Origin of the sequence: Streptomyces sp. NPDC018029 (assembly GCF_044327655.1) — a bacterium.
Taxonomy (GTDB): Bacteria; Actinomycetota; Actinomycetes; order Streptomycetales; family Streptomycetaceae; genus Streptomyces.
Genome location: NZ_JBIRFV010000003.1, coordinates 340,015 through 394,814 on the forward strand (window position 1 = coordinate 340,015; position 54,800 = coordinate 394,814).

The following is a 54,800-nucleotide window of genomic DNA, read 5'->3' on the forward strand; positions in this document are numbered from 1 at the left end:
CCCTCGAAGGCCGCCACATAGCGGTCGAGGAGCTTCTGCTGCTCCTCGTCGAGCGGATCGGAGACGGCCGTGTCGTCCGCGGGCCGCTCGGCGAGGGTGGCGCGGGCCCGCTGCAGCGCGCTGTTCACCGAGGCGACGGAGGTGTCGATCAGCTCGGCGACCTCGCTGGCCTTCCAGGCGAGGACCTCACGCAGGATCAGCACCGCGCGCTGCTTGGGCGGCAGGCTCTGCAGCGCGGCGACGAACGCGAGGCGCACGGACTCCTTGGCGACCGCCGCCTCTGCGGGGTCGTGCAGGGACGGCAGGACGCGGGCGTCGGGCATCGGCTCGAGCCAGGTGTTGTCCGGGCGGGGGTTCAGCGCGGCCTGGGCCAGCGGGGCGGCGGCGGTGAGGTCCATGGGGCGGGCGCGGCGGTTGCCGGCGCTCAGCATGTCGAGGCAGACGTTCGTCGCGATGCGGTAGAGCCAGGAGCGGATGCTGGAGCGGCCCTCGAACTTGTCGAAGCTGCGCCAGGCGCGCACCATCGTGTCCTGCACGGCGTCCTCGGCCTCGAAGGCCGAGCCCAGCATCCGATAGCAGTACCCGGTCAGCTCGACCCGGTGTTTCTCCAGCGTGACGTCCAGCTCGGTCGTCGTCCCTGTGCTGTCGCTCATCCCCACCCACCCCTGGCTTCCGGGCGGAGCCCGATGTGAGGCCCCACACATCGGAAGCTACCGCAGCCCACTGACAACGGCCCCCGGAGTGGGAAAACCCGCAGGTGAAATCAGCAGGAGCGGGCCACGAGCCCGCGCCGCCGCTCCGTCCGCGCCGCGTGCGAGCCCCACACCGTCACCGACACGACGCCGAGCACCGCGAGGACGCCGAGCCCCACGGTCCCGGCCCAGCCGCCCGCGTGGAAGGCGACCGCACCGAGCGTGCCGCCCGCGCTGGAACCCAGGTAGTACGCGGACTGGTAGAGCGCCGACGCCTGCGCCCGCCCGGTCGTGGCCGTACGGCTCACAGAAGAGGACGCGACCGCGTGGCCCGCGAAGAAACCGGCGGTGATCAGCACAAGGCCGAGCAGGACGAGGACCAGTGAGGAGGAGAGGGAGAGCAGCAGCCCGCCGGCCGTCGTGCTCACCGCCAGATACAGGGCCCCGCGCCGCCCGAGCCGGGCCACCAGCTTCCCCGCGGCCGCCGACGAGACCGTACCGACGAGGTAGACCAGGAAGATCGAGCCGATGACGCCCTGCGGGAGCGAGAACGGCGCCTCGGTGAGCCGGTATCCGATCACCGTGTAGACCGCCCCGAAGACGGTCATGAACAGCGCCCCGATCGCGTACAGCCTGCACAGGAGCGGGTTCGACAGATGCGTACGCACCGTACGGGCAAGGGACTTGGGGCTGAGCGTGCCCGCGGTGAAGTGCCGCGGCGCGGGCAGCAGCACCCGGAAGGCGACCGCGCACAGCAGCGCCATGACACCGACCACGCCGACCGCCGCACGCCAGCCCCAGGCCTGCGCGACCCAGCCGGTGACGATCCGCCCGCTCATGCCGCCGATGGAGTTGCCCGCCACGAACATGCCGATCGCGGCGACCAGCGCCTTGGGCCGCACCTCCTCGGCGAGGAACGCCATCGCGGAGGCGGGGAGCCCGGCGAGTGCCGCGCCCTGCACGGCGCGCAGCGCGATCAGCACCTCGACCGAGGGCGAGAAGGGGACGAGGAGCCCCACGGCGACGGCGACGGTCAGCGAGGCCGTCATTACCGCGCGCCGCCCGTAGCGCTCGCTGAGCGCGCTCAGCGGAAGGACGAAGAGGGCCAGAGCGCCCGTGGCCGCCGACACCGTCCAGCTCGCCGTGCTCGCGCTCACGCCGAAGTCCGCGGAGACGAGCGGCAGGAGGGCCTGCGTGGAGTAGAGGAGGGCGAAGGTGGCGACGCCCGCGAGGAAGAGCGCGAAGCTCATCCGGCGGTAGCCGGGTCCGCCCGGGGTCAGACGGGAATCGGCGGCGGGGGACGACGAGGGGAGGGCGGCCGCGTGGGTGGCGGTCGCCCCGCTACTGGCAGGAGGCATGCCACGAACGTACGGCCGGTTTTTTGATGCGTCCAATGCATGGAATCGCCATAATCGTTCCCATGCAGCATCAGCAGAGGTCACAGCCGCGCGTGTCACAGAACAGTGACGTGGAGGACATCGTGGCGCTGCTCGCGCCTCGCCTCGCGTACTTCGCGGGGGCCGCCAGGACCGAGCACGTCACGCGCGCCGCCCAGCAGATGCGCATCCCCCAGTCGACGCTCTCCCGCGCCCTCGTCCGGCTCGAACGGGACCTCGGCGTCGACCTGTTCGCGCGCCGCGGCCGCACCGTCTCGCTCACTCCGGCGGGCCGCACCTTCCTCGCCTCGGTCGAGCGGGCGCTCGGCGAGGTCGAGCGGGCCGCCGAGTCCGTGCGCGCCGACGCCGACCCGGAGACCGGCAAGGTCGCCTTCGGCTTCCTGCACACCATGGGCTCCGAGACGGTGCCCGGACTGATCCGCGCCTTCCGCGCCGACCACCCGCGCGTGCGCTTCAGCCTGGTCCAGAACTACGGCGAGGCGATGATCGAGCGGCTGCGCGCAGGCGAGCTCGACCTCTGCCTCACCTCACCCGTGCCCGACGCCCCGGACCTGGTCGCCCGCCGCCTCGACGAACAGCGCCTGCGCCTGGTCGTGCCCGACGACCACCGCCTTGCCGCCCGCAAGCGCATCCGCCTCGCCGAGGCCGCCGAAGAGGCCTTCGTCACCCTGGAGCCGGGCTACGGCCTGCGCCGCATCACGGACGACCTCTGCCGGGACGCGGGCTTCAAGCCCCGCGTCGCCTTCGAGGGCGAGGAGGCGGAGACGCTGCGCGGCCTGGTCGCGGCGGGCCTCGGCGTGGCCCTGCTGCCGCCGCCCGCCGTGCCCCGGCCCGGGGTCGTGGAGCTGACGGTGACCGGGCAGCGGGCGGTGCGCGAGATCGGCGTGGCCTGGCTGGGCGGCCACCCGGACACCCCGCCGGTGGCGGCGTTCAAGGAGTTCCTGCTGAGCAGGAAGGGAAAGCTGCTGCAGCAACAGAGCCTCTCAGTGCCTGAGTGACTGCCCGAAACCGGAGGCCAACGGCATCCGCAGCCCGAGCGGCGGCGGAGCCGCCAGCGCGTCCTCCAGAGGACGGGCGAAACCCGACCCGAACAGCGCGCCCAGCACGAAGTCCGAGGCCAGCGCGAGGACTTCGGACTGGTGCTGCTGGAGCCGGTGCCCGTCGGAGTGCACCTCGAACCGGCACACGTCGCGGTTCGCCTTCTTCGCCCGCTCGGCGAACCGGAACGACAGCTCCGGGTCGGTCCGCTCGTCGTTCGTGCCGTGCACGATGAGGACCCGCCGCCCCGCGAGGTGCTTCACCGGTTCGGGTGGCGCGGCCACGTCGTCCTCGGGCAGCCAGGGCGCCATCGCGAGGACGGAGTTGACGGCCTCGTGCCCGCCCGCGCGGAGCGCCGCACGGCCGCCCATGTCCACTCCGGCGAGACAGACGGGGACGTCGCCGTAGAGACGTACTATCTCGTCCGCCGCCCAGGCCGTGTCGCGGGCCAGCTCCGCCTGCGCGCCGTTCCAGCCCCGGCAGCGGTAGTGCACGACGTGCGTGACGAGGCCGGCCTCGCGCCCGTCGTGGGCCAGTCTGCGGCCCAGCGCGCGCACGCCGGCGGCCGCCAGCGGCGACGGTCTGCGGGTGGAGGTCTCGGTGCCGCCGGGCAGCAGGAGCACCGCTCCGCCCACCGCCGAGGGCGCCGTCCCGATCGCGCGCCCGAGCCTGGCCGCGCCCGCCGGCCCCGCGGTCCCTTGCTGTGCCATGACAGAACAGTGTCAGAAGCCATGGTGTACGCCACCCGTCCGCAGGGTCACTGTTACGTATCGACCAGTGAGTTCTACGCGCGTAGGCGCTAGAGTGCCGAAATGACGAGCCAGACACACACGACCGGTCACACGGACCGTGAAACGCCCAGCGTCGAGCAGATCCGCCGTGCCCCCAAGGTGCTTCTCCACGACCACCTCGACGGCGGCCTGCGCCCCGGCACGATCGTCGACCTCGCCCGCGACTGCGGATACGAGAACCTCCCCGAGACCGACCCCGACAAGCTCGGTATCTGGTTCCGCGAGGCGGCCGACTCCGGCTCCCTGGAGCGGTACCTGGAGACCTTCGCCCACACCTGCGCGGTGATGCAGACGAAGGACGCCCTCAAGCGCGTCGCCGCCGAGTGCGCCGAGGACCTCGCCGAGGACGGCGTGGTCTACGCCGAGATCAGGTACGCCCCCGAGCAGCACCTGGAGCAGGGCCTCACCCTCGAAGAGGTCGTCGAGGCGGTCAACGAAGGCTTCCGCGAGGGCGAGCGCCGCGCCAAGGCCAACGGCCACCGCATCCGCGTCGGCGCGCTGCTCACCGCCATGCGGCACGCGGCCCGCGCCCTGGAGATCGCCGAACTCGCCAACCGCTACCGCGACTTCGGAGTGGTCGGCTTCGACATCGCGGGCGCCGAGGCGGGCTTCCCTCCCACCCGCCACCTCGACGCCTTCGAGTTCCTCAAGCGCGAGAACAACCACTTCACGATCCACGCGGGCGAGGCCTTCGGCCTGCCGTCGATCTGGCAGGCCCTGCAGTGGTGCGGCGCCGACCGGCTCGGCCACGGCGTGCGCATCATCGACGACATCGAGATCGCCGACGACGGCACGGTGAAGCTCGGCCGCCTCGCGTCGTACGTCAGGGACAAGCGGATCCCGCTGGAGCTCTGCCCGACGTCCAACCTCCAGACGGGCGCCGCGTCCTCCTACGCCGAGCACCCCATCGGGCTGCTGCGCAAGCTGCACTTCCGCGCGACGGTGAACACCGACAACCGCCTGATGTCGGGCACCAGCATGAGCCGCGAATTCGAGCACCTGGTCGGCACGTTCGGCTACACGCTCGACGACATGCAGTGGTTCACAGTCAATGCGATGAAATCAGCATTCATTCCTTTCGATGAACGACTGGCCATGATCAACGACGTGATCAAGCCCGGCTATGCCGAGCTGAAGTCCGAATGGCTGTTCCGTCAGACCGTCCCGACCAGCGCTTCTGCCGCCGGCTGACGCGATGCGTCCGCGTCCGCGCGGCGGGCGGGCGGCCGGGAGATCTCTCTCCCGGCCGCTTTTCCTTTGCCCCTGAACCGTGATCGGGGCTGCTTACGGTCGTTGAACCGCGCAACCCCCCTCCCCGATCCGCCGCTCGAATCCCTGAGCAGAAGACGCAAGGACGCATAGAAGATGAAGCAGCAGTCAGCCGCCAAGACCCTCGGTGTCGCCGCTCTGGGCGCCGCCTTCGCCGCCGCGGGCGCCGGCGCCGCGAACGCCGCTCCCGCCGTCGCCGACCCGGCCGCCGCCCTCGGCCCCGTCTCCTCCGTGGTCCCCGCCGCCGGCGCCACCGAGTCCCTGTCCGCCGGGCAGAACGCCCTCGGCAGCGGCCTGAACGCCACGAAGCCCGCGCTCGACAAGACCGCGGGCCCCAAGCCGGGCGGCCCGACCTCCCCGGTCTCGGGCCTCCTCGGCGGCCTGCCGCTCGGCGGCACCGGCCTCAACGGCCTGCCGCTCGGCTGACCCGCCTCCGCGTACGCCGATGGGGCGCCCCTCCGAAGAGGGGCGCCCCATCGTGCTGTCGTCACCAGGCCTGGCGGGCCTTGCTCTCCGAGGGCAGCAGGATCCACATCGCGATGTAGAGCAGGAACTGCGGGCCCGGCAGCAGGCACGAGACCACGAAGATCACGCGCATCGTCGTGGCGGAGGTGCCGAAGCGCTTGGCCAGGGCAGCGCACACTCCGCCGATCATCCGGCCGTGGGTGGGGCGGGCAAGGGCGGTCATGTCGGGCTCCTTCGCGAACGTCGGTACGAGGCTTCTCGTGTGCCCCGATACTTCGACAGTACGTTCGCGAAGCGGGTCAAAGCGTCGCTCTACGGTGCGATACCGACCCTGGGAATCGTCGGGGTCGACCCCTGAGACACGTCCTCCCGGGGGAGGGCCGCGCGGCTCCCGCCGTCCTCACCGCGACGGAGCCTGGCCCGGACCGCGGGCACGACCGCGAGGTGCGCCACCGCCACCCCGAGCGTGTTCAGGAGCAGCGAGTCGATGTCGACGACCTGACCGGGGACCCCGGTCTGCAGCAGCTCGATGCCGAGCGAGAGCAGTGCCCCGGCGGCGACCGTGCGGACCAGCGAACCCCACGGCGAGACCGCGACACGGCCGCCGGCCAGCGGCAGCAGCACCCCGAGCGGGGCGAGCAGCAGCACGCTCTCACCGATCCGGCGGGCGGCCTGGAGACCGCCGAGCGCCAGATCCGCCTTGATCCCGGCGAGTGGCCGCAGATTCGCGGCGCTCACCCAGGGGACGTCCAGCGGACGCAGCGTGATCCACCCGACGAGCAGAAGATGTGCGACGAGGAGGAATCCCCCCGCCGCACGGAAGCGGATGGCGGCACCGTGGCCGCCCGAGCCTTGACGCACACCCCCCAGGACGTCAGAGGCGGCAGGATCGGTTCCGCGTACCCGCCGACGGCTACTGGACGGTTTTCACGGGCGGCGCCACCGTGCCCGGCCGGGACCGGACCTCGGCGGTGCACTCGTAGCTCCGCAGGGGGCTGTCCCCGGGGCCGCCCATGACCACCGCGTGATCGCCCGACGCCGCGTTGCCCGCGAGCGTGCACACGATCTGGGCCAGCGCGAACGCGGACAGGTCCTCCGGCCGGGAGCTCAGGCGCAGCGCCTCCTCAGGGTCGCCCGCACGCGGCCCGGAGACGGTGGTGCCGCCCCGCACGTCGGTGGCGAAGCCCGCCTGCTTCTCCGGCTCCGAGGGCGGCGCCGCCAGCTCGTCGAGGAGCGCCTGGGCGATACGGACCCGGTCGGTGGTCGCCTTGTCCGTGCGCAGCCGCAGCTCGCGGTCGACGTTCACCAGCTGGGCCGCGCACACCAGGTAGACCTCCACCGGCACGCCGCTGCCCGACCGCGAGGCGATGCCGGAGCCCGACATGACGCACGGCACCCGCGACGGCGCGGCGCCGTAGTCGGTCGGCACCTCGGTCGACCTGATCCCGCACCCGGCGAGCACGGCGGTCAGCCCCGCCGCGGCGGCGAAGGACCGCATCCGGCGCCCGTTCATGCCTGGCCCCCTTCGGCGCGCTCGTCGTCCTCGGCGGCTGCTTCGTCGTCGGCTTCGTCGTGCTGCGGCAGCCACAGCGTGAAGACCGCGCCGCCCTCCGGAGAGTTGGCCGCGGTGATCTCGCCGCCGTGGATGTGCGCGTTCTCCAGGGCGATGGAGAGGCCGAGGCCGCTGCCTTCGGACCGCGGCCGGGACGCGCTCGCCTTGTAGAACCGGTCGAAGACGTGCGGCAGCACGTCCTCCGGGATGCCGGGGCCGTGGTCGCGTACGGAGATGACCAGCTTGGTGTCCGCCAGCCGCACCGACACCTCGACCGGGGAGCCGCCGTGCTTGAGGGCGTTGCCGATGAGGTTCGCCAGGATCACGTCGAGGCGGCGCGGGTCGAGCCGGACGGTGATGCCGCGCTCGGCGTCCAGCTCGACCGCGTCGAGCCAGGCGCGCGCGTCGATGCACGCGGTGATCTGGTCGGCGATGTCGACGTCGTCCAGGACGAGGCGCGCGGTGCCCGCGTCGAAGCGGGTGACCTCCATGAGGTTCTCCACGAGGTCGTTCAGGCGGCGGGTCTCGCTCACCACGAGCCGGACGGCCGGCTCGATCATCGGGTCCACGGAACCGGTCTCCGCGTCGAGCTCCTCCTCCAGGACCTCCGTCACCGCGGTGATCGCGGTCAGCGGGGTGCGCAGCTCGTGCGACATGTCGGCGACGAAGCGCCGGGACGCCTCCTCGCGGGCGCTCATGTCGGCGACCTTCTTCTCCAGGTTCTCCGCGGTCTTGTTGAACGTGCGGGAAAGGTCGGCGAGTTCGTCCGTACCGGACACCCGGAGGCGGGTGTCCAGCTTGCCCTCGCCGAGCCGCCGCGCGGCCACGCCGAGCCGGTGCACGGGTTTCAGGACGGTCGTCGCCGCGGCCTGCGCGAGCAGCGCGGAGCCGATCAGCGCGAGCCCCGTGGCGATGGCGAGGGACCAGCCGAGCGAACTGAGGTCCTTCGCCTCCGGCTCCAGCGATTTGAGCATGTAACCGGTCGGGCCGCCGCCGATCACCGTGGCGCCGCCCACCAGGTACGGGGTGCCGTGGTTGACGGTCCGCTGCCAGTACAGGTGGTAGGGGCTCTTGTTGCCGGAGGTGAGCGGCTGCTTCTCGGTCACGGCCTCCTGCAGCGACCGCGGCACCTTGGCGAGCGTGAACGCGTCCAGGTCGCTGTAGCCGACGATCTGGCCGCCGCCCTTCTTCTCGCCGACCAGGAGCACGCTGTAACGCTGGCCGCTGTTCGCCATCTGCTCGGCGGTCGCCTGCAGTTCGTCCTGCGAGGCGTCGGCGGGCAGCGCGCCCGCGCGGTTCTGCATCTGCTGCCGGAAGTCCTTGAGCGCCGCGTCCTGCGCGCGCGTCAGCACGGCCTCGCGGTTGAGCCAGTACGCGATGCCGGACGCGGAGACGGCGGCGGTGAGCGCCACCAGACCGAACACCACGACGAGCCTGAGCCGCAGGCTCGTGAAGCGCAGCCCCGCCAGTATGGCCTTGCGTGCCGCGGCCCAGCCGCGGAGCTTGTCCTGCGGTTTGGTCACTGAGGGGAGTCCAGCCGGTAACCGACGCCGCGCACCGTACGGATCAGGGTCGGCGACGACGGTACGTCCTCGACCTTGGCGCGCAGCCGCTGCACGCACGCGTCGACGAGCCGCGAGTCGCCGAGGTAGTCGTGCTCCCACACCAGACGCAGCAGCTGCTGCCGCGACAGGGCCTGGCCGGGCCTGCGGCTCAGCTCCAGGAGCAGCCGCAGCTCGGTCGGCGTGAGCTGCAGGTCCTCGCCGTTCTTCGTCACGGTCATCGCGGCCCGGTCGATGACGAGCGAACCGAACGTCGCCGCGTCGTTGGCCTCCCGCTCGCCGCGCCGCAGCACCGCGCGGATCCGCGCGTCCAAGACCCGCCCCTGCACGGGCTTGACCACATAGTCGTCGGCGCCGGACTCCAGGCCCACGACCACGTCGATGTCGTCGTTGCGCGCGGTCAGCAGGATGATCGGCAGCTGGTCGGTGCGCCGGATGCGACGGCACACCTCGAAGCCGTCGATGCCCGGCAGCATCACATCCAGCACGATCAGGTCCGGCCGCTGCTCACCGAGCAGTTTCAGGCCGTCCTCGCCGGTGGCAGCAGTGGCCACCCGGTGCCCCTGGCGCGTCAGCGAAAGCTCCAGGGCCGTCCGGATGGCGTCGTCGTCCTCGATCAGCAACAGGGAAGGCACGGACGTCATTCTGTCCCATGTCACGGCCCCAGTACGACTGCTGGAGCTTCCCCGGGCCCTCATTGAGCGGCAGAAGCCCGCACCCACACGTGACCTTCACAGGTGGAAGGCGTCCCCGGCCCCTGTGACAGGCCTGTGACAGTCGGCGGACACCGTCATGAAGTGGGTCCGGCAGAGTTCTGGTCACACGCAAGAAGCGGGACTCCACCGACGGGGGGCGCAAGATGAACACGCTGCACAGCACCAGCTCAAGCGCAGTTGTCACGCGTCTTCACGACGTCGGGCGGGGGTCTGAGAAGTCCGGTGCCGTGAGCGGGCGGGGGTGCGCTCGCGGCACCGGGCGTCAGCACGCCGCGTACATGACGGTGGTCGACACCTGTCAGGGCGGGCACGGGGCTCACGGGGGAGCCGCGTACGGGGAGGGCTCGGGGGAGCGGAAGTCCCTGTCGGAGGCGGAGTTCACCGCCTACGTCCAGGAGCGCCGCGCCTCCCTGTACGCGACCGCCTACCACCTGACCGGCGACCGCTTCGAGGCCGAGGACCTGCTGCAGAGCGCCCTCTTCTCGACGTACCGGGCGTGGGACAGGATCAGCGACAAGGCCGCGGTCGGGGGCTACCTCCGCCGCACCATGACCAATCTGCACATCAGCGCGTGGCGCCGCCGCAAGCTGAACGAGTACCCGACCGAGGAGCTGCCGGAGACGGTGGGCGACACGGACGCGATGCGCGGCACGGAGCTGCGCGCGGTTCTCTGGCAGGCCCTGGCCCGCCTCCCCGAACTGCAGCGGACGATGCTCGTGCTCCGCTACTACGAGGGTCGTACGGACCCCGAGATCGCGGACATCCTCGACATCAGCGTGGGCACGGTGAAGTCCAGCATCTGGCGGTCGCTCCGCCGGCTGCGCGAGGACGAGGTCCTCAGCTTCGGCCGTGACCAGGAGGAGTCCTTCGGCGAGTTGGTCGCCTGAGGATCGGGGCCCGCGGCGTCAGCCGCGCACGGGCTCCACGGGGGGAGTACGGGGGCCGTCGCTCTGGGGGGACGCGGCGGAAGCACGGGGGATCAAGTGGAGGACCGGAAGGCCGGGGGGTCTTTCCGGTCCTTCTGCTTTTCCGGCCCTGCTGCTTTCCGGTCCTCCTGCGCTGTTTTCCGGGAGCTGCCCCCGCCGGTTACGAGGCCCCGGCCCGTGCCTGCACGCAGCGGCCCGCCGCGGCGGCCGCGACCCGGCCCAGCGCCTCGTCCTTACCGCAGGGGTGCGCCCCCAGCGCGGCCTGCCGGGTCACGATGGCGCGCTCGGCCCGCATCAGCCGCCACCCGCGCCGCAGCAGGAACGGCACGGACTTGCGGCCCTCCCGCAGGTCCCGCAGCAGCCGCCGCCGGAAGGTGGTCGAGGGACGGCCCCGCAGACAGATGGCGTCGGCCAGCACGTCGAGCTCCCGGCACCGCTCCACGATGTCCGCCGCGAAGATGCCCTCCGCGATGAAGAGCGGCGTGCGCCCGATGTCCAGGATCTCCCGGCCGACGCGCGAGCTGGTCGCGATGTCGTACACCGGAACCTTCGTGTGCCCCGTCCGGCACAGCTCCTCGATGGCGGCGACCGCCACGTCCGCGTCCCAGGAGGCCGGGGAGTCCCAGTCGATGTCCGCGCTGCCAGGGACCTGCGGCAGCGTCGGATCGCCGGCTTCCTTGTAGAAGTCGTCGAGGCACAGGACGGGCAGCCCGGAGCGGGCGGCGAACGACGACTTCCCCGAGCCGGAAGGGCCCGTGAGCAGCACGACGCGGGTCGGTATCGGGGGATGGGAGCCCAATTCTGTGAACCTTTGCACCTGGGGTGGACCGCATCTCCCGACACGGCTCGTCAGCGTGGTCGGGAGTCATTATCAACCGGAACGGGAAGTTGCGGAGCCCACGCGGCGAGTCGGCCTTTGGTACGCACGCCACCACTCAACTACGCTACGTGCTCGCCTGATTACTCGACACCTACGGATGTGGGCGCTACCCATGGCACGACACTCAGTGAACAAGTCCCCCCGGGCCCGCTCGCGCGCACTGCTGCGCGTCGGCCTCACCGTCACCGCCGCGGGAGCCGCCCTCGGTGTCGGCGGCACGGGGGTCGCCGGTGCCGCGCCGCTCGAGGACATCGACGCGGGCAGCCCGGTGAAGGGCCTCGTGACGGCGCTCGAGCACTCGACGAAGGGCGGGCTCGCCCCGGTCAGGGACCTCCAGCTCGACCCGCTGGCCAACACCAGCGTCGACCCGCTCAGCAACACGCTCGGCACGCAGGTCGCCGACTTCAAGCCGGTCAGCACCGCGATCGCCACCGGTCCGCTGGCCAGCGGCGCGTCCCTCGGCGAGCTTCCTGTGGTGGGCCCGCTGCTGCCCCGCTAGGAGCCGGTCGGCCGCGAGCGCAGCGGCACCTCGCGGATCAGCCAGGCGGCCGCGAAGGTGGCCGCACAGAGCGCGGCCGTGCCGATCATGACGCCGTGCAGGCCGCTGGTGACCCCGGCCCGGAAGGCGTCGCGCGCCGGCTCGGGGAGGGTGCCGAGCACCGCGGGGGTCAGCTCGTGGCCGCCCGCGAGACGCTCCCCGTCCGGGCCGAGCCGGTCCGTGAGGGTGTCGGTCAGGCGGCCGGTGAAGATCGAGCCGAGGACCGCGACGCCGAGCGAGCCGCCGATGGTGCGCAGCAGTGTGTTCGTGCCGCTGGCCGCCCCCATGTCGCGGAGCTCCGCGCTGTTCATGGTGATCAGCAGCGACGGCTGCATCAGACAGCCGAGGCCCGCACCGAGGACGAACGTCAGCGCGGACGCCACCGCCGTGGCCGTGTCCACGCCGACCGCAAGGAGGGCCAGGGCACCCGCCGTGGCGACGGCGCCGCCCGCGATCGGATACGCCCGGTACCCGCCGCCGTCACCCACGGCCCGGCCGATGTACAGCTGCGCGCCCATCATGCCCAGCATGAGCGGCAGCAGCAGGAGGCCGCTCTCCGTCGACGACATGCCGCGCACGAACTGCATGTACTGCGGCAGGTAGCTGGCCGCGCCCAGCATCGCCGCGCCCGCGAGGAAGGTGAGTATCTGCGCGAGCGTGAAGTTGCGGTCGCGGAACAGGCGGGGCGGGACGATCGGTTCGGGGGCGCGCCGCTCCACCCGTACGAAGGCGGTGAGCGCGGCCGCCGCGAGCAGCGCGAGACCGGCGATCTGCGGGGAGAGCCAGTCGTACGTCGAACCGGCCCACGTCCCGAGCAGCGTCAGCGCCAGGATGCCGGCCGTCAGGAAGGCGGTGCCCGCGTAGTCGATCCGGGCTGTGCGGCGCTCGCCGCGCAGCTTGACGAGGACACCGACGAGCAGCAGCGCGGCGATGCCGACGGGCACGTTGACGTAGAAGACCCAGCGCCAGTCCAGCTGGTCGGTGAGGAAGCCGCCGAGGAGCGGGCCGCCGATCATCGCGACCGGCAGCAGCACGCCGATCATCGACTGCGCGCGGCCGGCCTGCGCGGGCGGGAGCAGCGTCCCGATGAGGGAGAGCGCGCCCACGAAGAGGCCGCCCGCGCCGAGCCCCTGGAGGGCGCGGAACGCGATCAACTGCTCCATGTTCTGGGCGAGTCCGCAGAGCACGGAGCCGACGAGGAAGACCACGATCGAGGTCAGATAGCTGCCCTTGCGGCCGTACAGGTCGCCGGCCTTGCCCCAGATCGGGGTGGAGACGGCGGTGGTGAGGAGATAGGCCGTCACCACCCAGGAGAAGTGGCCGAGGCCGCCGAGGTCCCCGACGATCGTCGGGAGCGCGGTTCCGACGATCGTGCCGTCGAGCGTCGCAAGGATGATGCCGAGCAGGAGTCCGAGGACGGCGAGGCGGGACGGGAGTTCGGGGGCGTCCGGCTGGTGTGTCGGGGCGGGCGTCGGGGTGGGTTCTGCGTGCTGGTTCGTGGGCTGGTTCATCGGTCCCCCGGATTCTGGGCGTGGCGTGGCGTCAGGCGGCGTACGGGCGGGCGGTCCTGGCGTCGCGGAGTGCCAGGGCCCACCAGGCGAGCTGGTCGAGCATGACCTTGACGGCGGCGTCGCTCGCGGGCTCCGTCATGCGCTGCTGGTCGTCGAACAGGCCCCACGCGTTGTGCAGGCTGACCGTGTTGCGGATGGTCGTCGCGTTCAGCTCGGCCATCACGACCCGGAGGTGCTCGACCGCGCGCAGGCCGCCGGAGATGGCGCCGTAGGAGACGAAGCCGATCGGCTTGGCGTGCCACTCCTTGTTGTGCCAGTCGATGGCGTTCTTCAGGGACGCGGGATAGCTGTGGTTGTACTCCGGCGTGATGAAGACGAAGGCGTCGGCCGCCGCCAGGCACGGGGAGACCAGCGCGAGGGCTTCCTCGGTGCCGGGCGCGGGCGGCTGGCCGAAGGCCGGCAGGACCGTGGGGAGCGGGGTCTCGGCCAGGTCGACGACGTCGACGGTCATGTCGGCGCGCTGGTCGATGTGGCCCTTGATCCACTGGGTGACGACGGGGGCGAAGCGGCCTTCGCGGGTGCTGCCGACGAGGACGGCGACGCGGAGCGGGGCTGCGGCCGGGGTCGGTGCGACAGAGGGGTTCACGGTCATGGGGGTGTCCCTGGGGTGTGCGCGTTGCGGATGGGCGAATGTGTACGGCGTATCCTGCGCGTACAACGTACACATCGATGTGTACGGCGTCTACTGGGGATACGGTGTACGCATGGCCACACAGAAGAAGAGCGAACCCGACGTCTCGCTCTGGGAGCGCATGGAGCGCCCGGCAGCCACGCAGCGTGCCGCGCTGACGCCACAGAAGATCGCGGAAGTCGCCGTGAAGGTCGCCGACGCCGAGGGCTTCGCCGCCGTCACCATGCGCCGCCTCGCCACCGAGCTGGGCGTCGCGCCCATGGCCGCCTACCGCCACGTCTCCGGCAAGGACGACCTGTGGGCGCTCATGGTCGACCGGGTGACTGCCGAGATCGTCGTGCCCGCGGAGGTGACCGGCTGGCGCGAGGTGCTGCGCGCGTACGCCGTCGCGAGCCGGCTCCTGATGCTGGACCACCCCTGGCTCGCCCAGCTCCCCACGCCGCACTTCGCCCTGACGCCCAACCGGATGGCGATGGCGGAGCGGCAGCTCGCCGCGCTGGAGCGGCACGGCCTCGACGCCGACACGATCATGGCGGCCTTCCGCACCGTCGGCGCCTATGTGCACGGCGTCAGCCAGTCGGAGGTGGCGCTGCGCCAGTACATGGAGGAGAACGGCTGGACCAGCGGCGATGACGCGCGCCAAGGGCTCGCGCCGCAGATGACGTACCTGATGGAGACCGGCCGCTACCCCGCCTACCGGCGCTACGCGCTGGCGGCCGGCCGCAAGGACGACGCGGCCTGGCAGTTCGAGACGGGCCTCGACTGCGTCCTGGACGGCATCGCGGTCCGGCTCGGCCTCGCCCCCTGAACCGGCCTCGCACCCTGGACGTGTCGAAGCCCAGGTCTCCTGGACATGACGAAGCCCCGGCCTCCTGGACGGAGGAGGCCGGGGCTTCGCTGTGCGGCAGTGGCTAGTAGGCCGAGCCGGACGCGCCCAGCGAACCCGTGGGGTGCCAGACCGTCTTGGTCTCGAGGAAGGCCGTCAGGCGGCGCGTGCCCGGGTCGGCGGTCCAGTCCGTGTCCACAGGCTGTGGACGCAGGACGCGCTTGAGGTTGTCCGCGGCCGCGATCTCCAGCTCCCGGGCGAGCTCCGTGCCCGCGCCGGTCAGGTCGATCGCGTTGACGTCCTGGTGGGCGGCGAGCGGGGCCGCGATCTCGGCGGTCTTGCCGGTGAGGATGTTGACCACACCGCCCGGGACGTCCGAGGTCGCAAGGACCTCGCCCAGCGAGAGGGCGGGGAGCGGCGACTTCTCGGCGGCGACGACCACGGCGGTGTTGCCCGTGGCGATCACCGGGGCGATCACCGAGACCAGGCCGAGGAGCGACGACTCCTGGGGCGCGAGGACCGCGACCACACCGGTCGGCTCCGGCGTCGACAGGTTGAAGAACGGGCCGGCGACCGGGTTGGCGCCGCCGACGACCTGGGCGATCTTGTCGGTCCAGCCCGCGTACCAGACCCAGCGGTCGATCGCCGCGTCGACCTGGGCGGCGGCCTTCGACTTGGAGACGCCCTCGGCGTCGGCGACCTCGCGCGCGAACTGGTCGCGGCGGCCCTCCAGCATCTCGGCGACGCGGTAGAGCACCTGCCCGCGGTTGTACGCGGTCGCGCCGGCCCAGCCGCCCTGCGCCTTGCGGGCGGCCACCACGGCGTCACGGGCGTCCTTGCGGGACGACAGCGGCGCGTTGGCCAGCCACGTGTTCTTCGTGTCGGTCACCTCGTACACCCGGCCGCTCTCGCTGCGGGGGAACTTGCCCCCCACGTACAGCTTGTAGGTCTTGAAGACGCCAAGTCGCCGCTGCTCGGACTTGTCAGACATCGAGGTACGCCTCCAGACCGTGGCGGCCGCCCTCGCGGCCGAAGCCCGACTCCTTGTAGCCGCCGAAGGGCGAGGTCGGGTCGAACTTGTTGAACGTGTTGGCCCAGACGACGCCCGCCCGGAGCTTGTTCGCGACCGCGAGGATGCGGGAGCCCTTCTCCGTCCAGATGCCGGCGGAGAGCCCGTACTGCGTGTTGTTGGCCTTGGCGACGGCCTCGTCCGGCGTGCGGAAGCTGAGCACGGACAGGACCGGGCCGAAGATCTCGTCGCGGGCGATGGTGTGCGCCTGCGTCACGTTCGTGAAGAGGGTCGGCGCGAACCAGTAGCCGGACGTGGGGAGCTCGCACGCCGGCGACCAGCGCTCGGCGCCCTCCGCCTCACCGGTCTCGGCGAGCGCGGTGATGCGGGCCAGCTGCTCGGCGGAGTTGATCGCGCCGATGTCGGTGTTCTTGTCGAGCGGGTCGCCGAGGCGCAGCGTCGACAGGCGGCGCTTGAGCGAGTCGAGCAGCTCCTCCTGGATCGACTCCTGTACGAGGAGGCGCGAACCGGCGCAGCAGACCTGGCCCTGGTTGAAGAAGATGCCGGTGACGATGCCCTCGACGGCCTGGTCGATGGGGGCGTCGTCGAAGACGATGTTCGCGCCCTTGCCGCCCAGTTCGAGCGTGACCTTCTTGTCGGTGCCCGCGACCTGGCGGGCGATCGCCTTGCCGACGGCGGTGGAGCCGGTGAAGGCCACCTTGTTGACGTCGGGGTGGGCGGTCAGGGCCGCGCCCGCGTCGCCGTACCCGGGGAGGATGTTGACGACGCCCTTGGGCAGGCCCGCCTGGCGGCAGATGTCCGCGAAGAAGAGCGCGGACAGCGGGGTCGTCTCGGCGGGCTTCAGGACGACCGTGTTGCCGGTGGCGAGCGCCGGGGCGATCTTCCAGGCCAGCATCAGGAGCGGGAAGTTCCACGGGATGACCTGGCCCGCGACGCCGAGCGGCCGGGGGTTCGCGCCGTACCCCGCGTGGTCGAGCTTGTCGGCCCAGCCCGCGTAGTAGAAGAAGTGCGCGGCGACCAGGGGGAGGTCCGCGTCGCGGGTCTCCTTGATCGGCTTTCCGTTGTCCAGCGTCTCCAGGACGGCCAGCTCGCGGCTGCGCTCCTGGATGATCCGGGCGATGCGGAAGAGGTACTTGGCGCGCTCGGCGCCCGGCAGCGCCGACCACTTCTCGAAGGCCCTGCGGGCGGCCTGCACCGCGCGGTCGACGTCTTCGGAGGAGGCCTGCGCGACTTCGGAGAGGACCTCTTCGGTGGACGGCGAGACGGTCTTGAAGACCTTGCCGTCGGCGGCCTCGGTGAACTCGCCGTCGATGAACAGGCCGTACGACGGGGCGATGTCGACGAGGGAGCGGGACTCCGGCGCCGGTGCGTACTCGAAAGGAGTGGAGGTCATGGGTCAGTCCACCGTCACGTAGTCAGGGCCGGAGTAGCGGCCGGTGGCCAGCTTCTGGCGCTGCATCAGCAGGTCGTTGAGGAGCGACGAGGCGCCGAAGCGGAACCAGTGGTTGTCCAGCCAGTCCGGGCCCGCCGTCTCGTTCACCAGGACGAGGAACTTCACCGCGTCCTTGGTCGAGCGGATGCCGCCCGCGGGCTTCACGCCGATCTGCACCCCGGTCTGCGCGCGGAAGTCGCGGACGGCCTCCAGCATCAGCAGGGTGTTCGAAGGGGTGGCGTTGACGCCGACCTTGCCGGTCGAGGTCTTGATGAAGTCGGCGCCCGCGATCATGCCGATCCAGCTGGCGCGCTTGATGTTGTCGTACGTCGAGAGCTCACCGGTCTCGAAGATGACCTTCAGGCGGGCGGTGCCGCAGGCCTCCTTCACGGCGCGGATCTGCTCGAACACCGTCATGTAGTCGCCGGAGAGGAAGGCCCCCCGGTCGATGACCATGTCGATCTCGTCGGCGCCGGCCGCGACCGCCTCGCGCACGTCGCCGAGCTTCACCTCGATGGCCGCGCGGCCCGCGGGGAAGGCGGTCGCGACGGACGCGACCTTCACGCCGCTGCCCGCGACGGCCTCCTTGGCGGTGGCGACCATGTCCGGATAGACGCAGACGGCCGCGGTGCGCGGCGTGCCACGGTCCGTGGGGTCCGGGTTCACGGCCTTCGCGCCGAGCGCCCGGACCTTGCCCGGGGTGTCGGCGCCCTCCAGCGTCGTCAGGTCGATCATGGAGATGGCCAGGTCGATGGCGTACGCCTTCGCCGTGGTCTTGATCGAACGGGTACCGAGCGAGGCGGCACGCGCCTCCAGGCCGACCGCGTCGACGCCGGGCAGTCCGTGCAGGAAGCGGCGGAGCGTGCTCTCGGACGCGGTCACGTCAGCGAATGCAGTGGGCATGGTCACGAGGGGAGCATATCTACGCGCGTAGCTGCTGTACAGGGGTGGGGGCCGGACCCCGCTACGGGGCTTCAGGCAGAATCAGGGTATGAGCGACCCTCAAGACCCCGTGGCGGAGCCCGCCTACAAGGACCGCACCTTCCGGTCCCCGGCCGGTATCGCCGGTGGTGTCCTGCTGCTCGCCCTGGGTGCCTGGCTCGGCATCGACGCCGTGATCCGCGGCGAGGGCCGCACCCCCTGGCTCGCGCTCGCCGGGCTGCTCTTCGCCGTGCCGCTCGTCGTCGCCTTCACCGTGCGGCCCGCCGTGTACGCCAACGACGACCGGCTCCGCGTCCGGAACCCCTTCAGGACCATCACGCTGCCCTGGGCATCCGTCGCGACGCTCCGCTCCGGTTACTCGAACGAGGTCCTCACCACCACCGGAGCCAAGTTCCAGCTCTGGGCGATCCCCGTCTCGCTGCGCGGCCGCAAGAAGGCGGCGCGCCGGCAGTCGCAGGCCGCCGCGTCCGGCGACCCCACGGGCGGCCGCCCCTTCCTCGACCCCCACGCACCGTCCACCCGCGCCTCGGGCGACCAGTCCATGGACGAGCTCCGCGAACTCGCCGAGCAGCGCGCCGCCGCGGAGTCCGCACAGGGCGAACCCGCGGTGCGCTGGGCGTACGAGATCGTCGCGCCGTGCGTGGCGGGGGCCGTGCTGCTCGCGGTGGTGCTGGCAGTGGCCTGAGGGCCGTCTACGGAGGGCCGTGCCAGCCCAGGAGCATGTGGCCGCCGAACACGGCTGACATGAGCGCCGCCGAGGCCAGCAGCGTCACGAGCACGTGCGTCCTCGCGCGCGCCAGCGCCACGGCGACCGGCAGCAGCAGCGGGAAGCCGGGCAGCAGGAAGCGGGCCCGCGGGAAGTAGACGCCGCTGCTGCCGAGCACGATCAGGAGCAGCAGGCCGCTGAAGAGCAGCAGGGGCAGCGGCTGCCGGTCGCCCGCCGACAGGACGAAGAGGACGACCGAGCCCAGCAGGACCGCCGTCACCATCGCCACGAACAGCGCGGGGCGCTCGGCCACGAACAGGTCCCGCATCCGCCGCAGCGTCCCGACACCGCCGTCCCACTCGTTGCGCCACAGCTTCTGTACGGCGAAGTAGCCGTCCCAGCGGCCCAGGCGCAGGCCCACCCAGCCGACGTACGAGAGCCAGCCGAGGGGGGCGACGACGGCGGCCAGGAGCGGCCGTACGGAGGCTTGTGCGGAGAAGGCCTTGCGGAGGGCGAGCAGTGCCGTCACGGATACCGCCGCGGCCACCGCCACCCCCGTGGGGCGGGTGAGCCCCGCCAGAGCGGCCAGGGAGCCCGCCCACAGCCAGCGGCCGCTGAGCACCGCGTACAGCGACCAGGCGCAGACCGCGGTGAACAGGGACTCCGTGTAGCCCATCCACTGCACGAGAGCGACCGGCAGGCTGCCCCAGAGCACCGCGAGGACGATCCCGGCCCGGCGGCCGTACAGCCGGTCGCCCACCGCGAAGATGCCCCACGCCGCGAGCAGCGAGGCGGCCACTGAGACCGACAGGCCCGCCGCGCCGCGCGGCAGCCAGGGCAGCAGGGCGTCGCCCGCCCTGATGAGCAGCGGGTACAGCGGGAAGAAGGCGAGGTTGTTCCCGTCGACGCGGGTGCCGAGCTCGTGGGCGTAGCCGTCGCTCGCGATCCGCAGGTACCAGTCGCAGTCCCAGGACTCCATGAGCAGATGCCGCACCCCGCGGCCGTCGCGGTGCGCCCACAGGGTGAACACGAGCAGGCCGAGGCCGCGTACGGCCGTGTACGCGGCGAGGGCGGGCGCGGCGTGGCGCAGGGCGCGGGCCGCGCCCGCCAACGGCCCCTGGTGGGGCACGCGCGGCTCGCCCTGCGGGCTCCTGGACGCGGGGACGCGGGACGGGACGGCGGTCGAGGGCTCGGAGAATCCGTACGGCACTGCGGCGGCTCCCGGAACGTGAAAGTGCGCTACCGGTCCTCCCTTCCTGGGGGACCGGCAGCGCACCGGGTCACTGCGGCAGGTGCGTCAGCGGAACCACTCGGACGGGTGGTCCGGCCCTCTCGTGGAGTCCGGCCGGGCCCGCGGGTCGCGTCAGAACAGGTCGCGTCAGACGGCCGGCGTCAGATGCCCGCCGCCGCCGCGAGGTCGCGCTTGATCGCGGCGAGGGTGTCCGTCGCACGGGTGCGGGCCGCGGGGAGGTCCGTCCTGGACTCCACCGGAACCACGACCTCCAGGTAGCACTTCAGCTTCGGCTCGGTGCCGCTCGGGCGGACGATGACGCGGGCGCCGTCGAGGGTGTAGCGCAGGCCGTCCGTGGGCGGCAGCGACTCCGTACCCTGCGTCAGGTCCTCCGCCTTCGTCACGGGCAGGCCCGCGAGCTCCGTCGGCGGCTGCTCGCGCAGGCGGCGCATCGCGTCCGCGATCACGGACAGGTCCTCCACGCGGACCGACAGCTGGTCGGTGGCGTGCAGGCCGTGCTCCAGGGCCAGGTCGTCGAGGAGGTCGAGGAACGTGCGGCCCTGCTCCTTCAGCTCGGAGGCCAGCTCGGTCAGGAGCAGCGCCGCCGTGATGCCGTCCTTGTCGCGTACGCCCTCGGGGTCGACGCAGTAGCCGAGCGCCTCCTCGTAGCCGTAGCGCAGGCCGTCGACCCGGGCGATCCACTTGAAGCCGGTCAGGGTCTCCTCGTACGCGAGGCCCGCCTTCTCGGCGATCCGGCCGAGGAGCGAGGAGGAGACGATCGACTCGGCGAACGTGCCCTGCGCTCCGCGCTCGACCAGGTGCGCGGCGAGGAGGGCGCCCACCTCGTCGCCGCGGAGCATCCGCCACTCGGCGCCGTCCTTGACGGCGGCGGCACAGCGGTCCGCGTCCGGGTCGTTGGCGATGATCAGGTCGGGGGCGGGGTTCGTGCGGGCCGCCGTCGCGAAGGCCAGGTCCATCGCGCCCGGCTCCTCCGGGTTCGGGAACGCGACCGTGGGGAAGTCCGGGTCCGGCTCGGCCTGCTCGGCGACGAGCGTGGGGGCGGGGAAGCCGGCGCGGGCGAAGGCGGCGAGGAGGGTGTCCTTGCCGACGCCGTGCATCGCCGTGTAGACGGCGCGGGCGGTGCGGGGGGAGTCCGGGGCGAGGACGGCGTCCGTGCGGGCCAGGTAGGCGTCGAGGACGTCGTCGCCGAGGGTCTCCCAGCCGGCCTCCGGGCGGGGGACGTCGTGGAGGCTCGCGATCGCGTCGATCTGCGCCGCGATCTCCGCGTCGGCGGGCGGCACGATCTGGGAGCCGTCGCCGAGGTAGACCTTGTAGCCGTTGTCGCGCGGCGGGTTGTGGCTGGCCGTCACCTCTACGCCCGCCACCGCGCCCAGGTGCCTTATGGCGAAGGCGAGGACGGGGGTGGGGAGGGGGCGGGGGAGGACGGCGGCGCGGAGGCCCGCGCCGGTCATCACGGCGGCGGTGTCGCGGGCGAAGTCGGCGGACTTGTGGCGGGCGTCGTAGCCGATGACGACGAGGCCGGCGGTGTCGCCGGTTTCGCTCTGGGCCTTCAGGTACGCGGCGAGGCCTGCGGCGGCGCGGATCACGACGGAGCGGTTCATCCGCATGGGGCCCGCGCCGAGTTCGCCGCGGAGGCCGGCGGTGCCGAACTGGAGGGTGCCGGCGAAGCGTGCGGTCAGCTCGTCGACGTCCTGGGCGTCGATGAGCTTGCCGAGCTCCTCGCGGGTCTCGGGGTCCGGGTCCTCGGCCAGCCAGGCCTGGGCCCGCGCGATGAGTTCAGAGGTGTCCTGCACGATTTCTTCAGCCTCTCGTGTACGCGTTGTCTGGCGGCGCCTTGGGCGGGCCGTCTCGCCTTTGCTTCGTCTGTGGGACGGGCGGGTCTGGCGGGGGCGCCTTTTGTCTGCTCGTGGGGCGGGGCCGCGGGGGTATGTGCGTACTCGCCATCCCTGCGCCGCGCCTCAAGTCCAAAGACGCCAGAGTGTGCTCGGTGCTCCGTTCGCACATACCCCCACGTCCCCTCGGGCGCGCTCGCGGCTGCGGCCCGGTGGGGGCCCGGCCCTGTGCGGCTCGTCGTCGGTGTCCATCGCCTGTGGGCGGCCGTGGGGCGGCCCGGGCGACTCGCACGCCCGCCACACCGCCGCCTCCTCTGGTCCCACAGAAGGACTGGCATTAAACGCAAGCGGTTTGTGGGGGTGGCTGGGCTTCGTGGGGCCTCCCGGGTTCTCTCCGCTGGGCGCCCTGGGGCTCCCTGCCCCTGCCGGGCGTCCCGGGGTCGGCCCTTCGGTCGGCCCCTTCCCCCGCCGGGTGTCCGGGGCCGCCCCCTTCCCCCGCTGGGCGGGAGCCCCCTCCCGCCCACCCCTACCCCCCATGAACGTCCCGGGAGCCCCCCGCCCACCCGCCCCTACCCCCGCTGGACGTCGCGGGGCAAACGGGTGGGTGGGTGGGAGGTATCCGCCGCGAAGCGGCGGGCCAGTCCGGGGCACGCACGGGGACGGCACGGGGGAGGTCGACCAGGGAACCGCCCCGGTCAAGGCGCCCCCGCCCGTCAGATGCGGTTGAGGACCTTGCCCAGGAGCTCGCCCATCCGGGTGGCGCTGTCGCGGCCCGCCTGGAGGACCTCCTCGTGGTTGAGGGGCTCACCCGTCATGCCCGCGGCGAGGTTCGTGACCAGGGAGATGCCGAGAACCTCCGCACCCGCCTCGCGCGCGGCGATGGCCTCGAGAACCGTGGACATGCCGACCAGGTCCGCACCGATCGTGCGGGCCATGCGGATCTCCGCAGGGGTCTCGTAGTGCGGGCCGGGGAACTGGGCGTAGACGCCCTCTTCGAGGGAGGGGTCGATCTCCTTGCACAGGGCGCGCAGCCGCGGCGAGTACAGGTCCGTGAGGTCGACGAAGTTCGCGCCGATGATCGGGGACGTCGCCGTCAGGTTGAGGTGGTCGCTGATCAGCACCGGCTGGCCGGGGCGCATGCCCTCGCGGAGGCCGCCGCAGCCGTTGGTCAGCACGATGGTCTTGCAGCCGGCGGCCACGGCGGTGCGGACGCCGTGCGAGACGGCGGCCACGCCGCGGCCCTCGTAATAGTGGGTGCGGCCCAGGAAGACCAGGGCGCGCTTGTCGCCGATCTGGAAGGAGCGGATGCGGCCGCCGTGTCCCTCGACCGCCGGCGGCGGGAAGCCGGGCAGCTCGGTGACGGCGAAGTCGGCCTCGGGCTCGCCCAGCGCGTCGACGGCCGGCGCCCAGCCGGAGCCCATCACGAGCGCGACGTCGTGGGTCTCGGCGCCCGTCAGCTCGCGCAGGCGCGCGGCGGCGGCGTCGGCGGAGGCGTAGGGGTCGCCCTGGATGTCGTCCGGAATAACTGAAGCGTTCACGCGGACGAGAGTAGCCGTTTATGGCCTACGCGCGTAGATGACGATGCTCACGGGATTCCGATCGTTGTCTTGTCGTTTCCGACGAGAGTGACGAACGGAGATGAGCGGTGACCTCAGCAGGGGCGCTTGCGGAGTTCCATCACATAGTCGTGGGGGGCTCCGGCCGATTCGGCGGCGTCCGCGAGCTCGCCCAGGTAGCGCGCCGAGGGAAGCCCGCCCTCGTATCCGTTGAGGACGTACACCCAGGCCGGTTCCTCGCCCTCCAGCGTGTGGACGCGGACCCGCATGCGCCGGTAGATGTCGAGCCCGACGCCTTCCCAGCGGTCCATGGAGTCCTCGTCCATGGGGGCGATGTCGTAGAGCGTGACGAAGACCTGGGAGCGGGGGGCCTCGACGAGGGTGGCGAGCGCGCCTTCCCAGCCCATGTGCTCCCCGCCGAAGGTGAGCCGCCAGCCGTTCAGCCAGCCGGTCGCGCGCAGCGGTGAGTGCGGGGCGCGGCGTGACATGAGCCGCGGATCCAGATTGCCGGCGTACGCGGCGTAGAGCGACATGACGTCGAGGGTACGGCAGCAATCAAGTACGCCCCTCCTGAAGTGGAAGGACCGCCCGGACGGGGGGTCCTCGCACGGACGGAGGGCCCCGGCGCGTGACCACCTTGAAGCGTGCGGGACAATGGAGTACGTGACTCGGATCGTGATCATTGGTGGCGGACCCGGCGGATATGAGGCGGCTCTCGTGGCCGCCCAGCTCGGCGCGGAGGTGACCGTCGTCGATTGCGACGGTCTGGGCGGGGCGTCGGTACTCACCGACTGCGTGCCGTCCAAGACTCTGATCGCCACGGCCGAGGTGATGACCACCTTCGACTCCTCGTACGAGGAGCTCGGGATCATCGTCGCGGACGACACCCCCCACATCGACAGCCCCGCGCGCGTGGTGGGCGTCGACCTGGGCAAGGTCAACCGCCGTGTGAAGCGGCTCGCGCTCGCGCAGTCCCACGACATCACCGCGTCCGTCACGCGTGCGGGCGCGCGCGTGCTGCGCGGTCGCGGGCGGCTCGAAGGGCAGCAGGACACCGACGGGTCGCGGAAGGTCGTGGTGCGGGCCGCGGACGGGAGCGAGGAGACCCTCGTCGCCGACGCCGTGCTGATCGCGACCGGCGGTCACCCGCGCGAGGTCCCCGACGCGCAGCCCGACGGCGAGCGGATCCTGAACTGGACGCAGGTGTACGACCTCGACGAGCTGCCCGAGGAGCTCATCGTGGTCGGCTCGGGCGTGACGGGTGCCGAGTTCGCCGGCGCCTATCAGGCCCTCGGGTCGAACGTCACCCTCGTGTCGAGCCGGGACCGGGTGCTTCCGGGGGAGGACCCCGATGCCGCCGCCGTCCTGGAGGACGTCTTCCGGCGGCGCGGGATGAACGTGATGTCCCGTTCGCGTGCCGCTTCCGCCAAGCGGGTCGGGGACCGGGTCGAGGTCACGCTCGCCGACGGGCGCGTCATCTCCGGCACGCACTGCCTGATGGCCGTCGGTGCCATTCCGAACAGCAGCGGCATGGGTCTGGAGGAGGCCGGGGTCAAGCTGAAGGACTCCGGGCACATCTGGACCGACAAGGTGTCGCGCACGTCCGCGCCGGGCGTGTACGCGGCCGGTGACGTGACCGGGATCTTCGCGCTGGCCTCCGTCGCCGCCATGCAGGGGCGCATCGCGATGTACCACTTCCTGGGCGACGCGGTGCAGCCGCTGAATCTGAAGGCCGTGTCGGCGAACGTCTTCACCGACCCCGAGATCGCGACCGTCGGCTACAGCCAGGCCGACGTCGACGCGGGCAAGATCGACGCCCGCGTCGTCAAACTGCCGCTGCTGCGGAATCCGCGCGCGAAGATGCAGGGCATCCGCGACGGATTCGTCAAGATCTTCTGCCGGCCGGGAACGGGCATCGTCGTCGGCGGTGTGGTCGTCGCACCGCGCGCTTCGGAACTGATCCATCCCATCTCGATCGCGGTCGACAACAATCTGACGGTCGAGCAGATCGCGAATGCGTTCACCGTGTACCCGTCGCTTTCGGGGTCGATCGCCGAGGTGGCGCGTCAGCTCCACACCCGGAAGACGGCGGGCGAGGGCTGATCCGCGCGGCGGACCGAATCAACTCTCCGCAGGTCACGCACTGTTGCCGCGCATTCGCGCGGCATAGGCACTCAGAGTAAGCACCTATACCACTTCCCACCCTGCGGTGCGCACAACTTCTGTAATTCGGCGCAAACTGCTGAAAGCAGACGGTCGTTGGGGTTACTGTCAGTTTCGTGTTCGCTGCAGAACGTCGCCAATTGATCCTCGAAATGGTGCGGGCCAACGGGGCGGTATCGCTCCGTGAGCTCGCCCGCGTCGTCCAGACCTCCGAAGTGACCGTACGGCGGGACGTGCGCGCGCTGGAGGCAGAAGGACTCCTCGATCGCCGACATGGCGGTGCGGTATTGCCGGGCGGATTCACGCGGGAGTCCGGCTTTCCGCAGAAATCACATCTCGCGACCGCCGAGAAGACGGCCATCGCCGATCTCGCGGCGGGTCTCGTCGCAGAAGGCGAAGCCATCGTCGTCGGGGCGGGTACGACCACGCAGGAGCTGGCCCGCCGGCTCGCGCGGGTGCCCGGCCTGACCGTCGTCACCAATTCCCTTCTGGTGGCGCAGGCGTTGGCCCACGCCAACCGGGTGGAGGTCGTCATGACCGGCGGCACCCTGCGCGGTTCGAACTACGCCCTCGTGGGCAGCGGCGCCGAGCAGTCCCTCCAGGGGCTGCGGGTGTCCCGCGCGTTCCTCTCGGGCAGTGGTCTGACCGCCGAGCGCGGCCTCTCCACGTCCAACATGCTCTCCGCGAGCGTGGACCGCGCGCTGGTCCAGGCGGCGGCCGAGGTCGTGGTCCTCGCCGACCACACCAAGCTCGGCACCGACACGATGTTCCAGACGGTGCCGACGGACGTCATCACCCGCCTGGTCACGGACGAGCCGCCGGGGCACGACGACCGTGCCGCCACGGAGCTGCAGGCGCTGGCCGACCAGGGCGTGCAGATCACGGTGGCCGGCGGTGCCGTCGGCCCTGACGCCGGGCCCGGCGTCGACTCCGTCCCCGCGGGGCGCCAGCCGCGCCGGGACGTGCCCCTGCCGGGTCAGCGGCGTACCCACGGGGCGGGCCCCGGCCAGCCGCTGCGCAGCGCGATCCTCGGGGAGCAGCCGCCCGGGGAGCGGGCGGCGCGCGTCGCGGACCTGCGCCGCCGCTGACGCCGGGCGGGGCCGGGAGCGGACGGGAGCGCGGTGTTACGCCGCGGTCTGCCCGTCGGCCTTCAGGCCCCGCAGGGTCAGCGTGAGCAGGCGGTCGGCCAGCTCCGGATCGTCCGGGGTCTCCTCGGCCGCCAGCGAGATCGCGTTGGTCAGCTGGAGCAGGTCGGAGATGGAGACGTCGGGGCGCACCGCCCCCGCCTCCTGCGCGCGGACGAGCAGCGCCGCGCCCGCCTCGCGCATCGGCTTGCTGCACCGCGCGAGCGCCGAAGTGTCGTCGTGCGACGCCGACATGAGGGCGCTCGACAGGCCGCGGTACTCACCCGCATGAGTGATGATGGCGCGCAGCCACGCCACGAGTGCCGAACACGGCTGCGGGTCGTCGAGCAGCGCGCGCGAGCGGGCGAGCAGGTCGCTCACCGCGTCCTCCCAGACCGCGCTCACCAGCGCGTGCCGGTTGGGGAAGTGCCGGTAGAGCGTGCCGATGCCGACGCCCGCGCGGCGGGCCACGTCCTCCAGGGAGGCGCCCGTGCCGTGCTCGGCGAAGGCGGCGCGGCCCTCGGCGAGCAGTCTGTCGTAGTTGCGGCGGGCGTCGGCCCGCATGGTGCGCGCCGACTGTGCCGCCTGCCGCGGCGTTCTCGCCTGCTGGCTCATGCCGGTCGTCATCCCCGCACCCTTCGTGAACGTACGCGTCCCTCAAGGATGCCACTGCCCGCGGTGCGCGACCGGCCCAGGTCAGGACTCCTGGCGGGCGAAGAAGGCGTCCAGCTCCGCCCTGGCCCTGCGTTCGCGCCGGTGCGGCGGCAGGGCGCCGCCGCGCAGGTTCCGTGCCAGCCAGAGCACCAGCGGATACGTGACGCAGGTGCCGACGGCGACTCCGGTCAGCACCCCGGCGACCAGTTCTCCCATGATCATCAACCCACCTTCGTACGGTGCTCCGCGGGGCTCGGACGGAAGCCGTCGCGGGCCGCGGCGATCATCGCGGCGCCGTTGTCCGGCGTCACCGCGCCGTAGCCGAGCAGCCGCCAGCGCCGGTCGACGGCGTCGCTTTCGTAGTACGGAACCGGGCCCGCCGCCGACGGAACCAGGAGCGGCACGGGCTCCTTCGCGCAGCCGTGGCAGGCGGCGACCTCCCCGGCGGGGACGGCCACGCGCGCGTGGCCGCGCTCGTGCAGCGGGTTGAAGTAGCAGGGCGGGTCGGGCCGCAGCGGCTCCTCCGTCACCAGGGCCTCCAGGGCGCGCATCCCGACGCGGCTGAACTCGACGCCCGCCACGAGCTCCCCGAGCGCGTGCGCGGCGTCGTACGCCGGGTCCGGGCTCAGCGGTTCCTCGCAGGGCGGGAGGATCACCGAGTTGCTCGCCTGGATGGCCGCCGTGACGGCGAACAGGGCCAGTTCGGCGCGGAGTCGCGGCGGCAGCGAGCAGGTGTTCTCCAGCTTGTCGCCGAGTGCGGACGCGTCGCTGAGCAGCGCGGCGCGGCGCTCGGCGTGCGGGCGCAGCGCCTCGGGGTCGCCGCCCGGGTCCGGCAGCGGGGCGCGCCAGTCGGGTGCGGGCAGCGGTAAGGCGAAGGTGTAGGGGCGGCGCCGCCCCAGGGGCAGGCGGGTGAAGCGGCGCAGGAGCGCCACGGAGAGTCCTGCGGCAAGCCCCAGGACGAGTCCCGCCTCGTAGCGCTGTCCGGTGTCGGCGGTGGCCGCGAGCCAGCCGGTTGCCGATATGACGCCTGCCGCGGCCAGCAGGCACAGTACGTCCCCCGTACGTGTCACTGAAGTCCCCCCGTGGTCTTCGGCTCTACGGAAGGAGAGACGCGGGCCGGGCAGGGGCGGTTGCGGTGGCGAGTACGCCGTCGGGCCGGGCCGGAAGATCCGGCCCGGCCCGACGGCGCGTCACTCCGCTGTCGCGGCTCAGTCCTTGATCTCGCAGATCACCGCGCCGGAGGTCAGGCTCGCGCCCACCTCCGCGGTGAGGCCCTTGATCGTGCCCGAGCGGTGCGCGTTCAGCGGCTGTTCCATCTTCATGGCCTCGAGGACGACGACCAGGTCGCCCTCCTTGACCTCCTGGCCCTCCTCGACCGCGACCTTCACGATCGTGCCCTGCATGGGCGAGGCGAGGGTGTCGCCGGAGGCGGCGGGGCCGGACTTCTTGGCCGCGCGGCGCTTGGGGCGGGCGCCGCCCGCCGCCGCGGTGCGCGCGATGGTCATGCCCAGCGAGGAGGGCAGCGAGACCTCCAGGCGCTTGCCGCCGACCTCGACGACGACCGTCTCGCGGCCCGGCTCCTCGTCCGTCTCGGTGTCCGCGGGGGCCTTGAACGGCGGGATCTCGTTGACGAACTCGGTCTCGATCCAGCGGGTGTGGACCGTGAACGGGTCGGTCGAGCCGGTCAGTTCGGGCGCGAACGCCGGGTCCTTGACGACGGCGCGGTGGAAGGGGATGGCGGTGGCCATGCCCTCGACGTCGAACTCCTCCAGCGCGCGGGCGGCACGCTGCAGCGCCTGCTCGCGGGTGGCACCCGTGACGATCAGCTTGGCCAGGAGCGAGTCCCAGGCCGGGCCGATGACCGAGCCGGACTCGACGCCCGCGTCCAGGCGGACGCCGGGGCCCGACGGCGGCGCGAACGTCGTGACGGTGCCGGGCGCGGGCAGGAAGTTGCGGCCCGGGTCCTCGCCGTTGATGCGGAACTCGAAGGAGTGACCGCGCAGTTCGGGGTCGCCGTAACCGAGCTCCTCGCCGTCGGCGATGCGGAACATCTCGCGGACCAGGTCGATGCCGGAGACCTCTTCGGTCACCGGGTGCTCCACCTGCAGACGGGTGTTGACCTCCAGGAAGGAGATCGTGCCGTCGACGCCGACGAGGAACTCGACGGTGCCCGCGCCGACGTAGCCGGCCTCCTTGAGGATCGCCTTGGAGGCGGCGTACAGCTCGGCGTTCTGCTCGGGGGTCAGGAACGGCGCGGGCGCCTCCTCCACGAGCTTCTGGTGGCGGCGCTGCAGCGAGCAGTCACGGGTCGAGACGACGACCACGTTGCCGTGCTTGTCCGCCAGGCACTGGGTCTCCACGTGCCGCGGCTTGTCGAGGTAGCGCTCGACGAAGCACTCGCCGCGGCCGAAGGCCGCCACGGCCTCGCGCACCGCGGAGTCGTACAGCTCGGGCACCTCTTCGAGCGTGCGGGCCACCTTCAGACCGCGGCCGCCACCGCCGAACGCCGCCTTGATCGCGATCGGCAGGCCGTTCTCCCTGGCGAAGTCGACGACCTCGTCGGCGCCGGAGACCGGGTCGGGCGTGCCCGCGACCAGCGGGGCACCGGCGCGCTGCGCGATGTGCCGCGCGGCGACCTTGTCGCCCAGGTCACGGATGGCCTGCGGCGGCGGGCCGATCCAGTTCAGGCCCGCGTCGATGACGGCCTGCGCGAAGTCGGCGTTCTCCGAAAGGAAGCCGTAGCCGGGGTGGATGGCGTCCGCCCCCGCGTCCTTGGCCGCGGCCAGCACCTTGGAGATGTCCAGGTAGCTGGTGGCCGGAGTGTCACCGCCCAGCGCGAACGCCTCATCGGCTGCCCGTACATGCAGCGCGTCCCGGTCAGGGTCTGCGTAGACGGCTACGCTCGCGATCCCTGCATCCCGGCATGCCCGGGCAACGCGGACAGCGATTTCGCCACGGTTGGCGATGAGCACCTTGCGCACGATGGCTCCCTCCTTGAAACAAGCCGAGTTTAGGGACTGCCGACACGGGCTTACGACCCGTCCCCAATGGTGAGCTTGCCCACACGGAGTGTGACTCGAGACCGGCTAGGTTCGTGAAATCCCTTGTCGTACCGCGGTACGCAGGGTCCCTCCACGGCAGCGTAGCCCTCCGGTGTGGCCAAGGTCTCTGTGAGTCAGCGCTGCGGACCCGGGGCTTTCTTTGTGGAGTCCCTACGAATGGCCCAATGATTCTTTGCCCGCGGCACAGCTCTTGTCCCGGGGTTTACCGGTTAGTAGCGTTCGCGATGGCTCGGACGTACTGGCGGTAACAGCAAGCGGAAGAGGGTGGGCGCCGTGGCGCGCAGACCGGTGGCCTGGGTGGGCGCGATCGTTCTCCTCGCGGAGGCGGTCGGCCTCGCGCTCCTCAACTGGTTCCTCGGCCAGGTCGTCGACAACCAGAAGATGTCCCTCGCGGGCCTCGACCCGCGGGCGATGTCCGTGTCGACCTGGATCGCCGGCGCCCTCATCGGCGGATACCTCGCGCTCTGCGCGTTCGTCCTGGCCCGCGCCGCCGTGCGCGACCGCGCCCCCGGCGCCTTCGGGCGGATCCTCCTGATCAGCTGCGCCGTCGTACACGCGCTGCTCGGCGCCTTCTGCGTCGGCCTGGTGGGCTGGGCCGCGTTCGCCTTCATGATGGCCGTGCTCGGCCTGATCGTCCTCACGCTCGTGGCGTACGAGAAGAAGGCGCAGCAGGAGGGCGAGCCTGCCGCCCCCCAGGCCGCCTGAGGCTACTTCCGCCACAACTCCGTGATGCCCACGCCCAGTTCCGCGAGGAGGCGGCGCAGCAGCGGCAGCGAGAGCCCGATGACGTTGCCGTGGTCGCCCTCGATGCCCTCGACGAACGGCGCCGAGCGGCCGTCCAGCGTGAACGCGCCCGCCACGTGCAGCGGTTCGCCGCTCGCGACGTACGCGGCGATCTCGTCGTCGGAGGGCTCGCCGAAACGGACCACCGTCGACGCCGTCGCCGAGGTGTACCGCCCGGAGACGGTGTCGTAGACGCAGTGGCCCGTCTGCAGGACGCCCGCGCGGCCGCGCATGTCCTTCCAGCGGGCCGTGGCCTCCTCGGCGTCGGCCGGCTTGCCGAGCGCCCTGCCGTCCAGTTCGAGGACCGAGTCGCAGCCGACGACCAGCGCGCCCTTCGCGTCGGGCCGCGCGGCGACCACGGACGCCTTGGCCTCGGCCAGGGCGAGGGCGAGCTCGGCGGGGGTCGGCGCGGACACCTTGTCCTCGTCGACCCCGCTGACGATCACCTCGGGGGCGAGGCCCGCCTGCCGGAGCAGGCCGAGCCGGGCGGGGGACTGGGAGGCGAGGACGAGACGGCGGGGCTGATCACTCATGCGGTCAGCGTAGCGAGCGCGTCCGGACGCGCGCAGTCAGTGGATGCCGAGGACGAACATCGCCACCACCATGGCCAGGGCGAGGACCAGTCCGGCGCGGCGCATCTTCGCCTGGAGGTCCCTCATGTCCTTCGGAGGGTTGTCCTCCGGATCCGACCACAGCATGCAGTCGATACTGCGACCGGGCGGGCCGGGACGCCTGAGTACGCGTACTCAGGTTCCCCGGCCCGACACACCTACCCGGGCCAGTACGTGCGGCCCCACGCCGTCGGGGACGGTGCGGGCAGCCGGTGCCTGGCCACCCGCGCGGGGTCGGCCCAGGAGTCGGGCAGCGCGGGCGCGCCGGACGGCTCGCCCGCGACCGCCGCGGCGCGCACCTGGACCACCGCCAGGGCGGCGGCGAGCTCCTCGGGCGTCGGGTTGCCCCGTACGACCTTGATCATGAGCCCTCCTTGGGGGTTCGGAAGGGGCTGGACGGTTGAAGGGGTCTAGAGGGGGATGTTGCCGTGCTTCTTCGGAGGGAGGGATTCCCGCTTCGTACGCAGCTGACGCAGACCGCGCACGAGGTGGGATCGGGTTTCGGACGGCATGATCACCGCGTCCACGTAGCCGCGCTCGGCCGCCGTATAGGGGTTGAGCAGGGCGTCCTCGTACTCCTGGATGAGGCGCGCGCGGGTCGCCTCCTGGGCGGCCTCGTCGCCGGCGGCGGCGATGGTGCGGCGGTGCAGGACGTTCACCGCGCCCTGCGCGCCCATGACGGCGATCTGCGCGGTCGGCCAGGCGAGGTTCAGGTCGGCGCCCAGGTGCTTGGAGCCCATCACGTCGTACGCGCCGCCGAAGGCCTTGCGCGTGATGACCGTGATCAGCGGGACGGTGGCCTCCGCGTACGCGTAGATGAGCTTCGCGCCGCGCCGGATGATGCCCGTGTGCTCCTGCTCGACGCCCGGCAGGAAGCCCGGCACGTCCACGAAGGTGATGACCGGGATGTTGAACGCGTCGCAGGTGCGGACGAAGCGGGCGCCCTTCTCGGACGCGTCGATGTTCAGGCAGCCGGCGAACTGCGTCGGCTGGTTGGCGACGATGCCCACCGGGTGGCCCTCGACACGGCCGAAACCGGTGAGGATGTTCGGCGCGAACAGCGGCTGCGTCTCGAAGAACTCGCCGTCGTCCAGGACGTGTTCGATGACGCCGTGCATGTCGTACGGCTGGTTGGCGCTGTCCGGGATCAGCGTGTCCAGCGCCAGGTCTTCGTCCGTGGGCGCGAGGTCCGCCTCCTCGGGGAAGGCGGGCGGCTCGCTGAGGTTGTTCGAAGGGAGGTACGACAGGAGGGACTTGACGTACTCGATGGCGTCCTTCTCGTCGCCCGCCATGTGGTGCGCCACGCCCGACGTCGCGTTGTGCGTGCGGGCGCCGCCCAGCTCCTCGAAGCCGACGTCCTCACCGGTGACGGTCTTGATGACGTCGGGGCCCGTGATGAACATGTGCGAGGTCTGGTCGACCATGACCGTGAAGTCGGTGATGGCGGGGGAGTAGACCGCGCCGCCCGCGCAGGGCCCGACGACCAGGCTGATCTGCGGGATGACACCCGAGGCGTGCGTGTTCCTGCGGAAGATCTCGCCGTACATCCCGAGGGCCATGACGCCCTCCTGGATGCGGGCGCCGCCCGAGTCGTTGATGCCGACGACCGGGCAGCCGGTCTTCAGCGCGAAGTCCATGACCTTGACGATCTTCTGGCCGAAGACCTCGCCGAGCGCGCCGCCGAAGACGGTGAAGTCCTGCGAGAACACGGCGACCGGGCGGCCGTCGACGGTGCCGTAACCGGTCACCACGCCGTCGCCGTACGGCCGGTTCTTCTCCAGGCCGAAGTTGGTGGACCGGTGCTGCGCGAACTCGTCGAACTCGACGAAGGAACCCTCGTCGAGCAGCAGTTCGATGCGTTCGCGCGCCGTCAGCTTCCCCTTGGCGTGCTGCTTCTCCACCGCTCGGGCCGAGCCCGCGTGCTTGGCCTCCTCGATGCGGCGCTGCAGGTCGGCAAGTTTTCCCGCGGTCGTATGGATGTCGATGGCGCCGTCTTCGGCGGTGCGGTCTGACGCGGGCACGTTGGGCTCTTGCGGCTCGGACATCGGGATGCGGCTCCCTGCCTGCTCAAAGGTGCTTGTCTACGGCTGTGCGGCTGGCTACTGACCCGTAGCGTATCGGCGCGCATACCGTTCGGCAGTGCGGCGTTTACCACACCTAAGGTGGCTTGCATGACGCCGCCAGATACTGAAGACAACCGCTGGTCCGACCTCGACAGGCCGCCGCTGAACGCCGCCTCGTTGCGGCGGGCGCTGCTGCGGGACGGCGGGCTGTGGTCCTCCCTCGACGTGGTGCCCGCCACCGGCTCCACCAACACCGACCTCGCGGCGCGGGCCGACGAGCTCCCCGAGGGCGCGGTGCTCGTCGCCGAGGAGCAGAGCGCGGCGCGCGGCCGCCTCGACCGCCGCTGGTCGGCGCCGCCGCGCTCGGGCCTCTTCTTCTCCGTACTCCTCAAACCCGCCGAGGTGCCGGTCGAGCGCTGGGGCTGGCTGCCGCTGCTCACCGGCGTGGCGGTCGCGACGGGGCTGTCCCGGTCGGCCGGCGTCGACACCGCACTCAAGTGGCCCAACGACCTCCTGGTCACCGTGGGTGAGGACGAGCGCAAGGCGGGCGGCATCCTCGCGGAGCGCGCCGGGTCCCCCGACGGCGGGGGCGTCGTCATCGGCGTCGGCCTCAACGTCACGCTGCGCGAGGACGAGCTGCCGGTCCCGACGGCGGGCTCGCTCGCCCTGGCCGGCGCGCGCACCACGGACCGCGACCCGCTGCTGCGGGCCGTGCTGCGCTCCCTGGAACGCTGGTACGGCGACTGGCGCGCGGCCGGCGGCGACCCGGCCGCCTGCGCCCTCCAGGAGACCTACGCCGCGGGCTGCGCGACCCTGGGCCGCCGAGTCCGCGCGGAACTCCCCGGCGACCGCTCCATCGTCGGCGAGGCAGTAGCAGTAGACGGCGACGGCCGCCTGGTCCTGGCCACAGAGGAGGGCATCCAACACCCAGTAGGCGCCGCCGACATCATCCACCTCCGCCCGGCCCCCTGACCCCGGGTGCCCCAGCCCCGACGCCCCCGCCGCCGGCTGCCGGGCTGACGTGGCAGGCCCTGCCCCGCAGGGGCGGGCCCCACAGGGGCGCGGGGAACTGCGCGCCCAGCCCCGACGCACCCGCAGCCGGGTGCCGGGCTGAGGTGGCAGTTCCTGCCCCGCGGAGCGGCGGGGGTGCCGGGCAGCCGGGGCCCCACAGGGGCGCGGGGAACTGCGCGCCCAGCCCCGACGCACCCGCAGCCGGGTGACGAGCCGGCGTGGCACGTCCTGCCCCGCAGGGCCGCGGGGAACTGCGCGCCCGCCCACCACGCACCCGCAGGCGGAAGCGCGGGACGACGGCCCCCACGGCTCAAGCACCCCCTCGGGGGAGTCGGGAGTGAGCTGCGGCACACCTGCCGTAAAGTTGACGCCGGTCGATACCTGACCGCGGCAGATCGGAAGGGCAGCAGGCGTGACCGTCGACGACACGGGCTCCGGCGAGGGTGCACACCCCGGCGCGGAGCCGGACGCGGACGGTGCGAGAGGCGTCTCGGGACCGCCCGAGATGCCCGAGGTGGACGAGAAGGGCGAGGACGGCCCGGAGAGGGACCCGCTCGCCCTCCGCCTCGAACAGCTGATCCTCGGCGCCGACCGCCGCTACACCCCCTTCCAGGCGGCCCGCAGCGCGGGCGTCTCGATGGAGCTGGCGTCCCGCTTCTGGCGGGCCATGGGCTTTCCCGACATCGGCCAGGCCAAGGCGCTGACCGAGGCAGACGTGCTCGCCCTGCGCCGCCTCGCCGGCCTCGTCGAGGCGGGCCTGCTCAGCGAGGCCATGGCCGTGCAGGTGGCGCGGTCGACCGGGCAGACCACGGCCCGGCTCGCCGAGTGGCAGATCGACTCCTTCCTGGAGGGCCTGACGGAGCCGCCCGAGCCGGGCATGACCCGCACGGAGGTCACGTATCCGCTCATCGAGCTGCTCCTGCCCGAGCTCGAGGAGTTCCTCGTCTACGTGTGGCGGCGCCAGCTCGCCGCCGCCACCGGACGCGTGGTGCAGGCCGCGGACGACGACGAGATGGTCGACCGGCGGCTCGCCGTCGGCTTCGCCGACCTCGTCGGCTTCACCCGGCTGACGCGGCGCATGGAGGAGGAGGAGCTCGGCGAGCTCGTCGAGGCCTTCGAGACGACGGCGGCGGACCTCGTCGCCGCGCACGGCGGACGGCTCATCAAGACCCTCGGCGACGAGGTGCTGTACGCCGCCGACGACGCGGGCGTCGCCGCGGAGATCGCGCTGCGCCTCATCGAGACCATGGCGAACGACGAGACCATGCCCGAGCTGCGCGTCGGCATCGCCTTCGGGACCGTGACGACCCGCATGGGCGACGTCTTCGGCACCACCGTGAACCTCGCGAGCAGGCTGACCTCGATAGCGCCTCGCGACGCGGTCCTCGTGGACGGGGCCTTCGCGGAGGAACTGACGCGGACGGGCGATGCGCCGGCCTCCGAGGCGGAGGCCGCGGAGGCGGCGGCGGTGGCCGAGAAGGAGGGCGAGGAGCCGCCCGCCTACCGTTTCGCGCTCCAGCCGATGTGGCAGCGCCCCGTGCGCGGCCTCGGCATCGTCGAACCGTGGCTGCTGGCCCGCCGCGGCTCCTAGCCGCCCCTCGATGCCGCTGCCACACCTTTTCCGGGACGGCCCCGGCTGACATGATCCCCGGGTAACGATCGTTAACCGGCAGGTGGAGGAGGCGTCATGGGTGACGAGCAGCGGTACGGGGAGTACGTGGCGGTCAGGCGGCACGGCCACGTCGTCGAGCTCGTCCTCGACCGCCCCGAGGCGATGAACGCCGTCTCCTCCGAGATGGCCCGCTCCATCGCGGCCGCCTGCACCGCGCTCTCCGACGACAAGGACGCCCGCGTCGTCGTCCTGACGTCCACGCACGAGCGGGCCTTCTGCGTGGGCGCCGACCTGAAGGAGCGGAACTCCTTCAGCGACGCCGAGTTGCGCCGCCAGCGCCCCACGACGCGGGCCTCCTACACCGGCGTACTGGAACTGCCCATGCCCACCGTCGCGGCCGTGCACGGCTTCGCGCTCGGGGGCGGGTTCGAGCTCGCGCTCTCCTGCGACATGATCGTCGCCGACCCGACCGCGGTCGTCGGGCTCCCCGAGGTGTCCGTCGGCGTCATTCCGGGCGGCGGCGGCACCCAGCTCCTGCCGCGCCGCGTCGGCGCCGCCCGCGCCGCCGAGCTGATCTTCTCGGCGCGCCGCGTGGAGGCCGCCGAGGCGCGGGAGTTGGGCCTGGTCGACCTGCTGGTGGCGGAGGGCGAGGCGCGTACGGAGGCGCTGGCGCTCGGCGCCCGCATCGCCGCGAACTCGCCCGTCGGCCTGCGCGCGGCCAAGCGCGCCCTGCGCCTCGGCCACGGCCTCGACCTGCGGGCGGGCCTGGAGGTCGAGGACGCGGCGTGGCGCACGGTGGCCTTTTCGGGCGACCGGGCGGAGGGCGTCGCGGCGTTCAACGAGAAGCGGAAGCCGGAGTGGCCCGGGGAGTAGGGGCGCGCCCCGCGGCGGGCACGGGCCCGGCCTCACGTTCCGTGATGTCTCGAGGTTCCAAACCGGGGCAAACCTCCTAACCTGGGGAAATGGGAGAGGATGTCCGGCTGCGGGCCGTGGTGGAGCTGGCGCAGGGAATGGCCGCCGCGCACACTCCGCGCGAGTCCTGGCGAGCGGCCGCCGCCGGCGCCTGTCGCGCGCTGAACGGGAGCTTCGCGGCGCTGTCCGTCTGGGAGCGGGACATGGGCAGGCTGCGGGTCCTGGTGAACGCCGGGGAGCGCGTCCAGGGCGAGGAGGAGTTCCCGGAGAACGAGGCGTATCCCGTGAACCGGTTCCCGGAGATCACCGAGTTCCTGCACGAGCACTGGGCGGGCGGCGGCGAACCGCACGCCTGGGTCGAGACGGCCGAGGGCCCGGCGGACGCCCGCGCGCCCGGCTACTGCCACCAGCGCGTGGCCGCGCTGCGCCGCAGGGGCCGCGGCTGCTGCGTGGTCGCGCCGGTCGTGCTGCACGGGCGCGCGTGGGGCGAGCTGTACGTGGCGCGGCCGCCGGGCGTCCCCGTCTTCGGCCGGGCCGACGCCGACTTCGCGACGGTCCTCGCCGCGGTGGTGGCCGCGGGGATCGCGCAGACGGAGCGCCTGGAGGAGGCGCGCCGCCTCGCCTACACGGACGCGCTGACGGGCCTCGCCAACCGCCGCGCGGTCGACCTCAGGCTCGACCGGGCGGTGGAGCGGCACCTCGCCGACGGGGCCGTGGTGAGCCTGGTCGTCTGCGACCTGAACGGCCTCAAGCGAGTCAACGACACCCAGGGCCACGCGGTCGGCGACCGCCTCCTGGAGCGCTTCGGCTCGGTCCTCTCGCTCTGCGGCGCGATGCTGCCGGGGGCGCTCGCGGCGCGTCTCGGCGGCGACGAGTTCTGCCTGCTCTCGGTCGGCCCCGCGGCGGACGAGGTGGTGCGGGCCGCCGACGAACTCTGCGTACGGGCGGCCGAGTTGGAGCTGGGCGACGGCGTCGCCTGCGGTGTCGCGTCGACCGGCGACCCGATCGGCCCCGTGCGCTCGGCCCGCCGCCTCTTCCGCCTCGCCGACGCGGCGCAGTACCGCGCGAAGGCGGCCCGCGCGGTGAAGCCGGTGGTGGCCGGGAGGGAGGGCGCGGACGACCCGGTGGTCCGCCTCGCCGACTCGCCCCCCGGGGTGCCCTGGGCCGGGGAGCGACGGCGGTTCCGGGGGCGGCGCACCTCCGGTTAGCGGGCGACGCACCTCCGACTGGCAGCATGAGCATGATCGGCCGCTGCGGAGCCGGCACGGCAGTACGTTCCGCGGGGCGCTCGGGCGCGGCTGACCTCGCGGTAAGTGGCTCCTGCGGAATCCACCCGTGACACTCGGCGATTCAGTCCGTACGCTGCTGAATATGGATATGCACAGCGTGGGCACCGTGGCCCTTGGGACGTCCGGGACGACCGCGGCGGACGTCATCGCCGTCGCGCGCGGAAACGCACGGATCGAACTCACCGCCGAGGCGCTGGCGGCACTCGCCACCTCCCGCGAGATCGTCGACGCGCTCGCCGCCAAGCCCGAGCCGGTGTACGGCGTCTCGACCGGGTTCGGCGCCCTGGCCAGCCGGCACATCGGCCCCGACCTCCGCGCTCAGCTCCAGCGCAACATCGTCCGCTCGCACGCGGCCGGCATGGGCCCGCGCGTGGAGCGCGAGGTCGTCCGCGCGCTGATGTTCCTGCGCCTCAAGACGGTCTGCTCGGGCCACACGGGCGTGCGCCCGGAGGTCGCGCAGACGATGGCCGACGTCCTGAACGCGGGCATCACGCCCGTCGTCCACGAGTACGGCTCGCTGGGCTGCTCCGGCGACCTCGCGCCGCTCAGCCACTGCGCGCTGACGCTGATGGGCGAGGGCGACGCGGAGGGGCCCGACGGGGTGGTGCGGCCCGCGGGCGAGCTCCTCGCCGCACACGGGATCGCGCCCGTCGAGCTCCGCGAGAAGGAGGGCCTGGCCCTCCTCAACGGCACCGACGGCATGCTCGGCATGCTGATCATGGCCCTCGCCGACCTGGAGACCCTCTACAAGTCGGCGGACGTCACGGCGGCCCTCACCCTCGAAGCCCTCCTCGGCACGGACAAGGTTCTCGCCCCCGAGCTGCACGCCATCCGCCCGCACCCGGGCCAGGCCGCCTCCGCCGCCAACATGCTGGCGGTGCTCGCCGGTTCGGGCCTCACCGGCCACCACCAGGACGACGCGCCGCGCGTGCAGGACGCCTACTCGGTGCGCTGCGCCCCGCAGGTCGCGGGCGCGGGCCGGGACACGATGGCGCACGCCCGCACGGTCGCCGAGCGCGAGCTGGCCGCCGCCGTCGACAACCCCGTCGTGCTGCCCGACGGCCGCGTGGAGTCCAACGGCAACTTCCACGGCGCCCCGGTCGCGTACGTCTTGGACTTCCTCGCGATCGCCGCGGCCGACCTCGGCTCCATCGCCGAGCGCCGCACGGACCGCCTCCTCGACAAGAACCGCTCGCACGGCCTGCCGCCGTTCCTCGCGGACGACGCGGGCGTCGACTCCGGCCTGATGATCGCCCAGTACACGCAGGCGGCGCTGGTCAGCGAGATGAAGCGGCTCGCCGTCCCGGCCTCGGCCGACTCCATCCCGTCCTCCGCGATGCAGGAGGACCACGTGTCGATGGGCTGGTCGGCCGCCCGCAAGCTCCGCACGGCCGTCGACAACCTCACCCGCATCGTCGCGATCGAGCTGTACGCCGCCACGCGCGCCGTCGAGCTCCGCGAGGGCCTCACTCCCGCGCCGGCGACGCAGGCGGTCATCGAGGCCGTCCGCAAGGCGGGCGTGGAGGGCCCGGGCCCGGACCGCTTCCTCGCGCCGGACCTCGCGGCGGCGGAGGCGTTCGTGCGCGCGGGTGCGCTCGTGGCGGCGGTGGAGCCGGTCACGGGGCCGCTGGCGTAAGCGGTTCCGCGAGCGCCGCCCCGATCCGGGACACGAGGGTGCCCCAGGGGCGGGCGTCGAGCACGGGGAGGGAGTGCGGGGCGGCCTCGCGGCGCAGCCAGTCTGCGTACGCCGCGCTGACCTCGGCGCGCTCCTGCTGGACCCCGTGCTCCGGCTCCCGCGCGGCGTAGTTGAGGGCGATCCGCTCCGGGTCGCCCTCGTGCACGAACACGGCCCGCACGCGCCGGCCCGCGGCGCTCCCCTCGCGGACGGCCCGCGCGGCGGCGGCCGGGGTGAGGTAGTCCCCTTCGACCACGGCGGGCACGTCGACCGTGAGGCGGTTGCGCACGACGCCGAGGACGGCGGGCTCCAGGGCGCGTGCGGTGGCGATCTGCAGGTCGAGCACGCGGTCGGCGGGCAGGTCCGCGGCGTCGCCGGCCCGGTCGAAGAGGTGGAGGTCCGGGTGCTGCTCGGCGGTGGTGACCGCCTGTACGGCCTCGACGACGTCGTCGAACTCGACGACGAAGGCGGTGTGCACCGCGGCCAGCCGGGACGCCACCCGGCTCTTGCCGACACCGGAGGCGCCGCCGATCAGCAGGATGTCCCAGGGTGCGCGCGTCACGGGGCGAGGGTATGGGACAGCAGCCGCTCGTGGGTCTCGGCGTCCGCCGCTGCCACAAGTCCGCGGCCCCCGTGGCCGATCGGGGCGCCGTCGATCCCGGTGACCACGCATCCCGCCGCCCGGCACAGGGCGATACCCGCGGCGAAGTGCACGCTCTGCGAGAGGTCGCCGCCGTCGGTGACGTAGGCGGCGCGCCGGCCGGCCGCGACCCAGGCCAGGGCCAGCGTCGTGGACACCACCCGCGGCCGGAACCCGGCGACGAAGTCCGGGTGGGCCAGCAGGTCCACGGCCCGGAAGCCGGGGGCGCTCGGGAACGGCGGATCCAGGTTGACGTCCACCAGGCGGGTGGCCGACGTGGGGGACAGGGGAGTGTCGACCTCCTCGTGCCGGACCCAGGCCTTGGTCCCGTCGGTGCAGAAGACCTCGCCGCTGAACGGGTCGGCGACCGCCGCAGCCCCGTCGCGCAGCGCGACGTTGACGGCCACGAGCATGTTGCCGACGGCGTAGTTCAACGTCCCGCACAGGGGGTCCACCAGCCACTGGCGGGCGGCGTCCGCGGTGCCGTGCTGCCCGCCTTCCTCGCCGAGCAGCGAGTCCTCGGGCCGAGCGGCACGAATGACGTCGATGATCGCCTTCTCCGCCGCCACGTCGGCGGCGGTGGCGAAGTCCCCGGCCCCCTTGTCGAACCGGTCGAGCCGTCGGCCGTACAGGGCACGCACCACGTCCGCCCCGGCACGTGCCCCGGCTGCCGCGACCTCGACATCATCGGAATACGCGTATGAGTTGCTCACGCCGCGCGCGGGGACCTTTCCCTGCGTACCGAGAAGACCACGAAGCCGGCGCCCAGGCTCAGGAACGCCGTGCCGCCCACCAGGTACGGAGTCTTGTCCAGGCCGTCCGAGCCGGTCAGGGGGGCCGAGGCCGTGGTGGTGGCCCCGTGGGTCTCGTGGTGGGGGGACGTCGCGGACGACGTGGCGGGGCGGTCGTCCCGGGGGGTGTCGGGTGTCGCGGGGGAGGTCGCGTTGGCGGAGGGGACGAAGCACAGGGCGCCGAGGAGGGCTCCCGCGGCGGCGGTGGTCAGCAACGATCGGCGTGCGGACACGGAATCGGATCCCCCTTGTGGCGCTGGCGAATTGGCCGTGTGGGGCGATGCTAATGAAAGGTGCGGGTCGCGGGAAAGTCGCGAGGCGCGGGGGCCGTACGCTCCGTCGTATGAGTGGAGACGAGACATCACGGTTTGTACGGCTGCGGGTGGAAATGGTGGTCGAGGTCGGTGACGCCGAGAAGCTGACCGCCACCGCCCTGGGCCGCATCGCCGAGGACGCGCACATGCCGACCGAGGAGCGGGCGCACGCCGAGACCGCCGTCCAGGAGGACGTCGCCGAGGCGCTCGCGTACCTCGTGGACCCCTTCGACATGGTCAGCCAGGTGCCGGGGACCGAGCTCACCCGGGCCTCCTGGAGCAGCGAGCTGATCGACTACGACCCCGATTCGCCCGACTGGGACCCGGACGAGGATGATGACGAAGAGGACGACGAGCTGTAGGGCATGAGCTGTGGATCGGATCCGGATTGAAGGATCCGGAATCGGGAACCCCGGGCAGCAACCGCCGTCCGGGGTTCCGTCGTCTCAGCCTGCGCGGTGATCGACGGGAGGGATCCGGTCCCGCCGGTCCAGTACCGCGGACGTGGTGTTCCCCACATTCCCCGCGGATGTGGAACGGGACGAACCGGGCAGGACGTTATGCGGGGTTACGGGGACTCCCGGGACTTCGGGAAATCTCGGGGGGGACTTCGGGGATTCGGCAACTATGGAGATGCGTGTGATGACGGACAGTAGGCCTCGCAGGCTCGGGCGCGGACGCAGGAGCGTCGCGGCCGTGTCCGCCCTGATGGGCGGCGTGCTCGTGCTCTCGGCGTGCAGCAGCGACGACGGCGACAAGGCCTCGGGCGGCAAGGAGTCGCAGAACCAGGTCGACGAGGCGGCGGCCAAGAAGACCTCTGCCGCCCGGATCGAGATCGCGCCGAAGAACGGCTCCGACAACGCAAGCATCAACAGCGCGGCCAAGGTCACGGTCACCGAGGGCACGCTGACGAACGTGACGATGAAGCCCGCCGACGGCGGCGCCGCCGTCCAGGGCCAGATATCGGCGGACAAGAAGAGCTGGAAGCCCAGCGGCCAGCTCGAGCGCGCCACGAAGTACAGGATCTCGGCGACGGCCAAGGACTCCGAGGGCCGCAAGGCGCACGAGAACTCGGCGTTCACGACCGTCTCGAAGGCCAACAGCTTCATCGGGAACTTCACGCCCGAGGACGGTTCCACGGTCGGTGTCGGCATGCCCGTGTCGATCAACTTCGACAAGGCGATCACCAACAAGAAGGAAGTCCAGTCCGCGGTCAAGGTGTCGTCCGACAGCGGCCAGGAGATCGTCGGCCACTGGTTCGGTGCGAACCGCCTGGACTTCCGCCCCGAGAACTACTGGAAGGGCAACTCCACCGTCACCCTGAAGCTGAACCTCGACGGCGTCGAGGGTGCCGACGGTGTCTATGGAGTGCAGCAGAAGACCGTCCAGTTCAAGATCGGGCGCAACCAGGTCTCCATCGTCGACGCCAAGACCAAGACGATGAAGGTCACGCGGGACGGCAAGGTCGTGAAGTCCATCCCGATCTCCGCCGGCTCGCCCGAGAACAAGACGTACAACGGCAAGATGGTGATCTCCGAGAAGTTCAAGGAGACCCGCATGGACGGCGCGACCGTCGGCTTCAAGGACGGCGACGGCAAGGGCGAGTACGACATCAAGGACGTGCCGCACGCCATGCGTCTGTCGAGCTCCGGCACCTTCATCCACGGCAACTACTGGGGCTCGCCCTCCATCTTCGGCGGCGCGAACACCAGCCACGGCTGCATCGGCCTGCGGGACGCCAAGGGCGCCAACGACAAGAGCACCCCGGGCTCCTGGTTCTACGAGAACTCCATCACCGGTGACGTCGTCGACGTCCGCAACACCGGCGACAAGACCATCGCCCCGGACAACGGCCTCAACGGCTGGAACATGGACTGGGCGCAGTGGAAGGCCGGCTCCGCCGTCTGACCCCTCTTCGAGCCCCGAGCGGCCCGCACCCCGTACCGGGTGCGGGCCGCTCTCATGTCCGCCTCCGCTCAGGCCGGGACGAAGACCGCGCTCACGGTGTACGGCCGGTCCATCGTCAGCGTCACCTTCTCCTCGGTGAGGTCGTGGCGCCGGCCGTCGACGACCCAGGCGGCGACGCGGTACCCGGCGGCGGGTGCCGCGGTGAGGCCGACGGTGGTCCCGGGGGCGTAGGGGCCGTGGACGGCGGGGCGGACCGTGCCGTTCGGAGTCGCTTCGAGCGTGAGCGGGTGCCGGGTGCGCGCGACTTTCGACGTGCGGTACGCCGCGACGATCGGGGCGGTCCTGCGGGCCAGGGAGGCGTTGTCGTTGTGCTCGTCGCCCAGGGGCTGGCCGTCGACGGTGTTCTGCGTGTTCGAGTACTGGTTGACGGGGCCGCACGGGGCGCCGCAGCTCTCCGCGTAGGCCATCAGGGAGTGGTGGTCGCGGCGCGGGGTGATCCATCCGGTGCCGCTCGGGGAGTTGAGGAGCCGGCGGTAGGTGCCGGGGGCGTTGTGTTCGGCGAGGGTGGTGCGGTCGTGGAACAGGCCGAGGTTGTGGCCGAGTTCGTGCCCGAGGTTGTACCACTTGACCAGGGACTGGACGTCGACGGCGGAGAAGGCGAGAGCGCTGTCCAGGTGGCCCCGGGTGGGCAGGGCGGCCCGGCCCGACGAGCCCACGGGCACGTCGTTGACGACGGTGACCAGGTCGACGCCCAGCCGCTCGCGGAGGCGGTGCGCGACCGCGCCCAGATCGGTGTCCGCGGGGTCGGAGAGCTTGTCGAACATGAGGTCGGCCGTTTGGTCGCCGTGGTACCCCGTGTCGTACCTGCCGACGAGGTCGATCCTGGCCGCCACGCCACTGTCGGCGAGAGCCTGGTTCATGTAGGACTCGGCCATCCCGAGGCGGGCCGCCATCGCCTGCTCGCCGCCCACGCGCCGCACCGCGGCCGGTGTGTGCCCGGCAAGGACGTCGATGACGGCTGGGGCCGCGGGGTCGGCCGGTGCGCGGTCCTTGAGAGAGTCGCGCAGTTCGTCGGCGGATGCCTCGTCGCCCGCGGTGTCGTCGGGCGTGGGACCGCGGCGCGCCCGCGGGTCCTCCTCCGTGATCCGCAGCCGTGAACGCTCTCCCGGCGCTCCCGGCAGGGTGGTGACGTGGTACGCCCGTGTCCCGAGGTCGACCAGGGCGTCGACGGCGGGACCGGTGCTCTGGGCGGGCCGGGCGCCGGGGCGCGTCCGCGGCGGTGTCCCGTCGGCGTGCCCGCACACCTGGCTCGCCGCGATCACCGCCCGCCGGCCCGGTTCCCCCTTGACGTGGCCGGTCCACGTGACGGTGTCCCCGTCGACTTCGCGGCCTTCCTGGACGACGGTGATCCGCATGCCGGGGAAGAGGCCGAGATCGTGCTCGGCGGGGCGGCCGAAGCCGCCGGAGGCGCACAGCCACCGGTGGTCGGCGAGGTCGAGGCCGACGGTGCGTTCCCTCAGTACGTCCGTCCCGCTTCTCGGCAGGCCCGTCCCGTTCGCGGCGGGACGCCGGCCCGACGGGTGCGGGTCGGCCGACGCGGCCGTGGTCAGGGACAGGGCTGCGGAGAGGCAGACCAGCCGGATCGCGCCGCGCGGGCGCAAAGGTCGCGTCGAGATCGTCGGGCTCATGGCGTTTGTCGTTCCACTGCGGGGGTGCGCGGCAACCGCGGACATGAGCACATCACCCGAGCGCGCGCCATCGGCACTCAATTGGCTCGATCCGGCCAATTGCCGTTAAGGCGCACCAATTTCGGACAGCCTCAACTCCGCACTCCAGCCTCACTATTGAGCAGGTGTTCGCCCCTCGGCATACTTCGTCCTCCAGGGGCCGCAGCCCCTTAACCTCCAGGGGGAGACTTGCACAGACAAGTGAAAAGAGCGTGCGGAGCCAGTATCGCCGCGGCGGTCGCCGTGGCTCTCGCGGCGGGCATGACCAGCCCCGCGGCCGCGACACCGGCATCCGCGGGACAGTCGGCCGGGGCGGAGGGCGCCCTCGGCAAGGCCGCGGGCAAGGACCGGGTCACGCTGATCACCGGTGACCGGGCCGTCGTCGACGCCAAGGGCCGCGTCGTCGGACTCGAACGCGCCAAGGGGCGCGAGCACATACCCGTACAGGTGCGGCGCAGCGGTGGGCACACGCTGGTGATACCCGCCGACGCGCAGCGCCTGATAGCCGACGGCACGGTCGACCGGCGGCTGTTCGACGTCACCGAGCTGAACAAGAAGCGCAACCGCGCGGCGCAGAAGAAGGCCCTCAAGGTCATCGTCGGCTACCAGGGAGCCGCCACCGCCGCCAAGGCCGAGGTCCGCGACGCCGGTGACACCACCGTCCGCCGCAGCCTGAAGGCGCTGAACGCGGACGCGCTCAGCACGCCGAAGCAGGACGCGGCCGACCTGTGGGCCGCGCTCACCAGCGGCAAGGAGGGCGCCCGTACCGCGGCGTCCGGCATCAAGCACGTCTGGCTCGACGGCGTCCGCAAGGCGACCCTCGACAAGAGCGTCAAGCAGATCGGCGCCGACAAGGCGTGGGCCGCCGGGTACGACGGCAAGGGCGTCAAGATCGCCGTCCTGGACACGGGCATCGACGCCACGCACCCGGACCTCAAGGACCAGGTGGTCGCCGAGAAGAACTTCACGGAGTCGGCCGACGCCAAGGACCGCTACGGCCACGGCACGCACGTCGCGTCCACCGCGGCCGGCACGGGCGCCAAGTCCGGCGGGAAGTTCAAGGGCGTCGCCCCCGGCGCGAAGCTCCTCAACGGCAAGGTCCTCGGCGACGACGGCTACGGCGAGGACTCCGGCATCATCGCCGCCATGGACTGGGCGGTGGCCGAGGGCGCCGACGTCGTCAACCTCAGCCTCGGCGGCCCCGACGCCCCGGGCGTCGACCCGCTCGAAGCGCAGGTCGACAAGCTCTCCGCGGAGAAGGGCATCCTCTTCGCGATCTCGGCGGGCAACGACGGCACGGTCGGCTCGGTCGGTTCGCCGGGCAGCGCGGACGCCGCGCTGACCGTCGGCGCGGTCGACGACAACGACAAGCTGGCGGACTTCTCCAGTCAGGGCCCGCGGGTCGGTGACGGGGCGATCAAGCCCGACGTGACCGCGCCCGGCGTGGACATCACGGCCGCCGCCGCGCCCGGCTCCGTCATCGAGAGGGAGGTCGGCCAGAACCCCGAGGGCTATCTGACGATCTCCGGCACGTCGATGGCCGCCCCGCACGTCGCGGGCGCCGCCGCCCTGCTCAAGCAGCAGCACCCGGACTGGAAGCAGCCCGAGCTCAAGGGCGCGCTCACCGGCTCCACCAAGGGCGGCAAGTACACGCCGTTCCAGCAGGGTTCGGGCCGTATCGCCGTGGACAAGGCGATCAAGCAGACGGTGATCGCCGACCCGGTGTCGGTGAGCTTCGGCACGCAGCAGTGGCCGCACACCGACGACAAGCCGGTCACCAAGAAGGTGACGTACAAGAACCTCGGCAAGGACGACGTCACCCTGGACCTCACGGTGACCGCCACCGACCCCAAGGGCCGCCCGGCCCCGGCCGGGTTCTTCACCCTCGGCGCCGAGAAGGTCACCGTCCCCGCCGGCGGCACCGCCTCCGTGGACCTGACCGCCGACTCCAAGCTCGGCGGCACCGTGGACGGCGCCTACTCCGCGTACGTCGTGGCGAACGGCGGCGGCCAGTCCGTCCGCACCGCCGCCGCGGTCGACCGCGAGGTGGAGTCGTACAACCTCACGCTGAAGCACCTCGGGCGTGACGGGCAGCCGACGAAGCAGTACTCCGCGTCCCTCCAGGGCATCATCGGCAAGGCCGTCGGCACGGACCTGTCGCCGTACGACGCGTCCGGCACCGTCAAGGTGCGGGTGCCCAAGGGCAGCTACATCCTCGACTCGAACGTCGCGGTCGACATGGCGGACCTCGGCAAGGGCGTCGACTGGCTCGCCCAGCCGAAGCTCGACATCACCAAGAACACCACGGTGACGGTCGACGCGCGGACCGCCAAGCCGGTCGAGGTCACCGTGCCCGCGACCGACGTCAAGGGTGTGCTGGCCGCGCCCGACTACATGGTCGAGACCGAGGACCTCTCCAGCAGCTACGGCTGGCTGCTCGACGAGTACAAGAACTTCCGGACCGGCGCCGTCGGTGCCGCCCCGACCGGCGTCAAGCTCAGCCAGCAGTGGGCGGCCGTCTGGACCAAGGGCGACAACACCGAGTACAACACCGTCGCCGGCGGTGCGGTGAAGCAGCTCGCCACCGGTTACACCAAGCACTACAAGGCGAGTGAATTCGCCACGGTCAAGGCCGGGCTCGGCGCCTCCACGAGCGGCAAGACGGGCTCGCTGCGCGCGCTCGGCGAGCTGCCCGACACCAGCGGCTCCTGGTTCGTCTCCGTCCCGACGAAGCTGCGCACCAACCGCACGGTGTACGTCTCCACCGGCGACAAGGTGAAGTGGGGCCTGGAGTTCGAGCAGAACGGCCCGGACGACGCGGAGGGCTGGCCGACGGTCGAGGCCGTCTACAGCCTGGGCGCCCCGCAGACCTTCAAGGCGGGCGGCAGCTACGAGAAGATCTTCAACACGGCCGTGTTCGGCCCGCGCATCGGCGGTGACTTCGGCGTCTTCCGCGAGGACAACAAGATCACGGGCTACCTCCCGCTCTTCGCCGACGGCAAGACCCACGCGGGGTCCTCGCTCTACACGTCGGTGAAGACGACGCTGTCCCGCAACGGCACCCAGATCGGCGAGAACACCGACCCGCTGACCGGCGAGAAGTCGTTCAAGGTGCCGTCGGCCGACGCCGAGTACAAGCTCTCGACGTCGGTGAAGCGCAGCGTCAAGGTGGCCGCGGCCTCCACGCGCATCGACGCGAGCTTCACGTTCCGCTCCAAGAAGGTGGAGAGCGCGAAGCTCCCCGTCTCCACGGCGCGGTTCAGCCCGGCGGTCGACCTGAGCAGCAGGGCGGAGGCCGACAAGAAGCAGTACGTGCCGGTCAAGGTCCTCGGTGCGGCGGCCGGCGCCAACCTCAAGTCCCTGACCACGTACGTCTCGTACGACTACGGGCAGACCTGGGAGAAGGTCAAGGTCACCAACGGCAAGATCCACGTAAAGAACCCGGCGAAGGACAAGGGAATCTCGTTCCACGCCAAGATCACGGACAAGAAGGGCAACAAGTCGACGCTGTCGATCTACAACGCGTACTACGGCAAGTAGAAGCGCACGACGGCGAGTAGGGGTACCGGGCCGCTGGGCCCCCGCCTCTGACGGCGCGGCGCCGAAGGGACTGTCGATCACGTATCGCCAGAACCCCTCGGCGCCGCGTCGCGCCACGTCCGGCGCCTACTGTGGCCCCATGACGGAGATCACGGAGCACGAGGGCGGCACCGGTGGGCCCCGGGAGCCGCTGCCCAAGGCTGAGTTCGCCTACCCCGGACCGCTGCGCGACCAACTCGTGGCGGCCATCCTCGACGGGTCCAAGACCTCGACGACAGGACTGCTCATCGGCTACGAACGGGACGGCGACCCGCTGCCCGTCGTCGGGGAGCGCGCGGCCGTCGTCGACTCCGACGACCGGCCCGTCGCCGTCATCGAGATCACGGACGTCCGAGTCGTGCCGCTCGGCGAAGTGGACCTCGCCCACGCCGTGGACGAGGGGGAGGGGTACGAGACGGTGGCCCAATGGCGCGCGGGACACGAGGAGTTCTGGCACAGCGCCGAGGTGCGGGCCGGGCTCGGCGACCCGGGCTTCACCGTGGACGACGCGACGCCGCTCGTCCTGGAGCGCTTCCGCCTAGTCGCCGACCTACGAGGACAGTGACCGGCCATGCCCTACGCCCGGGCGGCCGACGGTACCGCCATCCACTATCAACTGCACGGCTCCGGCGACCCGCTGGTGCTGCTCGCCGGGCAGTCCAACAACCACCACTGGTGGGATCCGGTGCGGGACGACTTCGCCGCCCGCTTCACCACCGTCGTACTCGACCACCGCGGCACCGGCGAGAGCGACCGCCCGGACACCGACACGTACAGCACCCCGAACCTCGCCCGTGACGTGCTGGCCGTCCTGGATCACGCGGGCATCGACCGCGCCCACGTCTACGGCACGTCCATGGGCGGACGCATCGCCCAGTGGGTCGCGGCCGACCACTCCGCCCGCGTCGGCCGCCTCGTCCTCGGCTGCACCTCGCCCGGTGGTCCGCACGGCGTCGAGCGCGGCCCAGAGGTCCGCTCGGCCCTGAGCCGGGCCGACCCGGACGCCGTGCGCCGCGCCCTCCTCGAGCTGATGTACACCCCGGCCTGGCTCGCCGAACAGGAACGGACCCACCCCGGGCGGACGTTCCACACCCTGGGCGACGCCACCATGCCCGCGTACGCCCGCCGCCGCCATCTGCGGGCCAGCGCCCGGCACGACGCGTGGGACGCGCTGCCGCGGATCGAGGCGCCGACGCTCGTCGTCCACGGCACGGACGACACGTTCAACCCCACCGCCAACGCCCCGCTGCTCGCCGCCCGCATCCCGGACGCCAGGACGCTGCTCGTGCCCGGTGCCCGGCACGCGTACTTCGAGGAGTTCGCGGACGTCGCGACCGGGCCGGTGCTCACGTTCCTGGCTCAGGAACCGCTGCCGTAGGGCCTGGTGATGATCTCCAGGTTGTGGCCGTCCGGGTCCTCCCAGTAGACGCCGCGGCCGCCGTCGTTCGTGTTGATCTCGCCGGGGTGCTGGTGGTACGGGTCGGCCCAGTAGGTGAGGCCGCGCTCCTTGATGCGCCCGAAGATGTCGTCGAACTCGTCCTCCGAGACCAGGAAGGCGTAGTGCTGCGGCACGAACGGGCCGCCGTCGCCCTCGTAGAAGTCGAGGGTCACGCCGTTGGGGATCTCCACCGGGATGAAGGGCCCGTACTGGGGGCCCACCTCCAGGCCGAGGATGTCCGCGAGGAACTGGGCGGACGCCTTCTTGTCCCGCGCCGTGACGATGGTGTGGTTGAGCTCGATCGACATCGTGCGACCTCCCGGTCTGCCGGTCCTGCCGTTCTCCGGTCCGGGAACCACGGTAGGACCGGCGGGCCCGGCGCCACATCGGTCGCCGGGCCCACCGGGGGTGCGCTCCTGGAACTAGGCCGCGCGGACGAGTCAGATCGTCGCGGTGTCGATCACGAAGCGGTAGCGGACGTCGCTGGCGAGGACCCGCTCGTACGCCTCGTTGATCTGGTCGGCGCGGATCAGCTCGATCTCGGAGCCGAGCCCGTGCTCCGCGCAGAAGTCCAGCATCTCCTGCGTCTCCTGGATGCCGCCGATCATGGAGCCCGCGAGGGTCTTGCCGCCGCCGATCACCGAGAACAGGTTGAGGGAGACCGGCTCCTCCGGGGCGCCGACGTTCACGAAGGCACCCTCCGAGCGCAGCAGGCCGAGGTACCTGTCCAGCGGCAGCGGCGCGGAGACCGTCGAGAGGATCAGGTCGAAGGAGCCCGCCAGCTGCTCGAAGGTGGCGTCGTCACTGGTCGCGTAGTAGTGGTCGGCGCCCAGCCGCAGGCCGTCGTCCTTCTTGCGCAGCGACTGCGAGAGGACGGTCACCTCCGCGCCCATGGCGTGCGCGATCTTGACGGCCATGTGGCCGAGGCCGCCGAGGCCCACGACGGCGATCTTCTTGCCGGGGCCCGCCTGCCAGCGGTGCAGCGGGGAGTACGTGGTGATGCCGGCGCACAGCAGCGGTGCGGCCACGTCGAGGGAGAGCCCGTCGGGGATGCGGACGGTGAACGCCTCGTCGACGACGATGTGCGTGGAGTAGCCGCCGTAGGTCGGCTCGCCGTCCTTGCCGAGCCCGTTGTACGTCGGGACGTTGCCCTGCACGCAGTACTGCTCCAGGCCGGCCTTGCAGTTCTCGCACTCGCGGCAGGAGTCGACCATGCAGCCGACGCCGACGCGGTCACCCACGGAGAACTTGGTGACACCGGGGCCGACCTCGGTGACGACGCCGGCGATCTCGTGGCCGGGCACCATCGGGTAGATGCCCTCGCCCCAGCCGTCGCGGGCCTGGTGGATGTCCGAGTGGCAGATCCCGGCGTACTTGATGTCGATCAGGACGTCGGTCTCGCCGACGGCGCGGCGCGGCACGGTGGTCCGCTCCAGGGGCGCCTCGGGGGCGGGAGCGGCGTAGGCGGAAACGGTGGTGATCTGCTCAGTCATGTCTTCGACACTGTCACTGACCTGGGACGTCACCCAGACACCCGTTCTGCCTACGACCACTGTGCCTACCACTGGCGGGGTCAGGCTCAGGGGCGTACGACCCGGCACCCGAGCCTGGATACTGGAAACATGGACGACGAGATCCCCGAGGCGCGGCCGCTGGACAGCAGGGCCGAGCTGAGCGAGTTCCTGCGCACCCGCAGGGCGCGGCTGCAGCCCGAGGACGTCGGTCTGCCGAACTTCGGACGGCACCGCAGGGTGCCCGGCCTGCGCCGCGAGGAGCTCGCGCAGCTCGCCGGGGTCTCCGTCGCGTACTACACCCGCCTCGAGCAGGGCAACGGCCGCAACGTCTCCGGCGAGGTCCTCGACGCGATCGGGCGGGCCCTGCGGCTGACCGACGCCGAGCAGGCCCATCTGACGCGCCTCGCGAAGCCCAAGACGCTCAAGAAGAAGAAGGCCGCGCGCCCGCAGCCCATGCGGCCCGCGCTCCAGCAGCTCCTGGACTCCATCCACGACGTGCCCGCGTACGTGGTCGGCCGCCGCTCCGACATCCTCGGCTGGAACGCGCTCGCCGCGGCGCTCTTCGGCGACTGGGGCGAGCTCGCGCCCGCCGAGCGGAACTGGGCGCGCATCTGCTTCCTCGACCCGCGCTCGCGCGAGCTCTTCGTGGACTGGGACAAGAAGGCGTCGGACATCGTCGGCTACCTCCGCATGGACGCGGGCTGCTACCCGAACGACCCGGAGCTGTCCTCACTCGTCGGCGAACTCTCCGTGAAGAGCGAGGAGTTCAGGAGCCTGTGGGCCACGCACGACGTCCGCGAGAAGGGCCACGGCGTCAAGCGCATGCGCCATCCGCTGGTGGGTGACCTGACGCTCTCGTTCGAGACGCTGCGCCTGCCGGACGACTGCGACCAGTCGCTGCTGATGTACCACGCGGAGCCGGACTCGGCGTCGGCGCAGGGGCTGCGGCTGCTCGCCAGCTGGGGACGGGACGCGTCGTCGGTGGGCTCGGCGCGGAGTCCGGGCAGTCAGTGATTTCGCGGGCGGATTCCGAGGGCGGATTCGCCGGCGGATTTCGCGGGCGGCGGAACCCCGCACGCTGCGCCCGTGACCGTATCGCTCCTAGGCTGAGGAAGTGAGCAGCCAAGAGCGCCAGAAGGCGAACGAAGCCCGCGTCATCCACCTGCGTCCGCTCAAGGCGGCGCCGAACCCCGCACCATCGGGGCGGCCGGGGGAGGCCAAGGAGCCCCTCTGGCGTGATGTCGTCGGAGATGTCCTGCGCACCGAGCGCCTCGCACAGGAGCGCACGCTCAAGGACGTGTCCGACGCCGCCCGGATCTCCATGCCCTACCTCTCCGAGGTGGAGCGCGGCCGCAAGGAGGCCTCGTCCGAGGTCCTCGCGGCCGCCGCCCACGCACTCGGCCTCGGCCTGTCCGACGTGCTCTCCCTGGCCCAGTCCCGCCTGGCCGGCCTTCCCCGCGCGAGGCCGGCCAGGGCGTCGTACCAGGGCGAAGTGCGCCTGGCGGCCTGACGACCGGGACCCCGCCGGCCGCCGCTCAGGCGGCGGCCGGCAGGACCCGCCTGCTGAGCACCTGGTCGGCGAGGCCGTAGGCGACCGCGTCCTGGGCGGTGAAGACCTTGTCGCGGTCCATGTCGGCGCGGAGCGTGGCGACGTCGTGGTGCGTGTGGTGGGCGAGGACCTCCTCGACCTGCGAGCGGATCCGGAGCATCTCCTGCGCCTCCAGGGCGAGGTCGGACACCGTGCCCTGCCGGCCGCGGCTCGCGGGCTGACCGAGCAGCACGCGCGCGTGGTCGAGCACGAACCGCCGCCCCGGGTCGCCGCCCGCGAGCAGCACGGCGGCCGTCGACGCGGCCTGGCCGACGCAGAACGTCGAGATCGGCGCGGAGATGAAGCTCATGGTGTCGTAGATGGCCATGAGCGAAGTGAAGGAGCCCCCGGGCGAGTTGATGTAGATGGCGACCTCGCGCTCCGGCGCGGAGGACTCCAGGTGCAGCAGCTGCGCGATGACGACGTTGGCGACCCCGTCGTCGATCTCCGTCCCGAGGAAGATGATCCGCTCGGAGAGCAGCCGGCTGTAGACGTCGTACGCCCGCTCGCCGCCCTGCGGAGTGCGCTCGACGACGGTCGGAATCGTGTACTGGCTCATTGCTTCCTCCCCCTCCTCAGATTCCGAGCCCGATACGGCGCTTCGACCCGGCGGGCCGCACGTCCTCCAGCGACTCGACCACGTGGTCGACCATCCCGTACTCCTTGGCCTGCTCGGCGGTGAACCAGCGGTCCCGGTCGCCGTCCCGCGAGATCGTCTCCTCGCTCTGCCCGGTGTGC

At 72.0% G+C, this 54,800-nt stretch carries 55 protein-coding genes and 1 pseudogene (2 of these 56 only partly in view); 22 read left to right on the top strand and 34 right to left on the bottom strand.

Translation table 11 applies throughout. The features are described 5' to 3' along the window. Together ACH4D5_RS10175 and ACH4D5_RS10180 are read right to left on the bottom strand one after the other, a co-directional pair. Nucleotides 1-653, bottom strand: the 5' portion of a protein-coding gene (locus ACH4D5_RS10175) for a sigma-70 family RNA polymerase sigma factor (RefSeq protein ID WP_398300517.1). The gene continues 331 nt to the left of window position 1, outside the view; only the first 653 of its 984 coding nucleotides appear in the window; it begins with the start codon at nt 651-653; its stop codon lies beyond the left edge, outside the window. 110 nt (nt 654-763) lie between these two features. Further along, nucleotides 764-2,050, bottom strand: coding sequence for an MFS transporter (locus ACH4D5_RS10180; RefSeq protein WP_398300519.1), 1,287 nt, complete (start codon nt 2,048-2,050; stop codon nt 764-766). A gap of 62 nt (nt 2,051-2,112) precedes the next feature. Here ACH4D5_RS10180 and ACH4D5_RS10185 point away from each other — a divergent pair, with 62 nt between their 5' ends. Further along, on the top strand, nt 2,113-3,087 hold the full coding sequence (locus ACH4D5_RS10185; RefSeq protein ID WP_398300521.1) for a LysR family transcriptional regulator: 975 nt from the start codon (nt 2,113-2,115) through the stop codon (nt 3,085-3,087). On the opposite strand, the gene ACH4D5_RS10190 is transcribed toward ACH4D5_RS10185, so the two are convergent. Then, the gene (locus tag ACH4D5_RS10190) at nt 3,073-3,837 is read right to left on the bottom strand and encodes an alpha/beta hydrolase (RefSeq protein WP_398300523.1); all 765 of its coding nucleotides are present in this window, start codon (nt 3,835-3,837) and stop codon (nt 3,073-3,075) included. The two genes, ACH4D5_RS10185 and ACH4D5_RS10190, sit on opposite strands and share 15 nt — an antisense overlap. A 102-nt stretch (nt 3,838-3,939) precedes the next feature. Between ACH4D5_RS10190 and ACH4D5_RS10195 the strand changes: the two genes are divergently transcribed. Continuing rightward, a complete protein-coding gene (locus ACH4D5_RS10195) occupies nt 3,940-5,109 on the top strand; it encodes an adenosine deaminase (RefSeq protein ID WP_398300525.1) in 1,170 nt (389 codons plus the stop codon). 174 nt (nt 5,110-5,283) lie between these two features. Beyond that, nucleotides 5,284-5,613 carry an ATP-binding protein gene (locus ACH4D5_RS10200; protein ID WP_398300527.1) on the top strand — a complete coding sequence of 110 codons (330 nt, stop codon included), beginning with the start codon at nt 5,284-5,286 and terminating at the stop codon, nt 5,611-5,613. Between the two features lie 61 nt (nt 5,614-5,674). Here the strand turns inward: ACH4D5_RS10200 and ACH4D5_RS10205 are convergent, their stop codons facing one another. From ACH4D5_RS10205 to afsQ1, 5 genes are all read right to left on the bottom strand, one after another. Further along, nucleotides 5,675-5,875 carry a PspC domain-containing protein gene (locus tag ACH4D5_RS10205; protein WP_268773123.1) on the bottom strand — a complete coding sequence of 67 codons (201 nt, stop codon included), beginning with the start codon at nt 5,873-5,875 and terminating at the stop codon, nt 5,675-5,677. Between the two features lie 89 nt (nt 5,876-5,964). Beyond that, nucleotides 5,965-6,513, bottom strand: a complete 549-nt coding sequence (locus tag ACH4D5_RS10210; protein WP_398300529.1) for a VanZ family protein — start codon at nt 6,511-6,513, stop codon at nt 5,965-5,967. 52 nt (nt 6,514-6,565) lie between these two features. Beyond that, nucleotides 6,566-7,165, bottom strand: coding sequence for a hypothetical protein (locus ACH4D5_RS10215; RefSeq protein ID WP_398300531.1), 600 nt, complete (start codon nt 7,163-7,165; stop codon nt 6,566-6,568). Next, entirely contained in the window at nt 7,162-8,727 is a 1,566-nt protein-coding gene (locus ACH4D5_RS10220) for an ATP-binding protein (protein ID WP_398300532.1), read from the bottom strand. The genes ACH4D5_RS10215 and ACH4D5_RS10220 overlap by 4 nt, the downstream gene beginning before the upstream one ends. Next, nucleotides 8,724-9,401: a two-component system response regulator AfsQ1 gene (gene afsQ1, locus ACH4D5_RS10225; RefSeq protein WP_398300534.1), complete on the bottom strand. Its 678-nt coding sequence runs from the start codon at nt 9,399-9,401 to the stop codon at nt 8,724-8,726. Before afsQ1 ends, ACH4D5_RS10220 begins: the two co-directional genes overlap by 4 nt. Before the next feature lie 224 nt (nt 9,402-9,625). Between afsQ1 and ACH4D5_RS10230 the strand changes: the two genes are divergently transcribed. Beyond that, on the top strand, nt 9,626-10,369 hold the full coding sequence (locus ACH4D5_RS10230) for a SigE family RNA polymerase sigma factor (RefSeq protein WP_398300536.1): 744 nt from the start codon (nt 9,626-9,628) through the stop codon (nt 10,367-10,369). Nucleotides 10,370-10,568: 199 nt separating this feature from the next. Here ACH4D5_RS10230 and ACH4D5_RS10235 read toward each other — a convergent pair whose 3' ends face one another. Next, nucleotides 10,569-11,207, bottom strand: coding sequence for a uridine kinase (locus tag ACH4D5_RS10235; protein WP_398300538.1), 639 nt, complete (start codon nt 11,205-11,207; stop codon nt 10,569-10,571). Nucleotides 11,208-11,400: 193 nt separating this feature from the next. Here ACH4D5_RS10235 and ACH4D5_RS10240 point away from each other — a divergent pair, with 193 nt between their 5' ends. After that, the gene (locus tag ACH4D5_RS10240) at nt 11,401-11,787 is read left to right on the top strand and encodes a hypothetical protein (RefSeq protein ID WP_398300540.1); all 387 of its coding nucleotides are present in this window, start codon (nt 11,401-11,403) and stop codon (nt 11,785-11,787) included. On the opposite strand, the gene ACH4D5_RS10245 is transcribed toward ACH4D5_RS10240, so the two are convergent. Both ACH4D5_RS10245 and ACH4D5_RS10250 read right to left on the bottom strand, forming a co-directional pair. Beyond that, nucleotides 11,784-13,337 carry an MDR family MFS transporter gene (locus ACH4D5_RS10245; RefSeq protein WP_398300542.1) on the bottom strand — a complete coding sequence of 518 codons (1,554 nt, stop codon included), beginning with the start codon at nt 13,335-13,337 and terminating at the stop codon, nt 11,784-11,786. The two genes, ACH4D5_RS10240 and ACH4D5_RS10245, sit on opposite strands and share 4 nt — an antisense overlap. 31 nt (nt 13,338-13,368) lie before the next feature. Further along, nucleotides 13,369-13,989, bottom strand: coding sequence for an NADPH-dependent FMN reductase (locus tag ACH4D5_RS10250; protein WP_398300544.1), 621 nt, complete (start codon nt 13,987-13,989; stop codon nt 13,369-13,371). A 112-nt stretch (nt 13,990-14,101) separates the two neighbouring features. On the opposite strand from ACH4D5_RS10250, the gene ACH4D5_RS10255 reads away from it, so the two are divergent. Beyond that, on the top strand, nt 14,102-14,836 hold the full coding sequence (locus tag ACH4D5_RS10255; RefSeq protein ID WP_398300546.1) for a TetR/AcrR family transcriptional regulator: 735 nt from the start codon (nt 14,102-14,104) through the stop codon (nt 14,834-14,836). A gap of 103 nt (nt 14,837-14,939) precedes the next feature. Here ACH4D5_RS10255 and ACH4D5_RS10260 read toward each other — a convergent pair whose 3' ends face one another. From ACH4D5_RS10260 to deoC, 3 genes are read right to left on the bottom strand one after another with little or no spacing between them, the layout of a single operon-like run. Beyond that, nucleotides 14,940-15,845: an aldehyde dehydrogenase family protein gene (locus tag ACH4D5_RS10260; RefSeq protein ID WP_398300548.1), complete on the bottom strand. Its 906-nt coding sequence runs from the start codon at nt 15,843-15,845 to the stop codon at nt 14,940-14,942. Further along, on the bottom strand, nt 15,838-17,277 hold the full coding sequence (locus tag ACH4D5_RS10265; RefSeq protein ID WP_398300549.1) for an aldehyde dehydrogenase family protein: 1,440 nt from the start codon (nt 17,275-17,277) through the stop codon (nt 15,838-15,840). Before ACH4D5_RS10265 ends, ACH4D5_RS10260 begins: the two co-directional genes overlap by 8 nt. 3 nt (nt 17,278-17,280) lie before the next feature. Continuing rightward, nucleotides 17,281-18,219, bottom strand: a complete 939-nt coding sequence (gene deoC, locus ACH4D5_RS10270; protein WP_398301411.1) for a deoxyribose-phosphate aldolase — start codon at nt 18,217-18,219, stop codon at nt 17,281-17,283. 88 nt (nt 18,220-18,307) lie between these two features. On the opposite strand from deoC, the gene ACH4D5_RS10275 reads away from it, so the two are divergent. Continuing rightward, entirely contained in the window at nt 18,308-18,943 is a 636-nt protein-coding gene (locus ACH4D5_RS10275) for a PH domain-containing protein (protein ID WP_398300551.1), read from the top strand. A 7-nt stretch (nt 18,944-18,950) separates the two neighbouring features. Here the strand turns inward: ACH4D5_RS10275 and ACH4D5_RS10280 are convergent, their stop codons facing one another. From ACH4D5_RS10280 to ACH4D5_RS10295, 4 genes are all read right to left on the bottom strand, one after another. Then, complete coding sequence (locus tag ACH4D5_RS10280; RefSeq protein WP_398300553.1) at nt 18,951-20,174, bottom strand: hypothetical protein; 1,224 nt, start codon at nt 20,172-20,174, stop codon at nt 18,951-18,953. A 182-nt stretch (nt 20,175-20,356) separates the two neighbouring features. Further along, entirely contained in the window at nt 20,357-22,009 is a 1,653-nt protein-coding gene (locus ACH4D5_RS10285) for a phospho-sugar mutase (RefSeq protein ID WP_398300555.1), read from the bottom strand. A gap of 752 nt (nt 22,010-22,761) precedes the next feature. Continuing rightward, a complete protein-coding gene (locus ACH4D5_RS10290; protein WP_398300556.1) occupies nt 22,762-23,586 on the bottom strand; it encodes a purine-nucleoside phosphorylase in 825 nt (274 codons plus the stop codon). 113 nt (nt 23,587-23,699) lie between these two features. Beyond that, complete coding sequence (locus tag ACH4D5_RS10295; RefSeq protein WP_362998771.1) at nt 23,700-24,137, bottom strand: gamma-glutamylcyclotransferase; 438 nt, start codon at nt 24,135-24,137, stop codon at nt 23,700-23,702. A 121-nt stretch (nt 24,138-24,258) separates the two neighbouring features. Here ACH4D5_RS10295 and ACH4D5_RS10300 point away from each other — a divergent pair, with 121 nt between their 5' ends. Both ACH4D5_RS10300 and ACH4D5_RS10305 read left to right on the top strand, forming a co-directional pair. Then, a complete protein-coding gene (locus ACH4D5_RS10300; RefSeq protein ID WP_398300558.1) occupies nt 24,259-25,707 on the top strand; it encodes an NAD(P)H-quinone dehydrogenase in 1,449 nt (482 codons plus the stop codon). Between the two features lie 176 nt (nt 25,708-25,883). Then, a complete protein-coding gene (locus tag ACH4D5_RS10305; RefSeq protein ID WP_398300560.1) occupies nt 25,884-26,855 on the top strand; it encodes a DeoR/GlpR family DNA-binding transcription regulator in 972 nt (323 codons plus the stop codon). Nucleotides 26,856-26,891: 36 nt separating this feature from the next. Here ACH4D5_RS10305 and ACH4D5_RS10310 read toward each other — a convergent pair whose 3' ends face one another. The 4 genes from ACH4D5_RS10310 to ACH4D5_RS10325 form a co-directional block, all read right to left on the bottom strand. Continuing rightward, nucleotides 26,892-27,455: a TetR/AcrR family transcriptional regulator gene (locus ACH4D5_RS10310; protein WP_398301413.1), complete on the bottom strand. Its 564-nt coding sequence runs from the start codon at nt 27,453-27,455 to the stop codon at nt 26,892-26,894. Between the two features lie 132 nt (nt 27,456-27,587). After that, entirely contained in the window at nt 27,588-27,767 is a 180-nt protein-coding gene (locus ACH4D5_RS10315; RefSeq protein WP_398300562.1) for a hypothetical protein, read from the bottom strand. Then, a complete protein-coding gene (locus ACH4D5_RS10320) occupies nt 27,767-28,615 on the bottom strand; it encodes a hypothetical protein (protein WP_398300564.1) in 849 nt (282 codons plus the stop codon). The genes ACH4D5_RS10315 and ACH4D5_RS10320 overlap by 1 nt, the downstream gene beginning before the upstream one ends. A gap of 138 nt (nt 28,616-28,753) precedes the next feature. Further along, entirely contained in the window at nt 28,754-30,526 is a 1,773-nt protein-coding gene (locus tag ACH4D5_RS10325; protein WP_398300566.1) for an acetyl/propionyl/methylcrotonyl-CoA carboxylase subunit alpha, read from the bottom strand. Nucleotides 30,527-30,871: 345 nt separating this feature from the next. Between ACH4D5_RS10325 and ACH4D5_RS10330 the strand changes: the two genes are divergently transcribed. After that, a complete protein-coding gene (locus ACH4D5_RS10330) occupies nt 30,872-31,312 on the top strand; it encodes a hypothetical protein (RefSeq protein ID WP_398300567.1) in 441 nt (146 codons plus the stop codon). Nucleotides 31,313-31,314: 2 nt separating this feature from the next. Here the strand turns inward: ACH4D5_RS10330 and ACH4D5_RS10335 are convergent, their stop codons facing one another. The 4 genes from ACH4D5_RS10335 to ACH4D5_RS10350 form a co-directional block, all read right to left on the bottom strand. Then, nucleotides 31,315-31,923 carry a nucleoside triphosphate pyrophosphatase gene (locus tag ACH4D5_RS10335; protein ID WP_398300568.1) on the bottom strand — a complete coding sequence of 203 codons (609 nt, stop codon included), beginning with the start codon at nt 31,921-31,923 and terminating at the stop codon, nt 31,315-31,317. 36 nt (nt 31,924-31,959) lie between these two features. Then, nucleotides 31,960-32,088 carry a morphogenic membrane protein MmpB gene (mmpB, locus tag ACH4D5_RS10340; RefSeq protein WP_361170439.1) on the bottom strand — a complete coding sequence of 43 codons (129 nt, stop codon included), beginning with the start codon at nt 32,086-32,088 and terminating at the stop codon, nt 31,960-31,962. A 71-nt stretch (nt 32,089-32,159) separates the two neighbouring features. Beyond that, a complete protein-coding gene (locus tag ACH4D5_RS10345) occupies nt 32,160-32,366 on the bottom strand; it encodes an acyl-CoA carboxylase subunit epsilon (protein ID WP_398300569.1) in 207 nt (68 codons plus the stop codon). Nucleotides 32,367-32,411: 45 nt separating this feature from the next. Beyond that, nucleotides 32,412-34,046, bottom strand: coding sequence for an acyl-CoA carboxylase subunit beta (locus tag ACH4D5_RS10350; RefSeq protein WP_398300570.1), 1,635 nt, complete (start codon nt 34,044-34,046; stop codon nt 32,412-32,414). Between the two features lie 126 nt (nt 34,047-34,172). On the opposite strand from ACH4D5_RS10350, the gene ACH4D5_RS10355 reads away from it, so the two are divergent. From ACH4D5_RS10355 to hutH, 5 genes are all read left to right on the top strand, one after another. Then, complete coding sequence (locus ACH4D5_RS10355) at nt 34,173-35,036, top strand: biotin--[acetyl-CoA-carboxylase] ligase (protein ID WP_398300572.1); 864 nt, start codon at nt 34,173-34,175, stop codon at nt 35,034-35,036. A gap of 451 nt (nt 35,037-35,487) precedes the next feature. Beyond that, nucleotides 35,488-36,666, top strand: a complete 1,179-nt coding sequence (locus ACH4D5_RS10360; protein WP_398300574.1) for an adenylate/guanylate cyclase domain-containing protein — start codon at nt 35,488-35,490, stop codon at nt 36,664-36,666. A gap of 96 nt (nt 36,667-36,762) precedes the next feature. Beyond that, a complete protein-coding gene (locus ACH4D5_RS10365) occupies nt 36,763-37,560 on the top strand; it encodes an enoyl-CoA hydratase/isomerase family protein (protein ID WP_398300576.1) in 798 nt (265 codons plus the stop codon). An 89-nt stretch (nt 37,561-37,649) separates the two neighbouring features. Next, nucleotides 37,650-38,807, top strand: a complete 1,158-nt coding sequence (locus tag ACH4D5_RS10370) for a diguanylate cyclase domain-containing protein (RefSeq protein ID WP_398300578.1) — start codon at nt 37,650-37,652, stop codon at nt 38,805-38,807. A gap of 178 nt (nt 38,808-38,985) precedes the next feature. Further along, nucleotides 38,986-40,524 (top strand): histidine ammonia-lyase, encoded by a 1,539-nt coding sequence (gene hutH / locus ACH4D5_RS10375; RefSeq protein WP_398301415.1) that lies wholly within the window; start codon nt 38,986-38,988, stop codon nt 40,522-40,524. On the opposite strand, the gene ACH4D5_RS10380 is transcribed toward hutH, so the two are convergent. Genes ACH4D5_RS10380 through ACH4D5_RS10390 form a run of 3 tightly spaced genes read right to left on the bottom strand, consistent with a single transcriptional unit; the run spans nt 40,505 to nt 42,227 of the window. Next, the gene (locus ACH4D5_RS10380) at nt 40,505-41,125 is read right to left on the bottom strand and encodes an AAA family ATPase (RefSeq protein ID WP_398300580.1); all 621 of its coding nucleotides are present in this window, start codon (nt 41,123-41,125) and stop codon (nt 40,505-40,507) included. The genes hutH and ACH4D5_RS10380 overlap by 20 nt on opposite strands. Next, entirely contained in the window at nt 41,122-41,916 is a 795-nt protein-coding gene (locus ACH4D5_RS10385) for an inositol monophosphatase family protein (RefSeq protein WP_398300582.1), read from the bottom strand. Before ACH4D5_RS10385 ends, ACH4D5_RS10380 begins: the two co-directional genes overlap by 4 nt. Next, nucleotides 41,913-42,227, bottom strand: coding sequence for a hypothetical protein (locus tag ACH4D5_RS10390; protein ID WP_398300584.1), 315 nt, complete (start codon nt 42,225-42,227; stop codon nt 41,913-41,915). The genes ACH4D5_RS10385 and ACH4D5_RS10390 overlap by 4 nt, the downstream gene beginning before the upstream one ends. A 110-nt stretch (nt 42,228-42,337) precedes the next feature. Between ACH4D5_RS10390 and ACH4D5_RS10395 the strand changes: the two genes are divergently transcribed. Beyond that, the gene (locus ACH4D5_RS10395) at nt 42,338-42,670 is read left to right on the top strand and encodes a hypothetical protein (RefSeq protein WP_398300586.1); all 333 of its coding nucleotides are present in this window, start codon (nt 42,338-42,340) and stop codon (nt 42,668-42,670) included. Nucleotides 42,671-42,950: 280 nt separating this feature from the next. Continuing rightward, nucleotides 42,951-44,216: an Ig-like domain-containing protein gene (locus tag ACH4D5_RS10400; RefSeq protein WP_398300588.1), complete on the top strand. Its 1,266-nt coding sequence runs from the start codon at nt 42,951-42,953 to the stop codon at nt 44,214-44,216. A 68-nt stretch (nt 44,217-44,284) separates the two neighbouring features. On the opposite strand, the gene ACH4D5_RS10405 is transcribed toward ACH4D5_RS10400, so the two are convergent. After that, complete coding sequence (locus ACH4D5_RS10405; protein ID WP_398300590.1) at nt 44,285-45,904, bottom strand: M12 family metallo-peptidase; 1,620 nt, start codon at nt 45,902-45,904, stop codon at nt 44,285-44,287. 300 nt (nt 45,905-46,204) lie between these two features. On the opposite strand from ACH4D5_RS10405, the gene ACH4D5_RS10410 reads away from it, so the two are divergent. From ACH4D5_RS10410 to ACH4D5_RS10420, 3 genes are all read left to right on the top strand, one after another. Further along, nucleotides 46,205-49,483 carry a S8 family peptidase gene (locus ACH4D5_RS10410; protein WP_398300591.1) on the top strand — a complete coding sequence of 1,093 codons (3,279 nt, stop codon included), beginning with the start codon at nt 46,205-46,207 and terminating at the stop codon, nt 49,481-49,483. A 139-nt stretch (nt 49,484-49,622) separates the two neighbouring features. Continuing rightward, nucleotides 49,623-50,087, top strand: a complete 465-nt coding sequence (locus ACH4D5_RS10415; protein WP_398300593.1) for an ASCH domain-containing protein — start codon at nt 49,623-49,625, stop codon at nt 50,085-50,087. 6 nt (nt 50,088-50,093) lie between these two features. After that, complete coding sequence (locus ACH4D5_RS10420; RefSeq protein ID WP_398300595.1) at nt 50,094-50,900, top strand: alpha/beta fold hydrolase; 807 nt, start codon at nt 50,094-50,096, stop codon at nt 50,898-50,900. Here the strand turns inward: ACH4D5_RS10420 and ACH4D5_RS10425 are convergent. Together ACH4D5_RS10425 and ACH4D5_RS10430 are read right to left on the bottom strand one after the other, a co-directional pair. Further along, complete coding sequence (locus tag ACH4D5_RS10425; protein ID WP_398300597.1) at nt 50,882-51,268, bottom strand: VOC family protein; 387 nt, start codon at nt 51,266-51,268, stop codon at nt 50,882-50,884. The two genes, ACH4D5_RS10420 and ACH4D5_RS10425, sit on opposite strands and share 19 nt — an antisense overlap. Before the next feature lie 132 nt (nt 51,269-51,400). Further along, nucleotides 51,401-52,453 (bottom strand): NAD(P)-dependent alcohol dehydrogenase, encoded by a 1,053-nt coding sequence (locus ACH4D5_RS10430; RefSeq protein WP_398300599.1) that lies wholly within the window; start codon nt 52,451-52,453, stop codon nt 51,401-51,403. Nucleotides 52,454-52,582: 129 nt separating this feature from the next. Between ACH4D5_RS10430 and ACH4D5_RS10435 the strand changes: the two genes are divergently transcribed. Further along, entirely contained in the window at nt 52,583-53,488 is a 906-nt protein-coding gene (locus ACH4D5_RS10435; RefSeq protein WP_398300601.1) for a helix-turn-helix transcriptional regulator, read from the top strand. A 100-nt stretch (nt 53,489-53,588) separates the two neighbouring features. Then, nucleotides 53,589-53,984, top strand: a complete 396-nt coding sequence (locus tag ACH4D5_RS10440; protein ID WP_398300603.1) for a helix-turn-helix domain-containing protein — start codon at nt 53,589-53,591, stop codon at nt 53,982-53,984. 25 nt (nt 53,985-54,009) lie between these two features. Here the strand turns inward: ACH4D5_RS10440 and ACH4D5_RS10445 are convergent. Together ACH4D5_RS10445 and ACH4D5_RS10450 are read right to left on the bottom strand one after the other, a co-directional pair. Further along, nucleotides 54,010-54,624, bottom strand: a pseudogene (locus ACH4D5_RS10445) (ClpP family protease); the annotation flags it as partial. Between the two features lie 13 nt (nt 54,625-54,637). Further along, nucleotides 54,638-54,800, bottom strand: partial view of a ClpP family protease gene (locus ACH4D5_RS10450; RefSeq protein WP_398300605.1) — the 3' end only. The gene runs 494 nt beyond the window's last position; 163 of the gene's 657 nt are visible here — the last part of the coding sequence; its start codon lies beyond the right edge, outside the window; its stop codon occupies nt 54,638-54,640.

Bases quoted from the DNA above. Each gene is read 5' to 3' on its own strand.
- ACH4D5_RS10180 (WP_398300519.1), bottom strand. From the start codon at position 2,050: ATGCCTCCTGCCAGTAGCGGGGCGACCGCCACCCACGCGGCCGCCCTC.
- ACH4D5_RS10185 (WP_398300521.1), top strand. From the start codon at position 2,113: ATGCAGCATCAGCAGAGGTCACAGCCGCGCGTGTCACAGAACAGTGAC.
- ACH4D5_RS10190 (WP_398300523.1), bottom strand. From the start codon at position 3,837: ATGGCACAGCAAGGGACCGCGGGGCCGGCGGGCGCGGCCAGGCTCGGG.
- ACH4D5_RS10195 (WP_398300525.1), top strand. From the start codon at position 3,940: ATGACGAGCCAGACACACACGACCGGTCACACGGACCGTGAAACGCCC.
- ACH4D5_RS10200 (WP_398300527.1), top strand. From the start codon at position 5,284: ATGAAGCAGCAGTCAGCCGCCAAGACCCTCGGTGTCGCCGCTCTGGGC.
- ACH4D5_RS10205 (WP_268773123.1), bottom strand. From the start codon at position 5,875: ATGACCGCCCTTGCCCGCCCCACCCACGGCCGGATGATCGGCGGAGTG.
- ACH4D5_RS10215 (WP_398300531.1), bottom strand. From the start codon at position 7,165: ATGAACGGGCGCCGGATGCGGTCCTTCGCCGCCGCGGCGGGGCTGACC.
- ACH4D5_RS10230 (WP_398300536.1), top strand. From the start codon at position 9,626: ATGAACACGCTGCACAGCACCAGCTCAAGCGCAGTTGTCACGCGTCTT.
- ACH4D5_RS10240 (WP_398300540.1), top strand. From the start codon at position 11,401: ATGGCACGACACTCAGTGAACAAGTCCCCCCGGGCCCGCTCGCGCGCA.
- ACH4D5_RS10245 (WP_398300542.1), bottom strand. From the start codon at position 13,337: ATGAACCAGCCCACGAACCAGCACGCAGAACCCACCCCGACGCCCGCC.
- ACH4D5_RS10250 (WP_398300544.1), bottom strand. From the start codon at position 13,989: ATGACCGTGAACCCCTCTGTCGCACCGACCCCGGCCGCAGCCCCGCTC.
- ACH4D5_RS10255 (WP_398300546.1), top strand. From the start codon at position 14,102: ATGGCCACACAGAAGAAGAGCGAACCCGACGTCTCGCTCTGGGAGCGC.
- ACH4D5_RS10260 (WP_398300548.1), bottom strand. From the start codon at position 15,845: ATGTCTGACAAGTCCGAGCAGCGGCGACTTGGCGTCTTCAAGACCTAC.
- ACH4D5_RS10265 (WP_398300549.1), bottom strand. From the start codon at position 17,277: ATGACCTCCACTCCTTTCGAGTACGCACCGGCGCCGGAGTCCCGCTCC.
- deoC (WP_398301411.1), bottom strand. From the start codon at position 18,219: ATGCCCACTGCATTCGCTGACGTGACCGCGTCCGAGAGCACGCTCCGC.
- ACH4D5_RS10275 (WP_398300551.1), top strand. From the start codon at position 18,308: ATGAGCGACCCTCAAGACCCCGTGGCGGAGCCCGCCTACAAGGACCGC.
- ACH4D5_RS10295 (WP_362998771.1), bottom strand. From the start codon at position 24,137: ATGTCGCTCTACGCCGCGTACGCCGGCAATCTGGATCCGCGGCTCATG.
- ACH4D5_RS10300 (WP_398300558.1), top strand. From the start codon at position 24,259: ATGGAGTACGTGACTCGGATCGTGATCATTGGTGGCGGACCCGGCGGA.
- ACH4D5_RS10310 (WP_398301413.1), bottom strand. From the start codon at position 27,455: ATGCGGGCCGACGCCCGCCGCAACTACGACAGACTGCTCGCCGAGGGC.
- ACH4D5_RS10315 (WP_398300562.1), bottom strand. From the start codon at position 27,767: ATGATCATGGGAGAACTGGTCGCCGGGGTGCTGACCGGAGTCGCCGTC.
- ACH4D5_RS10335 (WP_398300568.1), bottom strand. From the start codon at position 31,923: ATGAGTGATCAGCCCCGCCGTCTCGTCCTCGCCTCCCAGTCCCCCGCC.
- mmpB (WP_361170439.1), bottom strand. From the start codon at position 32,088: ATGCTGTGGTCGGATCCGGAGGACAACCCTCCGAAGGACATGAGGGAC.
- ACH4D5_RS10345 (WP_398300569.1), bottom strand. From the start codon at position 32,366: ATGATCAAGGTCGTACGGGGCAACCCGACGCCCGAGGAGCTCGCCGCC.
- ACH4D5_RS10350 (WP_398300570.1), bottom strand. From the start codon at position 34,046: ATGTCCGAGCCGCAAGAGCCCAACGTGCCCGCGTCAGACCGCACCGCC.
- ACH4D5_RS10355 (WP_398300572.1), top strand. From the start codon at position 34,173: ATGACGCCGCCAGATACTGAAGACAACCGCTGGTCCGACCTCGACAGG.
- ACH4D5_RS10365 (WP_398300576.1), top strand. From the start codon at position 36,763: ATGGGTGACGAGCAGCGGTACGGGGAGTACGTGGCGGTCAGGCGGCAC.
- ACH4D5_RS10370 (WP_398300578.1), top strand. From the start codon at position 37,650: ATGGGAGAGGATGTCCGGCTGCGGGCCGTGGTGGAGCTGGCGCAGGGA.
- ACH4D5_RS10395 (WP_398300586.1), top strand. From the start codon at position 42,338: ATGAGTGGAGACGAGACATCACGGTTTGTACGGCTGCGGGTGGAAATG.
- ACH4D5_RS10400 (WP_398300588.1), top strand. From the start codon at position 42,951: ATGACGGACAGTAGGCCTCGCAGGCTCGGGCGCGGACGCAGGAGCGTC.
- ACH4D5_RS10405 (WP_398300590.1), bottom strand. From the start codon at position 45,904: ATGAGCCCGACGATCTCGACGCGACCTTTGCGCCCGCGCGGCGCGATC.
- ACH4D5_RS10410 (WP_398300591.1), top strand. From the start codon at position 46,205: ATGACCAGCCCCGCGGCCGCGACACCGGCATCCGCGGGACAGTCGGCC.
- ACH4D5_RS10415 (WP_398300593.1), top strand. From the start codon at position 49,623: ATGACGGAGATCACGGAGCACGAGGGCGGCACCGGTGGGCCCCGGGAG.
- ACH4D5_RS10420 (WP_398300595.1), top strand. From the start codon at position 50,094: ATGCCCTACGCCCGGGCGGCCGACGGTACCGCCATCCACTATCAACTG.
- ACH4D5_RS10425 (WP_398300597.1), bottom strand. From the start codon at position 51,268: ATGTCGATCGAGCTCAACCACACCATCGTCACGGCGCGGGACAAGAAG.
- ACH4D5_RS10430 (WP_398300599.1), bottom strand. From the start codon at position 52,453: ATGACTGAGCAGATCACCACCGTTTCCGCCTACGCCGCTCCCGCCCCC.
- ACH4D5_RS10435 (WP_398300601.1), top strand. From the start codon at position 52,583: ATGGACGACGAGATCCCCGAGGCGCGGCCGCTGGACAGCAGGGCCGAG.